Origin of the sequence: Methylomonas fluvii, from assembly GCF_014850975.1 — a bacterium.
Taxonomy (GTDB): Bacteria; Pseudomonadota; Gammaproteobacteria; order Methylococcales; family Methylomonadaceae; genus Methylomonas; species Methylomonas fluvii.
In genome coordinates, this window is sequence record NZ_JACXST010000002.1 from 1,038,090 (window position 1) to 1,095,760 (window position 57,671).

Consider the following 57,671-nt stretch of genomic DNA (forward strand, 5'->3'; position numbering starts at 1 on the left):
CGGTTCGGTCAGCGTGGTTTCCACTAGCAAACGCGGATTGAGCGAGGATTGCGGGTCTTGAAAGGCGATCTGCATCTTGCGGCGCAGCGGCCGCAGTTCTCGGGCGGACAAGCCGGTGAGTTCTTGACCGTCGATGCGGATGCTGCCGGCAGTCGGCAGTTCCAGTTGCAATACCGCTCGCCCCAACGTGGTCTTGCCGCAGCCGGACTCGCCGACCAAGGCGACGATTTCGCCGCGCGGAATATCCAGCGATACCTCGTCCACGGCTTTGACGTAATCGACTGTTTGCCGGAATACCCCCTTCTTGATGGGAAACCAGACTTTCAAATCGCGGATTTGGATTAAGTTATCGACTTCCGCTTCACCCTGGGCGGCATTTTGGCTGGCCTGCCGCCGCAAACCAACACGATTCAAAACCGACAATAAGCGCCTATCACTATCGCTCAGGTTCTCGTCATCCGCCAACGCCGGCGGCAGATCGACGACTTCCGGAACTGAAGGATTGGCACCAACTGCCGCCCTGCCCGGCTTAGCCAGATTCTCCGGCACGGCGGCCAGCAATTGTTGGGTATAGGGATGCTGCGGCGTGCGCAACACGGTTTGGCAGGCACCAACTTCCACCAATTTGCCTTGCTGCATCACCCCCACCCAATGCGCCATCTGCGCCACCACACCAAAATCGTGGGTGATGAACAACATGCTCATACCGGTGTCGTCCTGAAGCTTGCGCATCAGGCGCAGAATCTCGGCTTGCACCGTAACATCCAGGGCCGTGGTCGGTTCGTCGGCGATCAGCAATTGCGGCTCGCAAGCCAGGGCCATGGCGATCATCACCCGTTGCCGTTGACCGCCGGAGAGTTGATGCGGATAGTCACGAAAGCGGCTGGCAGCATTGGGAATTTGCACTTGTTCCAATGCCTTGATAGTACGCTCGGTGGCTTCCGCATCGTCCATATCGGGATGGTGCAATTGCAGGGCTTCGGTGATTTGCTCGCCGATGCTCATCACCGGGTTCAAGGAGGTCATCGGCTCCTGAAATATCATCGCGATTTTTAAGCCGCGCACCGCGCGGATGCCCGGATCGTCCAGGGTTAACAAATCCTGGCCGTTCAACAAAATCTCGCCGCTGGGGTGCGAAGCTACCCCATCCGGCAATAAACGGATCACCGACAAAGCGCTGACCGATTTGCCGCTGCCCGACTCGCCGACCAAGCAAAAGGTTTGGCCTTTGGGAATGCTGAAACTGATGTCGTCCACCGCTTTGACTTCACCGCCGCCGGACCTCAGATAAGTGCGCAGGTTGCGGACTTCCAACAAGGGCTGGCTCATGATTTGACCCCAGCCTTGTCGGACAAGCGCGGATCGATGGCATCACGAAACGCTTCGCCGATCAGGTTGTAGGCAAACACCGTCATAAAGATCGAGCCGCCGGGAAACACCGCCATCCACCAGTTAAAGGTCGAGGATTTAACAGCCTGATCCAGCATCGCCCCCCAGGATGGCGCATCGACCACACCCAAACCGAGAAAGCTTAGTGTCGCTTCGGATAGAATCGCCCCGGCCACCCCGAAACTAACGGCTACCAGTAAGGGTGCGACGCCGTTTGGCAGCATGTGCCTAAATAAGATAGAGGTGAGAGGCAAACCGCTAGCTACCGCTGCTTGCACGTAATCCTGTTTGCGCAGTTTCAAAAACTCCTGGCGCACATAACGTGCGTAGCCAGACCAGCCGGTCACGCCGATGATCACCATCATCATGTACAAGCTACGGCCGAAGAAGGCCACGAAGGTCAGCAGTAAAAACAACGTCGGAATATCTTCGAAGATTTCCACCAGCCGCATGCCCAGCATGTCGACGACGCCGGAGAAATAGCCCATCAAGCCGCCGACGACGATACCGATGGCCAAGGCGATGCCAGAAGCTATCAGACCGATGCTCAAGGAAATCCGGCAGGCGTGGATCATCCGGCTTAACACGTCGGCACCGTTCTCTTCGGTGCCCATCAGATGGGTATGGCCTTCTGTGGCGAACGGCGCTTCCAGGCCTTTGCTGCCCAAATCCCGCAGATAATCGACCGGCGCATACGGTATCGGCGGCATGAGCTTCCAATCCACTTGCATATAAGCGGGGCCGCGGAAGTCGTCGTAGATCACCAACACCGGCGGTTTGACGAAGCTGTTGACCAACAGCGCGGCTAACGCACTACCCAGCAAAAACAACAAAACCTGTTTACCGCCGTCGATGTTTAGCCGGTAAACCGCCAGAGCAATGAAAAAGCTGGCCAAGATCCAGGCGTCTTCCACGGACAAATATTGCAATACCGGCGCGGAAATAGCCCCGCCTTTGCTCATCAGCAAGGGCATGGAGTTGGCGAGAAACGGCGCAAACACCGCGCAAAACACTAACAAGGCGACCCAAGCCAAGCCCAGCTTGACGCCAACGCCGGCCAGGGTTTTGCGCCAGATGCGCGCAGAAAAAGATTCGCGGCTGATCACGGGCTTAGTCATAACTCACCCGCGGATCGGCCAGGGTGTAACAGAAATCGGCAATCAGATAGCCGATCAGGGTCAGAAAGCCGCTGATCCAGGTAATCGACAACACCAACTCGCGGTCGCGGCCTTTCACCGCTTCCACCGCCAACTGGCCCATGCCGTTGATACTGAAGATATTCTCGACGATCAAGGAGCCGGCCAGCAAACTGGGTAACAAACCGGCCGAGACGGTAATCAAGGGCAATAAACTATTGCGGAATACGTGTTTCCACAACACGTCGTTTTCGGCCAAGCCCTTGGCGCGGGCGGTGCGGGCGTAATCGGCGTGCAGGTTTTCCAAAATGGAGGTGCGGGTCAGTTTGGTTAATGCCGCAAAGCCGCCGTAGGACAAGCAGATCACCGGCAAGATCAGATGCCAGATTCTATCCAACAAGAAACCTCGGATAAATCCGCTCTCTTCCCAATGCGGCAGGAACGGCATGTCCTGCGCCTCCCGACTGCTGATGCCGGCGGTGGGGAACCATTGAAAATATTGGACGTTGGCAAAAAAACCCAGCAACAAAACGCCGGCCAACATGGTCGGAATCGACCACAAGGCCAACATCGACATACCGGCGCCGACATCGAAAGCGCTACCGCGCTGGGTGGCGGCTTTCATGCCGACCATGATGGCGATGATGTAGGTAAACGGCAGTGTTACCAGATTGAGTAGCAAGGTAATCGGGATGCGCTCGGCCAGAATATCCGAAACGGGCCGGCCGTATTGAAAACTGGTGCCCAGATCCATGCCCTTGCTGAAGGAAAATTCACCGTGCTGGCCTTCAGCATCGGTGACGAAACCAATCGGCGAGACATTATTCAGCCAGCGCAGATATTGCACCGGGGCTGGCTGGTCCAGGCCGTAGCGTTTGTTGTAATAGTCCAGCAAGGCCTGTTTTTCCTGCGGCTTCATGTCCATGCCGCCGATTAAAGTCTGGGCGCTGATGCCGCCCGGCGACATGGCCATGACGCTGAACACCAACACGGTGATACCCAGCAAGGTGGGGATCATCAGCAGCAAACGCCGCAGCAGATAGGTCAACATCGACGGATCCTTGGCCTATTGGGTGTATTTTTGCTGCGCCAGCGGCACGTAGTTTTCTAGCGGCAGGGAGCCGAAGTTCAAACCCAGTTTGGTCATTTGCAAGTTATGAATGCGCTTGTCGACGAACAACAGGCTCTTACGGCGCATCAAGAAGGTATAGGGCTGGTCTTCGTAGAGAATGTGCTCGGCTTGCTGCCACAGCGGCATGCGTTTGCTTTCATCGACAGTGCGGCGGGCATCGTCGATGAGCTTATCCAAAGCCGGGTTCTTGTACCCGATAAAATTATCGCCCTTACTCACCGCCTGAGAACTATGAAATATCTGATACAAATCGGTTTCGATACCGCTGGTCCAACCCAGGGTAATGGCGTCGAAATCTTTTTTATCCAGATTCTCCAACATCACCGGCCATTCCTGAGGAGTTGGAATCAGTTTGACGCCAGCGCGGGCGTACAAGTCTTTCAACAGCAACACCAGGCGTTTGGTGTCCTCGTTGGCTTGAAAGTAGGTCAGTTTAAATTCAAAGGGCGCGCCGGCCTTGTCTTCTAAAACGCCGTCGCCATTTTTATCCTGGTAACCGGCTTCTTTCAGCAAGGCTTTGGCTTTTTCCAAATCGGCTTGATAGGGCTGCAAAGCCACATCATGCTGCTTGCTGGTTTTACTGAACGGACTCACCGCAGGCTCGGCGTAATCCAACATCACATCTTTTATCACCCGACTGACATCGGTCAGATAAGTCATGGCTTGCCGCACCCGCTTGTCGGCGAAGCGAGTCGGCTTGCCGCCGCGTTCCTGATTCCAGCCTATCCAACTGTACCCAACCACTGGCGGCATGTATTCGAAATTTTGGCTCTTGGCCTGAATTTGCGGGTCTTTTTTCAGCTCCTGGTATTCGACTGGCCGCGCTGAGTAAGAGTCGATATCGCCATTGCGAAAGGTAGTTAAGCGGGCGCTATCGTTTTGAATGATTTTCCACAGAATCCGATGGTAAGACGGTTGCACGTCACCCCAGTAACGCTCGTTACGCACCAGCTCGATGTTGCCTTTGTCCGGCGTCCAGTTTTTCGGATCGTTTAATCGATAAGGACCGCTGCCTAATAACAGACCTTTGGATTCATTGAATTTTTGCGGCTCTTTTAAATAAGGCTCGTAAAAATGCTTGGGCAGGATGCCGATGCCACCGGCCAGCGACAAGGCTTCGAAATACGGCTCTTTGAAGGTAAACACCACTTCGTATTTGCCGTTGGCTTTGACGCTGGCGATTTTTTCCAAATACGCCCGTTCCCGAGGCGCTTGAATCGCGTCGGTCATAATGAAATTGAAACTGAATACCACATCATCGGCGGTCAGCGGTTGGCCGTCGGAGAAACTGACGTCTTCGCGCATCCGGAAAGTAATCACCAACCCGTCTTCGCTGATGGTCCAATCTTTGGCGACCAGGCCCTCCCATTCCAAAGTATCGGGGTTGCGGGTGATCAGGCTCTCCAGCACATAGCTTTGTACGTTGGAGGCGTAGGCATCGCTGGACACCAGCGGCGTGATGGTCTTGAGGTTGGTGCCGAACGCTTCGACGCTCCAGTCGCCCTGGGCGTAATCCGGCTGGCGACTGGCGGCATAAGCGCGTTGAAACGCTTGAGCCACTTCGCCGCTTGAAGTCGAATTTGCTGGGGCGTTTGCGGCAATTGCGCCAGAGGCGATGGCGCTTCGCAGTTCGCGCATATCCTTGGCTTGCTCCGACAGCGCGGTTTGCATCTCGCTCAATTTCAGCCATTGCCGGTCGATTTGATACATCGCCAACACGATCAGCACAATGGTCAAACTGAGCAGCGAATAGAGAATCCAGTCTCGGGTAGTGGATGGTGTTTGCATTTGTCCAGTGTTTCGCAGAAATTAAACAGAAACTTCAGCGACGCTTTTGCTTGATGGCCAGAGCCATCTGAATCGCTTCTGGGGCTTATCGATAACGCCGCCTTTGCAAAAACGTCAGGTGTCCTTACTTTTTAACCCAGTGGGTCGCCGCCGCGCTAGCCACCGGGGTACATCTTTATAGCAAATTGGTGATTGGTGCCTCGGGATTGACGTCGGCATCGTAATCCACGCCGTCCACCTCGAAACCAAACAACTTTAGAAATTCGTGTTTGTAACCGGCAAAATCGCTCAATTCGTTGATATTGTCGTTGTTGATTTGTTCCCACAAAGCGTTGACTTTATCTTGCACTTGCGGCTGCAACTCTTTTAAATCGGCGCGCAGGCGACCGGTATCGTCCAGGATAGGAGTGGCACCGTACAGACTATCGCGGAACAAGCCATTTACCTGCTCGATGCAACCTTCGTGAGTACCCTCGGCCTTCATGGTTTTGAATAGCAAGGCCAGATACAAAGGCATAACCGGAATTGCCGCGCTGGCTTGAGTGACTACGGCTTTGAGCACTGATACGCGCGCGTCCCCGCCTAGAGTCGCTAATTTATTGCGAATATCGATGACGCGTTTATCCAAGTCTTTTTTGGCCGCACCAATGGTGCCGTCCCAATAAATATCCCAGGTGATTTTTTCGCCCAGATAAGTGTATGCGGTGGTTTTGGCGCCTTCCGCCAAGACGTCGGCGTCGGCCAGCGCATCGATCCACATTTGCCAGTCTTCTCCGCCCATAACGGCCACGGTATTTTCAATTTCTTCCGGCGTAGCGGCCGGCAAGGTAAAGGATTTAATGACTTCTTTGTCAGTATCAATACCGTTTTGTACCAAATCTTTACCTATCGGTTTCAAGGTAGAATTATGCGTGACACCGGTTTTTGGATGCGTGCGGCGCGGCGCGGCCAAGCTGTATATAACCAGATCGACTTTGCCCATGTCTTGCTTAATGACATCAATGGTTTTTTGTTTGATCTCGTCGGAAAACGCATCCCCGTTGATGCTTTTGGCGTAGAGGCCTTCGGCTTCGGCAAATTTATGGAACGCCGCGGAATTGTACCAACCCGGAGTACCCGGCTTATCGGCCGTACCCTCGCGCTCAAAAAACACACCCAAGGTTTTCGCACCGGAACCAAAAGCCGAGACAATCCTCGATGCCAGGCCGTAACCGGTGGAAGCGCCTAAAATCAGGACATTTTTCGGGCCGTTGCTAATTGCACCAAAGCTTTTGACATAGTCGATTTGCTGATTGACATTGGCTTCGCAGCCGACCGGATGGGTGGTGACGCACATAAAACCGCGTACGCGAGGTTTGATAATCATGTTGATCCTTAAATCAAGCTATTAAAAATTAAGACGAGTGTCGCTTTCGCAGCGATGTTTGTTACAAATTTTAAAGTTTATCCCATGATATGGCTGAACAGGAAAATAATATCGATTGTATCCGAAGCGAAAAATCACCCTATTCGGCTATCCGCGACTATGTTAATAAACGTGTGCCTAAAAGCCAATGTGGGTTGGACGCTGCTAGAGCTGTTAACGCACTGGCTAACGGTTGTGGCGGGATGTCTCAAGACTTTGCCCATAATCCGCAACAGCATCACCGCTGATAAGCAGCTAACCGCTTAGACAAGCAAAAAAAAGGGAGCGCTAAGCTCCCTTTTTGCAGGTCCACCTAACGGTTTACTGTTTTTGCGTATTGATAACGATCTCGGCTTTAGTCTGCAACGCATTCAATACAGCTTCCATCTGCGCCTTGCCGAAGGCGGCAGAGATGTTTTTGGCAATCAAGGCCTGCTTGCTCTTGTCACTATCCGACATAACGCCCTCGTGTACACTGTTGACGCTAACCACCAATTTACCGCCCTTGGCTTCGTCGATTACTGCCACGCTAGGCTGACCTGCCTTCGGTTTGGCGGTTCTAAAAATCTCTTGAGTGACCGCCGCCGGCAAATCGCTGGCAGTACGAGTCAAGCCATTGATTTTTTTGGTTTGCAAATGCAGTGCTTCGGCGATTTGAGCAAGCGTTTTACCGCCCGCCAATTCTTGCTTCACTTTATCGGCAGTAGCGACGGCCTGCTGTTTTGCTTTATCTTGCTGAATCGCGGCAATGACCTGCGCCTTAACATCCTTGAGTTCCCTGCTGGCGGCAGGTTGATGCGATAACATGCGCAACACCACGACTTTGTCGCCGCCAATTTCCAGCGGTTCGCTGTTGCTGCCTTTTAACACATCTTCGGAGAACGCCGCCGCCCGAACTTTTTCGTCGGCAGCGATACCTTCACCCGCCGCGCGAGTAAACGCTTCGGTCTTGCTGGTCGCTCCACCCAACAGTTGCGCAACGGCTGCCAAACTATCGGGATTTTCGTAACTAACTTCGGCCACTTTCTCGGCCAAAGTGTTAAATTTGGCTTCGGCCTGGGCTTTTTGATAAGCCTTGCTGACTTCGGCTTTTACCGCTTCGTAAGGCTTTACGTCGCCGGGTATTAATTCGGTCACTTTAATTAAATGATAACCAAAAGCCGATTTGACGGGCTCAGATACTTCGCCCAATTTTAAGCTGCTTGCAGCATCTTCAAAGGCTTTCTCCATCACGCCGACATTGAATAAACCCAGGTCGCCACCATTTTTCGCGGTCAGTTTATCATCCGACACTTCAGCTGCCAGGGCGGCAAAATCCTTGCTTTTAAGATCTTGTTTCGCCTTCAGCGCTTTTTGCAACGCAAGTTCGTCAGCCGTTTTATCCTTGCTGAACGCGAACAAAATATGGCTGATTTTTCTGCGCTCTTTCGTAGTGAATTGGACTTTTTGTTCTTCGTAATAGGCTTTTAACTGCTCTTCGGTGGGGCTAATATCTGCGGCCAACTTATCCAATGATAATTCCACGTATTCGATAGCCACCTGCTCGGGAGTCTGATACGCGTCCTGGTGCTGCTGATAATAAGCGGTAATTTCCTCTTCGCCGGGCTGTTGACTGACAGCCGTTAACGGCACGGTCAAATATTCCACATCGCGGGTTTGGTTCTGGATTTTAAAGAAGTTGTTAATTTCCGCCGGCGTCACAAAGCTGCTATCCACCAGGGCTCGTTGGAACTGCTCCATCACCAAGGCTTTTTTGATGCGATTGACGAACTCGGCGGAAGACATACCTTGCGAACCGAGCATGGTTTGGTATTGCGTCTTATCGAACTTTCCGTCTTTTTGAAAATACTCGAGAGTTTGAATGAAGTCCCTGGCCGTCTCATCGCTAACCAACAGGTTTTGATCTTGAACGTATTGCAACAATACCTCGTCGCGAACCAGCTTTTGCAAAGCCTGTTTTTTTATCGTCTCTTCGTCGAACTTCATCCCTGCCAGATTTTGCGCATATTGCTGATAGGCCTGACTGACATCGCGCTGAAAAAACTCCTTGTCTCCCACAGACACCACCGGGGCTTCTTTCCCGCCGCCAAGGTAGTTTTGGATGCCCCACAATCCGAAAAGCACACAAATCAAAATCAATATGATTGATGCAAACAGACCGTGCACCTTTTCTCTAATCTCTAAAAGCATAAACGCTGTCCTTAAACAGTATTAAACCCGAATGCTTCAGGCCATAAAATTAACAGGCAAAAAAAAACCTCGGACCATACGGCCCGAGGTTTCTGTTTTGGCGGAGCGGACGGGGCTCGAACCCGCGACCCCCGGCGTGACAGGCCGGTATTCTAACCAACTGAACTACCGCTCCAAAGTCTGGTGGGTGCTGAGGGGTTCGAACCCCCGACCCTCGCCTTGTAAGGGCGATGCTCTCCCAGCTGAGCTAAGCACCCGACTAAAGAGCGGCTAGTTTACAGCATCTTTTAAAGATTTGCCAGCTTTAAATGAAGGAATTTTCGCGGCTTTAATGGTGATCTCTTCACCGGTTTGCGGATTGCGGCCTTTACGCTCTGCTCTTTCTTTAACATCGAATGTGCCGAAGCCAACCAAGGCAACGGAATCGCCTTGTTTCAAAGCATCTTCTACTGCTTTGATAAAACCATCTAAAGCACGACCTGCATCAGCTTTAGTTAACTGGGACGCACTGGCGATTGCATCGATAAGTTCCGATTTATTCATTTATTTCCCCTTAGGATGTCGTTGTATTAATTATGCTCAGCAAACAAATGTTTGGATTTGCCCGCTAACCGGTTTTCCACCAACCCGATTTACAGCCTCTCCTGGTGCGAGAGGCCGACATTTATATCAATCGCCTGCAAGCGATGTCAAGCACAGAAGTCCGCGGAAGCCACGACACTGATGGTTTCCGCCGACCCGACTCGACTTTTAATGGGCAACAACACCCGGCTTTTTTACCTCTGCCTTGCTGGCAGCAGTTTCAGTTATTTCAGCCACCGGGATTGCAGCAATGGGGGTGGGCATATGCTGTAGAGCTAACTCCAACACTTCATCTATCCAACGGACACACTTAATCGCCAAATTACGTTTGATATTTTCCGGGATTTCGGCGAGGTCCTTTTCGTTTTCCGCCGGAATCACCACGGTCGCAATGCCGCCGCGATGCGCCGCCAACAATTTCTCTTTCAGCCCGCCAATCGGTAGCACTTCACCACGCAGGGTAATCTCTCCGGTCATCGCCACATCAGCACGCACTGGAATTTTGGTCAGAGCGGAAATAATGGCGGTACACATACCAATACCGGCGCTAGGCCCGTCTTTTGGGGTTGCGCCTTCCGGAACGTGAATGTGAATATCATTTTTCTGGAACACATCGCTGTCGATTCCCAAGATGTTGGCGCGACTCCTGACTACCGTGACCGCCGCTTCAATCGACTCCTTCATCACATCACCGAGCTTACCGGTCGTTAGCTGCTTGCCCTTACCCGGCATCACCGCAGTTTCAATCGTTAGCAACTCACCGCCGACTTCAGTCCATGCCAAACCGGTCACTTGACCAATTTGATCGCTGTCTTCGGCCATGCCATAGCTAAACCGCCGCACTCCCAGATATTTATCAAGTGTTTTTTCGGTAACCGAGGTTCTACTTTTGCGGGATTTCAACAACAGGTCTTTCACGACTTTCCGGCAAATTTTCGAAATTTCCCGCTCCAGTCCGCGCACACCGGCTTCCCGCGTGTAGTACCTGACAATATCCTTGACCGCTGCTTCGGAGATAGAAATTTCCGACTCAGCCAGACCGTTGTTTTTGATCTGCTTCGGAATCAAAAAGCGCATGGCGATATTGATTTTTTCATCCTCGGTATAACCGGCCAGACGGATTATTTCCATTCTATCCATCAAAGCAGCCGGGATATTCATCGTATTCGCGGTTGCCACAAACATCACATCGGACAAATCGAAATCGACTTCCAGATAATGATCGGAGAAAGTATGGTTTTGCTCCGGATCCAACACTTCCAACAGCGCAGAAGCGGGATCACCGCGAAAATCCGCCGCCATTTTGTCGATCTCGTCCAGCAAGAACATGGGGTTACGGGTTTTGATTTTCGAAAGATTTTGCAAGATTTTACCGGGCATCGAACCAATGTAGGTACGCCTGTGCCCGCGAATTTCCGCTTCATCTCTAACCCCGCCCAATGCCATCCGCACATATTTACGGTTGGTGGCCCGCGCAATCGACTGGCCAAGTGAGGTTTTACCGACCCCCGGAGGACCGACCAAACACAGAATAGGCCCTTTCAACGCCTTAACACGTTGCTGCACGGCGAGATATTCGAGTATCCGCTCTTTTACTTTATCCAGGCCGTAATGTTCGGCTTCCAACACCTCTTCGGCGACTTTCAAATCGTGCCTAACCTTGGTTTTCTTTTTCCAAGGCACATTGACCATCCAATCGATGTAATTGCGCACCACTGTGGCTTCCGCGGACATCGGCGACATCATTTTCAGTTTATTCAGCTCGGCCGTAGCTTTGGTTTTGGCTTCTGCGGACATACCGGCAGCAGCAATCTTTCTTTCCAGTTCTTCGATCTCGTTGCTGGCTTCGTCCATCTCGCCCAGCTCTTTTTGAATAGCCTTCATTTGCTCATTCAAATAGTATTCGCGCTGATTCTTTTCCATCTGCTTTTTAACGCGGCCACGAATTTTCTTTTCCATCTCCAGAATATCGACTTCACCTTCCATCAAGGTCATCAAATTTTCCAGACGTTTGGCGACATCGACCATTTCCAGCATCAGCTGTTTTTCTTCAACTTTTAAAGCCATATGTGCCGCCATGGTGTCGGCCAAGCGGCTGGGGTCGTCAATGCCGGCCAGGGAGTTCAATACTTCAGGCGGAATTTTATTATTCAATTTCACATATTGATCGAACGAATTAATCGCGGTCCGCTGCAAAACTTCCGCTTCCTGTTCGGAAATATTTAATTCGTCGCTCAACTCGACCACGCTGGCCGCACAATAATTGTCCACATCTTGGTATTTTGTAACGGAGCAGCGCTGACTGCCTTCAACCAATACTTTCACCGTACCGTCCGGCAATTTCAATAGTTGCAGGATGTTGGCCAAGGTACCGACTCTGTATAAGTCATCAAAACCCGGCTCATCGACATCGGCCTGTTTCTGGGCGATCAGCAAGACTTGTTTGTCTTGCTTTATGGCAGCATCAAGGGCATCAATCGACATACCTCTACCGACAAACAATGGAATCACCATATGCGGATAGACCACCACGTCCCGTAACGGCAAGACAGGAATTAATTCATCTTTGGTTTTTAACTCGGTCATTTCATTTGCTCCCTTGAGCAGCTCAAAACATTGGATGTCATCCTATATGAGGATGAACTCCCAGAAAACAAGTATCTTTAATTTCAGGCAAAAAAAAGGGGGCTTTATTGAAAAAGCCCCCTTGAATTTGATTATTTCTTCGCGAGAACGCTAGGAAAGCTCAAAGCCCCAAAGCTAAGAAGCGTCCGAAGCCACCAGCTTTTGCTCTGCTTCGTAAACCAAAATTGGCTCCGAATTACCCAAAATGACGTTCTCGTCGATGACAACTTTCGATATTTTGTCGTTGGAAGGCAGTTCGTACATCGTATCCAACAACACGTTCTCAACTATTGTGCGCAAACCTCGGGCACCGGTTTTTCGCTCCATCGATTTGCGGGCAATCGCGGCTAACGAATCATCTCTAAACTCTAGCTCCGCACCTTCCATTTCAAACAAATGCTTGTACTGCTTGATCAAAGCGTTTTTAGGCTGTGTCAGAATTTGAATCAACGCGGCTTCATCCAACTCGTCCAAAGTGGCAATAACCGGCAGACGACCAACAAACTCCGGAATCAAACCATATTTGATCAAATCCTCGGAACGTACATCGGCAAAAATCTCGCCGACGTTACGTTTGTCGTCTTTGGTTTTTACTTCGGCGGAGAAACCGATACCGCCTTTTTCGGTACGGTGCTTAATAACCTTATCCAATCCGGCAAACGCCCCCCCGACAATAAATAAAATGTTGGCGGTATTCACCTGCAGAAAGTCTTGCTGCGGATGCTTGCGACCGCCTTGCGGCGGGACGGAAGCGACAGTACCTTCGATAAGCTTCAGCAAGGCCTGCTGCACACCTTCTCCGGACACATCCCGCGTAATCGACGGATTATCGGATTTACGGGAGATTTTATCGATTTCGTCGATGTAAACGATCCCGGTCTCCGCTTTTTCCACGTCGTAATCGCATTTTTGCAGAATCTTTAAAATGATGTTTTCAACATCTTCACCGACATAACCGGCCTCGGTCAGTGTGGTGGCGTCTGCTATCGTGAAAGGCACATCCAGCAATCTGGCCAAGGTTTCGGCTAACAAGGTTTTACCGGAACCGGTAGGCCCGATCAGCAAGATATTGCTTTTCGCCAGCTCGACTTCGTTCTTTTTGCTGTTGCTGCGCAAGCGCTTGTAATGGTTGTAAACAGCCACAGCCAGAATTTTTTTGGCATTTTCCTGACCGATGACATAACCATCCAATTCTTGCTTGATTTCCTTCGGCTTAGGCAGCGCACCGCCGGCCACGGACATTTCATCTTCCAGCAACTCATCTCTGATGATGTCGTTGCACAATTCCACACATTCGTCACAAACATAAACGGATGGACCTGCAATCAGTTTCCTGACTTCATTTTGACTTTTACCGCAAAAAGAACAGTAAAGAAGTTTTTCATCGTCTTTACCTTTCTTGTCTCTACTCATAGACAGACTCCACCGTGATACATTACCTCGTCATGGCGATGAAATATATCAAAAACCAACATTCAAATCACGTCGCACTCTTGACGAAGCGACGCGACACTTATCAGGCAGTACGACTAGTCAATACTTTGTCGATCAAACCGTAATCAACCGCTTGCTGAGAACTCAGAAAATTATCTCGATCCGTATCTTGCTGAATTTTTTCCAACGGTTGCCCGGTATGATGAGCCAGAATTTTATTCAATCGTTCGCGAATAGCCAAAATCTCTCGGGCATGAATATCAAAATCCGATGCTTGGCCTTGAAAACCACCCAAAGGTTGATGAATCATCACCCTGGAATGAGGCAAACAATAGCGCTTACCCTGAGCACCACCCGCCAATAAAAGAGCCCCCATACTGGCGGCCTGGCCGATACACATGGTGCTGACATCCGGCTTGATAAATTGCATCGTGTCGTAAATCGACATCCCTGCTGTCACCGAACCCCCGGGAGAGTTGATATACAAATGTATATCCTTATCCGGATTTTCAGATTCCAGGAACAGCAATTGCGCCACCACCAGATTAGCCGAGTAATCTTCGACTTGGCCTACCAGAAAAATGACCCGCTCTTTCAGCAAACGGGAATAAATATCGAAGGATCTTTCCCCACGGGCTGTTTGTTCAACCACTATAGGCACTAGACCGCCCGCCGCTTGCGGCGCCATCATTTCGCTCATCACATTTTGGTTAAACACGTTTAGCCCTCATTCGTTACTGTTTTTCCATGACATCATCAAAACCAACTGTTACGTCGGTGATTTTAGCCTGACTGACAATCCATGCAACAGCTTGGTCCTCTAAGACCATCTGCTGCACATCATTTAGACGGGCCTTGTCGGCATAATACCAGTTCACAACGTCTTCGGGGCGCTCATAACTCTTCGCCATGTCATCAATTACCGCACGCACTTTATCGGCATCGACCTTGATTTCATTTTTTTGAATGATTTCACCCAGAATCAAGCCCAAGGCCACTCGGCGCTTGGCCTGACCTTCAAAAGCATCCCTTGGCAAATTCAGGTCTTCCAGCTTCAAACGCATGTTTTTCGCGCGTTCGGCGTAAGGCTTCATCAACGCTTGAATTTCTTGATCGATCAATGCGTTAGGCATCGCTATAACAATGTTTTCGTATAACGCATCCATCACCGCATTTTTTAACTTGTTTTTTAGACCTTGGTTCAGCTCTCTTTCCATATTGGCGCGAACATCGGTACGGAAACTTGCCGCATCGCCGTCTTCAACACCGTAAGCCTTGATAAATTCCGCATCGACGACTGGTAAAACCGGCTCTTCGACTTTAATCAACTCGATCTCAAATTCGGCAACTTTGCCTGCTAATTTTTCGCTGTTGTATTGCTCTGGGAATGTCACAGAAAAGGTTTTGCTTGCACCGGCAACCAAACCCTTCAATTCATCTTCAAAACCAGGAATCATTTGTTTGCCGCCGATTTCCACCTGGTAGTTTTCTACCTTACCGTCGGTAAAATTCTCGCCATCCGCCATGCCGGAGAAATGAATGGTCACCCTATCGGCATCCTGCGATCCGCGCTCAACAGTGTTCCAAGTTTTCTTTTGCTGACACAGCTTTTCGATCATATTATCGACATCGGCCTCCTCCACAGCTGCGGAAGGACGATCTACTTTTAATTCGCTAACACCGTCCAGAACGATCTCCGGATAAACTTCGAACTCGGCGATGTATTCAAAACCTTCGGTTTTTTCTGTGGGGTGGATATGCGGATGACCGGCGGGATTTAAATCCTGTTGCTGCAATGCTTCAAAATAAGTCGATTGAATCAAGTCACCGGTTACTTCGTTTCTCACTCTATCGGCGTACAATTTTTTTACCATGCTCGCAGGTACTTTACCCGGACGAAATCCGTCCACTTTGACTTCGCGCGCGAGTTTTTTAAAGCGAGTTTCCATTTTCTCCTGAACCACGGCATCAGGAATGCTAACAGTCATTTTTCGGCTTAACTCTGATGTCTTCTCGACAGAAACTTGCATTGCATTACCTCAAAAAATTAAAAATACGGTTTTATATTTTGGGAGACCGGCCGGCGATGTTTAGATCTGGGGAACTTAAGGTCGTATCGTTACGAATAACGCAGGATATGGTGCGAGCGGGGAGACTCGAACTCCCACGGGGTTACCACTGGAACCTAAATCCAGCGCGTCTACCAATTTCGCCACGCTCGCTAAATAATTGAACGCGGCATTATAATCAGCCGCATCTTTAAAGACAACCTTATATTACTGACATCGCGCATGCGCTCTTATCTTTCCTGTACCATTTTCGGCATAGCTTTTATTGTGACACTCAGCAGCGCGGGGGCTTCAGCAAACGCGTTTACCGAGTTCAACCACCCAATCACATTTCTAACTCAACAACGTATCGTCTACGCGGCTATCGCCGCTAACGAAAGCGAACGCGAGCACGGACTGATGTTTCGGCATACACTTGCCGAAGACCAGGGCATGCTGTTTGTCTATCCGGATCAAACCCATCGCGCAGTGTGGATGAAAAACACCTTACTGGCATTGGATGTGGTGTTTCTAGCAGGAGACGGCCGGATTGTAGGGCTGTTAAAAGATTTACAGCCCTGCGCCAAAGATCCGTGCCGGATCTATGATTCCAAAGTAGCCGCCAGATACATACTGGAACTGCCAGCCGGCTTTATCGACAAACACACCATCCAGCTCGGACAAACAGTATCACTACCCTAGGCTCAAGCCGGCCCGTTTGCGTCGTCCGGATCACCCTCATAAGGTGTTGCGTATTTGCACTCTTTCTGCGGACAGACTTTTTCGGTGCCACGGCGCTTGGTGGTTTTCAAGGTCAAAATCGGCCAATTACAATCAGGGCAACTTTCCTTGATCGGTGCATCCCACAAAGCATAATCGCATTTTGGATATTCCGAGCAAGAATAAAAAATCTTCCCGCTGCGCGCCTTGCGCTTTAGGATAGCCCCATTCTTGCACTGCGGACATTCAACCCCGGTATCGGAAGGCTTTTCCAAGGGTTCGATGTGCTTGCACTTCGGATAGGCGCTGCAACCGACAAATTTGCCATATTTGCCAGTCTTTATAACCAGCGTCGACTCGCACTTCGGACACACCCGCCCTTCCACCACTTCCGGTTCAGCGGACGTTGCGCCGACATTGTCGTCACCTAAATTACGCGTATAGGAACAGGTCGGATAATTGGTACAACCGATAAAGCGGCCATTCCGCCCCAAACGAATCGACAGCGGACTACTGCACTCGGGGCACTGTTCATCTATGCTTTCCTGCGTCACATCCTTTCGCTGTACGCTTTCTTCTTTCTCGTTAATCAACTGCGTAAACGGCCGCCAGAAGTCGTTCATCAATGGAATCCAATCCTTCTCGCCGCGCGACACGGCATCCAGATCGTCTTCCAGGTTGGCAGTAAAGCTGTAATCGACGTATTTAGTGAAATGCTCGGTCAAGAACTTGTTAACGATACGCCCCACATCGGTTGGATAAAACCGCTTGTTGTCGATCGTGACATATTCGCGGTTTTGCAAGGTCGAGATAATCGTCGCGTAGGTAGAGGGGCGACCAATACCATGTTCTTCCAAGGCTTTTACCAGGCTCGCCTCGCTATAACGTGGTGGCGGCTCGGTAAAATGCTGGGTGGCAGCGATCTCGTTCAACACCACCGGCCGCCCTTCTTCCATCGGCGGCAATAAACTATCCTGATCATCAGCGGCTTCCTTGCTGTCGTCCACGCCTTCCAGATACACCTTCATGAAGCCGGGATTGGTGACCGTGGAACCGGTGGCGCGAAATACGTTTTTATCGCTGCCGCAATTCAGATCGACCGCCACCTGATTTAACGTGGCATGAATCATCTGACAAGCGACGGTGCGCTTCCAGATCAAGTCATACAGCTTGAACTGCTCGGCGCTGAGCCGGTTTTTGACCTGCTCGGGCAAACGCTGTACAGACGTCGGCCGGATCGCTTCGTGGGCTTCCTGAGCGTTTTTGGACTTGGTTTTGAAACGGCGCGGCTCTTTAGGCACATCGTCGGCACCGTACTTTTCGGCGATCAGCGCGCGAATATCAGCCAAGGCTTCTTCGGCCAGATTGACCGAGTCGGTACGCATATAGGAAATCAAACCGACGGTTTCGCCGCCCAGATCGATACCCTCGTATAGCTGTTGCGCCACCATCATCGTGCGCTTAGTGGTAAAACCCAGCTTGCGTGCCGCTTCCTGCTGCAAAGTCGAAGTGATGAACGGTGGCGCCGGATTTTTACTGCGTTGTTTCTTCTCCAGCTTGGCGACGATCAGCTGACCGTCGGCGGCGTCCAATAAATTTTGCTTAACTTCAGTCGCTTGCGCTTCGTTGGTAAAACTGAATTGATTCAGCTTTTCACCGTTGAAATGCGTTAATTTGGCTTTAAACGGCAGCCCTTGGGCACTGGCTTCGGCGGTATGCGACCAGTATTCACGGGTCTTGAACGCCTCGATTTCCATTTCGCGTTCGACGATCATCCGCAACGCAGGACTTTGCACGCGGCCAGCGGACAAGCCACGGCGGATTTTCTTCCACAGCAACGGCGATAAATTAAAACCGACCAAATAGTCTAAAGCACGCCGCGCCTGTTGAGCATTGACAAGGTTATTCGATAACTCAGTGGGATGGGCGATAGCCTCGGTGACGGCTTTCTTGGTGATTTCATGAAACACCACCCGCAACACTTCCTTGTCTTTTAACAGCTTTTTTTCTTTCAGATGCTCGAACACATGCCAGGAAATCGCCTCGCCTTCGCGATCAGGGTCAGTCGCCAGATAAAGTGTGTCGGCATTTTTTATAGCTTTGCCTATCTCTTGCAGATGGCGTTGGTTGCGATCAATCACCTGGTATTTCATCGCAAAACCGTTTTCCGGATCGACCGCTCCCTCTTTAGGAATCAAATCGCGGACATGGCCGTAAGAGGCCAGCACCTGGAAGTCCTTACCCAGATACTTTTCTATGGTTTTACATTTTGCCGGTGACTCTACAATGACTAAACTTTTGCTCATGCTGTCCGTAGAAAAATCAATGTAAAGAGGTAGGTATCAAATCGTAAACTATGTCTTCCATTCGGGAGAAAGCGGCGCTATCGCCGGGTTGACTTAATAACACCATCAATACAATCCATTTCAATTTATCCAGCGTAATATTTTCGTCTTTCAAGGCCATTGCCCGATCAATCGCTATCTCGCGATTAATGGGCGTCAAGATGCCGCTGTGCTCAAGATACATCAAGAAATTCCGGCACTCCATGTCGAACACGGAGATTTCCTGACCGCTAAAAATGCGGAACGAAGAGGAAACCGCCGGTGTGATGCTCTCAATTTCGGCCAAAGACTCCAGCCAGTCGAACGCCTTATTGACATCAGGCTGCTGAAAACCCGCATCCAGCAACTCGCTGGCAATCACGGCCGTATCCGGATAGTTGTCGCTGTCGCCATCCAGATAATTCTCAAACAGATAAATGAGCACATCGAAAATATCTTCTTTCATTAGAACCTTTATTTGACTCGGAGGTAGCCACCACCGGCAAGCGCGGCAATGTAGCCTTGTAACTCCAGCACCAACAGCGTCGAGGAAACTTCTTCCGCGGACCAACCGCTATCTTGCACCAGAGTATCGACCGTTGTGGGACTGTACGGAATCAATTTCAATAGATTTTGCTGCTCCAGGTCAAGCGAAGTCTGCGGCAATTCTGACTCAGCTCGCATATGCCTTTGATTATAATGACCTAATTCCTCAAAAATATCTTGTGCGGTTTCGACTAATTTGGCGCCCTGGCGAATTAATGCATTGCAACCGCGCGCCAAAGGGTTATGAATAGAACCGGGAATCGCAAAAACTTCCCGATTTTGCTCAAGCGCCAAACGCGCGGTAATCAAGGACCCGCTTTGCTGAGCCGCCTCGACCACCAACAAGCCGACGCACAATCCGCTAATGATTCGGTTGCGTCGGGGAAAATGATTGGCTTTGGCGTTGGTACCCGGCGGAAACTCCGACACCAACGCCCCATGTTCAACAATTTGCGTAGCCAATTGTTTATGGCAAGCCGGATAGACCCGGTCCAAACCCGTGCCGGCCACGGCTATGGTTCTTCCGTTTACGTTTAACGCGCCATGGTGACTGGCCGCATCGATCCCCAAAGCCAAGCCGCTGGTCACGGTAAAGCCCGCTTCGGCCAGGGCCTCGGCAAATTGAATCGCAGTGCTGACGCCAACCGGTGAAGGATTGCGGCTGCCCACCATCGCCAACTGTGGCTCAAGCAACAAGGCCGGATTGCCTTTGACAAACAAGATCGGGGGAGCATTTGCGATTTCTCGCAGTTGCGCCGGATAGTCGGCATCGTCCAAGGTAAATGCATGATTCCCGGCTTGATCCAACCAGCGGATGTCGTCTTCGACCTTTTCCCAGTCCGGCTTTTGCAAGGCGTCTATCAGCTTTTCGCTGAAGCCCAAGCCACTTAAAGTGGCTCGCGACGCCGAGAATATTTGTTCGGGTTCCAGATGCGCCAGCAAGCGCTGAATTGCCTGACCGCCAACGCCGGGACTGCGCAGCATCGCCAGCCAGTACTTGATTTGTGGATTAAGTGCTGATGCCAAAACAGCTTAAAAAACTATCCAAAACCATTTAAAGCAAGCTAATGGCAGATAAGCCATTAGGGCGTTTGCACTCTATCCAGCGTGTGCATCGCAGCGGTTGCCTGCATCACTAATGCATAACTGACCCGCTCGAACGGCCGAAACACCATCAACACACCTGCCAGTTCATCCGGCATTTTCACCGCCACAGCTTCCTGGGATTGATACCTGTCCACGATGACATGCCCTTTGCGATACACATCCAAGGTATGCCCCACTTCCAAACCGTCGGCAGTACCTTTATCGATAACCACTACATCGTGTTGACCGATCTGCGACACACCACCCTTCACCTGAATGATGCTGCCCACCACCTGATGTTTAGGCGGTCTTGGAAAATAATTTAAGGCTAACTCACCCTCAGAAGTAGGCATCAAGCGGTCGCCACGTTGAATTTCCATATCGGATTTATTAATCAGCAAGGTGGCTGGATCACCCGGTTCTTGAAGCGTGGTATCGGCGATATATTGCGCCTCGTAGCCCAAAATTTCCTTGGTCACCGGACTGACATAGGCCTTACCCGCCCGGTAAATGGTATACCCCAAGCCTGGCGGATTTTCGATGGCCCGAACGTAAATGCCGTCTCCTGCCCCGGCAATCAAATGTTCACCAACAAACCCTATTACATAAGGCGCGTGCTGCAACTCATCCGCTGTGACGACTTTCGGCGAATTCAAGAATTGCACGATGGCATCGCTGGGAATCATTTTAATAGCTTGATCAATCTCCGACTCGCGCACTCGCGGCAACAGTTTTTCGTCATTACCATCCGGTGAGAAACTCAAACGCGGCACACCGTTCACGTAGGAAAAATACAAGGTGTCGCCCGGGTAGATCCAATGCGGATCCTTGATTTGCGGATTGCTATGCCATAGCTGCGGCCATTCCCAGGGGTGCTGTAAAAACTTCCCGGAAATGTCCCACAAGGTATCGCCTTTAACAACCGTGTACTGATCGGGATGATTGGGGTTTATTTTCAGCTCGTCGGCCCACGCCACTGCGGCAAAAACCAGTGGTATCAATATTCCCAGTATCGCGCGAAAAAACATAATTTATCCTGCCAGAGCTTATAAAACCGTTCAAAATCCGCCAGACGAAGCGTCTAAACACAAGATCGGCAAGCGTCAATACTTTGTGCATCCCACTTAGCCCAACTTGAAACACATGCATAAAAATCAACCATCGATTTGCCGCACAGTTTAGATTAATTCGGGCATTATGCCAGCACGAGCCGTTCCAGACTAAACCCGGCCCTATTTAGTCTTCACATTCAAACCCAAGGCAATTTCGGATAAAATCCCACTATTACAGTTCGCAAGTGGAGTGATGGGTGAGTATTCTTACAATTCTGGAGTTTCCCGATAAACGGCTGCGCACGGTCGCCGCCAAGGTAGACACAGTCGATGACGGCATCAAAACCTTGGTCGATAACATGATCGAAACCATGTATGCCGCCAAGGGCGTAGGTTTGGCCGCCACCCAAGTTAACGTACATAAACGGGTAATCGTGATGGACGTCAGCGAGAACAAGGACGAACCGATCTGCCTGATCAACCCGCAAATCATCGAGCGCGACGGCGTCGAGGAATCCGAGGAAGGCTGCCTGTCCGTACCGGGCTTTTTCGAAAAAGTCAGCCGCGCCGAACATATCAAAGTCAAGGCGTTAAACCGCAACGGTGAAAGCTTTGAACTGGAAGCGCGTGACTTGCTGGCAGTCTGCATTCAGCATGAAATGGATCATCTGGAAGGCAAGCTGTTCGTCGATTATCTCTCGGCGTTCAAGCGCAACCGCATCAAAGCGAAGCTGGATAAAATTCACAAGTCGCAGGGCTAAACAGGACATCCCATGAAAATCGTGTTCGCCGGTACGCCGGATTTTGCGGTTCCCACCTTGCAGGCCTTGCTGGATTCGCCGCATCAAGTCTGCGGGGTCTATACCCAGCCCGACCGGCCGGCCGGCCGTGGCCGCAAGCTCACCGCCAGCCCGGTCAAAGAACTGGCTTTAGCTGCGGACATCCCGGTCTATCAGCCGGAAAATTTCAAAAGCCCCGAATCTATCGCGCAATTAGCGGCACTGGATGCCGATCTAATGGTGGTCGTGGCCTATGGCCTGATTCTGCCGCAAGCGGTTTTGGACATACCTAAACAAGGTTGCATCAATGTGCACGGTTCGCTGCTGCCGCGCTGGCGCGGCGCGGCGCCGATTCACCGGGCCGTGATGGCGGGCGACGCTAAAACCGGCATCACCATCATGAACGTGGTAAAAAAACTCGATGCCGGCGACATGCTGTACAAAGCCGAATGCCCGATCAGCGCCGACGCCACCTCCAGTAGCCTGCACGATCAATTGGCGCAAATGGGCGCCGAAGGGCTGATTAAAGTGGTAGACCAAATCGCCGACGGCTCTTTGACGGCAGAACCGCAAGACGAAGCCCTAGTCACTTACGCCCACAAACTGGAAAAACAGGAATCGACATTGGACTGGCAAAATTCCGCCATAGAGCTGGATCGTCAAGTACGCGGCCTGAATGCCTGGCCTGTAGCGCAGACCCTATATCAAGGCCAAGTGTTGCGCGTCTGGCGCAGCCAGGTACTCGATAAAACCGCCGAGCAAGCCCCCGGCACCGTCAGTTGCGCGGAACACGCGCTGGACATAGCCACCGGCGACGGCGTATTACGCCTGCTTGAAGTACAACTCCCCGGCGGTAAACGCATAGCCGGCAAGGACTTTATGAATGCCCACCCCTCCGACCGCGTTATTCTTGGCTCATGAATCTGCGCGGCTGCTCGGCACAGATCCTCGCCCACGTTCTCAACGACGGCCAATCGCTGACCGCCGCCCTGGAATACGGGCTTCCCAAACTTAAGGACAGTAAAGACCGGGCTTTCGTCCAAGCCTTGTGCTACGGCGTCATCCGCCATTACTACGCATTGGACTTTATGCTGGGCCACTTGCTCAGCAAGCCGCTCAAGCAAAAGGATGGCGACATTAAAGCCTTGCTGCTGATCGGCCTCTATCAACTGCAACACATGCGGGTTAAATCGCACGCCGCCGTGTCTGAAACGGTCGCCGCCACCAGCCACAAACCTTGGGCAAAGTCTTTAGTTAACGCGATACTCCGACAATATTTACGCGAGGCCGAAACCCTGCAACAAGCCTGTAGTGGGGACACCCAAGCCCACTATAACCATCCGAACTGGATAGTGGATTTGCTCAAGCAAGACTGGCCGGAACATTACGAAAAAATCCTGCATGCCAACGACCAAGCGCCGCCGATGGCTTTACGCGTCAATCTGCTGCAAGTTAGCCGAGTGACCTATCTGGACGAACTCACTGCGCAAGGCATCGCCGCGCAGCCGGTAGATTGTTGCGAGACCGCGATACGGCTGGACCAAGCCTTGGCCGTAGAGCAATTGCCCGCCTTTAGCCAAGGCCGAGTTTCGGTGCAGGACACTGCCGCGCAACTGGCCGCAGAGCTGCTCGATGCGCAGCCCGGCCATCAGGTACTGGATTTATGCGCAGCACCAGGCGGCAAGACCGCCGCTATTTTGGAGCGCCAACCCGCCGTGGCCGGTCTGTTGGCGATCGATGTTGATCAACACCGCCTGCAACGGGTGACAGACAATTTACAGCGCTTAAACTTACACGCCGAGACCTTAGCCGCCGATGCCGCTCAATCTGCCGCATGGGCTGGCGACCGGCAATTCGAACGGATACTATTGGACGCCCCCTGCTCCGGCTTCGGCGTAATCCGCCGCCATCCCGACATCAAATTACTGCGCCGCGCCGACGATATTGCCGCCCTGCAAACACTGCAAGCCAAGATTCTTGATAACGCTTGGCAGCTACTGAAACCTGGCGGTATTTTGCTGTACGCCACCTGCTCGGTATTGAAGCAGGAAAACGAGGCGCAAATCGCCGCATTCCTTGCCCGGCACAGCAACGCCAGTGAAATTCATATCGGCGCGCACTGGGGCATGTCCCGTCCGCATGGCCGGCAAATCATCACCGGTGACCGGCAAATGGACGGCTTTTATTATGCCAAGCTTTACAAAGCCCCTTAGGTACGCGGCATTGATGCTCTGCCTGCACATTGCGCCAGGCAAGGCGGAAGCCGGCGAATATGCCGCGCGCATCGAATATGCCGATTTGGAACATATCGATGACGGTTATGACGTGCAGGCTCATATCGATTACCGGCTCAGTCCGACTGCTAAGGAAGCGCTACACAAAGGTGTGCGGTTGACCTGGGACGTCTCAATAGAACTGCGCCAACCCGGCGTACTGTGGGATACGATAATCCATAAACACAAACTGACTTACAGCCTGCAATTCCATGCCTTGCTGAATCAATATGTAGTGCAAACCCCGTTCGACCGTAGCGAAATGTTTTTAACCTTGAGCGCGGCAATGAATTTCATGGCAGCCGTGCATGACAGCACGCCAATCCCCGCCGAACGCGTGACAACCGGCACACCTTACCTGCTGGCGGTAAAAACTCAATTCAACCGCGAGCAGTTGCCAATACCGCTGCGTCCGGTCGCCTATCTGGACAACCAGTGGTTTCTTTCTAGCGCCTGGTACACATGGCCCATTCAAAAATAAAATTACCGGCTAGCGCCACCATTGTTCTGCTGTTCGGCTTCGTATTGTTATCGCTGCAATTGATGAGCAGCGCCACCCAAGGATCATCGGAACTCGGCGAAATGTATTCCTGGCTGTTGGTCATCAACACGCTGGGATCGGTCATTCTGCTGGGTTTGGTCGCGTTCAACGCCTATTCGCTGGTACGGGAATTAAAGAAAAAGGAGGCCGGCTCTCGACTGACCACGCGCATGGTGTCCTTGTTCGTCTTGCTGGCTTTGGCGCCGGCGGCCATCGTGTTTTATTTCTCAGTGCAATTTCTGCATCAAGGCATAGACAGCTGGTTTAACGTGGAAATAGACCGGGCTATGGACGATGCGTTGGAGTTGAGCCAATCTTCGCTGAATCAACGCATGACCTGGCATATCAAGCAAACCAAACAAATGGCCGATCAACTCCGCGACAAATCGGAAGCGTTGATCGCAATGGAAGTCGGCTCGCTGTGGGCGGATTCCGGGGCATTGGAGATTGCGGTATTTTCTAACCAAGGCCGGGTATTAGCCTCCAGCAGCGTCAACCCCAGCGATATTTTGCCGCATCTCCCCGACGAACAAATCTGGCTGCAACTGCGGCAAAATAAGGAATATTTTGCTTTCGATCCCGGCGATAACGATGAAATGCTGGTGCGTATCATCGTGGCTATCGAAGCGGATCAAAGCCGCTTTTTGCAAGCCTTGTTTCCGATTCCGGTGCGGGTAACCGACTTGGCCGACTCGATTGAGTTTGCCTTCATCCGTTACCAGGAAATGAATTTCCTGCGTGACTCGCTGAAAACTAGCTTCTCGTTGATCCTGTTGTTGGTGTTGCTGCTCAGCCTGCTCGCAGCTATTTGGGTAGCGTTTATCAGCATCCGCAATATAGTTGCGCCGGTAAAAGAGCTGGTAAAAGGTACGCAAGCGGTCGCCGATGGCGATTATCAACAACAGCTACCGGTCATGAATCAGGACGATCTGGGGTTCCTGGTTGAATCCTTCAACCAGATGACCCGGCGTATCGCCCGTTCCCGCGACGAAACCCGTGCTGCCGGCCTGGAAGTGGAAAATCAGCGCGCCTATCTGGAAACCATCCTGGCCAATCTCACGGCCGGGGTGATCAGTTTCGACGCCGCATTCTACATCCGTACCGCCAACCAGGCCGCCTACCGGATTTTACATATCCCGGTCAGCCATTTCGTCGGCGAGACTTTACCGACTTTGGCGACCCTGCACAGCGAACTGGCCGATGTACTCAATGCGATCCAAAGCCTGCTGGAAAAAGCCGACGATATTTGGGAGCAACGCATCGTGTTTCTTGGCCCCAACGGCCGTCAAGAACTGTTGTGCCGGGGTACGCCGCTGTTCTCACAGCACGGCGCCCGCACCGGCGCGGTGGTGGTATTCGATGATGTCACCGACCTGATTCAGGCACAGAAAAACGCGGCCTGGGGCGAAGTGGCGCGGCGTCTGGCGCATGAAATCAAAAACCCGTTGACGCCGATCCAGCTATCGGCCGAACGTTTACAGCACAAGCTCTCCAAGGAATTACAGGATGGTTCCGCCGAATTTCTGCAACGCGGCACCCGCACCATCGTCCAACAGGTGGAAGCGATGAAGCGGATGGTGGACGATTTTTCCGAATACGCCCGCCCGTCCAAGAAGCAAGTGGAAAAAATCAATCTGGTTGATCTGATTCAGGAAGTCGTGGCCTTATACCTGCCATCCGGCATCGTTTTCAGCACTAAGTTTGCAAGCGACCGGGTGCTGGTCGAAGCGGATCCGGTCAGCCTGCGCCAAGTACTGCACAACCTGATCAAAAACGCCCAAGAAGCGACCTCGACGCCCTGCCGCATCGAGATCAAAATCGCCAAAGTCAGCCGCAACAACACCGATTATGTCGAATTGGGCATCTACGATAACGGCAACGGCTTGAACGCGGAACAGCTTGAAACCATTTTCGATCCCTATGTGACCAGCAAGGCCAAAGGCACCGGCCTGGGCTTGGCCATTGTCAAAAAGATCGTGGAAGAACACGGCGGGGTGATTTGGGTGGATACGTCTTATAATGGCGGCGCGGGGTTTTTACTCCAGCTGCCGGTTTTTGAATTTGGGAACTTTAAATGAATAAGCAAGCACCGTATATTTTGGTGGTCGATGACGAGCAGGACATTCGTCAGTTGGTGTCGGAAATTCTCGAAGATGAAGGCTACGATGTCGCCATGGCGGAAAACGCCACGGAAGCCAAAGCCTTGAAAAATCAGCGCCCGCCTAATCTGATCCTGCTGGACATCTGGATGCCGGACAGCGACGGTATCACGCTACTGCGGGAATGGGTCAGCGAAGATGACGCGCTATGTCCGGTGGTTATGATGTCCGGACATGCCTCGGTGGAATCCGCCGTGGAAGCGACTCGGCTTGGCGCCTACGACTTTTTGGAAAAACCCCTGTCACTGGCTAAATTACTGTTAATCGTCGAACGCGCATTGGAGACCAGTTCCTTACAACGCGAAAACGCCGGCTTGAAACAACAGCTGATGATAGGCGTGGACCCGGTCGGCAAAAGCGCGGTGGTGGAACGCACCAAGGATAAGATAAAGCGTCTGGCTCAGCACGACGCCAGAGTGTTATTCGTCGGCGAAGCGGGGGTCGGTAAAGAAATGTTCGCCCGCTATTTGCACAATAACAGTTCGCGGCGCGACGGCTCCTTTGTCGACGTGTCGGTCGGCAGTATCTCCCCGGAAAACTCGGCGGTGGAGTTTTTTGGGCGGGAAGACAACGGCCGGGTATATCGCGGCTTGTTGGAACAAGCCCATCGCGGCACGCTATTTCTGGGCGAAATCGGCGGCATGGACCCGGAAACTCAAACTCGCTTGCTCAGCGCGCTGGAATCCAGCTCGTTCCTGCGGGTTGGCGGCAGTCAGGCGGTGCGCGTCGACGTGCGTGTCGTCGCTTCCACTCGGATGTCTTTGGAAGAAGAAGTCAACAGCGGCCGCTTTCGTCAGGATCTTTACTATTTGCTGAACGTCGTGACGCTGGAGATTCCGCCGCTACGCGAACACAGTGAAGACGTACCCAGCCTGTTGAATTTTTATGTCGATCATTTCGTCACCCAGGAAAAGCTGCCGTTCCGGCGTTTCTCGATGGCGGCGCAAAATTATTTGCGTAATTACAGCTGGCCGGGTAATGTGCGCGAACTGCGTAATCTGGTGCAGCGTCTGATGATACTCGGTGCCGGCGACGACATTGAGCTGGACGAAGTCAAAACCGCGCTGGGTTCGATCGCCGAACAACCCAAATTGGGCTTGAATGTACCGGAGTTTTTCAATTTGCCGCTGAAGGAAGCCCGCGACCATTTCGAAAAATCTTACCTGGAATATCATTTTGAAAAAACCGGCGGCAGCGTCGCCAAACTGGCTTCGGCTATCGGCATGGAACGTACGCATTTGTACCGAAAACTCCATTCCCTGAAAATTAAGCTTTAATTGGACTTGAAGTTAACGGCCCTATTAAGTACAATTCACGGTTTTTATAGCCTCATTAGACTAAAAAGCAAAGATGAAAACATTTAGTGCAAAGCCCGCAGAAGTTAAGCGCGATTGGTACGTGATTGATGCAGAAGGAAAGACATTAGGTCGCCTTGCTACTGAAATTGCACGACGTCTTCGCGGAAAACACAAACCCGAATTCACACCACACGTTGACACCGGCGATTACATCATCGTCATCAACGCCGAAAAAATCGGCGTTACCGGCAACAAAGAAAAAGACAAAATGTACTACCGCCATACCGGTTATGTCGGTAATATGAAGTCAGCTTCTTTGGGCAAGTTAAGACAAACTTTCCCGGACAGAATCATCACCACCGCCGTACAAGGCATGCTGCCCAAAAATCCATTGGGTCGTGCCATGTTCAAAAAATTGAAAGTTTACGCAGGTTCTGAGCATAATCATCAATCTCAGCAACCTAAAGTTTTAGAATTCTAAGCAGGTAGATAGTTTATGGCAGCTCAATACTACGGAACAGGTCGTCGCAAAAGCGCAATCGCTCGCGTCTACGCCACAGTCGGTTCAGGAAAATTCACCATCAACAAACTCCCTGTTGAACAATATTTCGGGCGCAAAACCGACGAAATGATTGCCAGACAACCGCTGGAGTTGTTGGGTAAAACCGGTGATTTCGACATCAACATCATCGTTACCGGCGGCGGCCCTTCAGGCCAAGCTGGCGCAATTCGCCACGGTCTGACCCGTGCATTGATGGTTTTCGACGAAGCCTTGAGACCATCATTGAGAAAAGCCGGTTACGTCACCCGCGATGCTCGTGAAGTTGAACGTAAAAAAGTCGGCTTGCACAAAGCCAGAAAGCGTCCTCAATACTCAAAACGTTAAACGTTTCTTATTGGGAACAAAGAAAAGCCGCTACTCAGCGGCTTTTTTGTGCCTGTTGCAACGGCAAAACTAATTAACGCTATACACCGCAAGCGTAGCCCCGACCTTTCCGGCCAAGGTATCGATAGCATGCTGGGTGACTTTCTGATGACTTCCCTTCAACTCGATGTCATAACGCGCTACCGCCACTCGCTTGTTCACGTCGATCAAATATACCCACAGATACGAGAATAAAAAGCTCGGTTTGCTATGCTGACTAACCAGCACCCAATCCGCGCGCCGTTGCCGCCCCAAGTCCGCTGCCAAATCGTGAAAGCGAAACAAGTAGCCAAAGCCGCTGTTTGCGGCTTTCTGACTATCCGCATCGACTACTACGATTTGATAAGCTCCCGACCGACCTAGGGCTTCCATCAGCAACGGCGCCATGCTTGAAGTGCGGGTTATTTCCTCCGGCGTGTTCGGCAACGACGTTATGTCGTTCAATTCAAAATCCAAAACCGCTATCCGCGGTGCGGCGTTGACCGCTGCGGAGGACATACCCACAACCAACGACACGCATTTAATCAAGCTGACAATATTCATAATGCCTCCGCCGCCAAGCTTGACGCCTCCGAACCCAGATAACGACTCGATGGAAACCATCGCTCCAAACCACCAATACCGGCTATCGCAGACCATACCGCTTCAGGCGGCATAGCCATGATTATTCTGACAGTGACTGTTTTAAGCATCTTAGGCCTCCCAATTAAGCCGATCTAGATGATCTCAGCTTAAGCAAGCAACCGCCTTCGGTAAGCCGAAATTCACCCTGCAAACTCGGGCAAATTGCCCGCATCTCGCTATCAAGCTGTTCAGCACCCACTCAACTACCTAAAATGCCTTTTCAACAACATCCACCGGTTCTCAGCGCACCACGAATCGATCATGAATCTAAAACTGTATTTGTTAACCCGCATTACGGGGGTAGCCTTACTGTGTTTACTCGCGACGCTGACTTATGTGCTGCATCGCAGCGCCCACCAATCAGCAGCGCAAGCGCAAAACACCTTAGCCGCGCTGGGCAAACAACTGGAGTTGCAGTTATTGAAAGCCAGCGCCGGTGAAAAACCGGCCAACCCCTTCCCGGACTTTGACTTATGGAAACAGACGGCTAGCGAGCCGGGGATTTGCGCCAGCTATCTGGCTAATGACAGCGAAACCATGCGTAACTACTGCAAAGGCATCGACTTGTCCACCCATCACTATCCTGAGGATTTTGCCGAACTATACCGACGAATTTTTGGACCGCAGTTCAACTGGCAGCGGCCGATAACTTACAACGGCCAGGCTTACGGCGTATTAACCGTTTCGGTTAGCGCAGAGTTGTCGATAAACCGCGCTTGGGATAATGTCCGGGATTTACTGGCGTTGTCAGCGGTAACGATCACAGCGGTTTGCCTGCTGGTTTACTTGGCCGTCAGCCGGGCCTTACTTCCGGCTCAGACTATTGTGGCAGGATTAAACCGGCTTAGCTCAGGCGAATTGGCGTTCCGGCTACCCGTCTTCGACTTAGTGGAATGGCGGCACACTGCGGCGGCAATCAACCAACTCGCCGACAATCAGCAACAACTCTTAGCGGAACGGCAAAAACTGGCTGTGATGTTGATGAACTTGCAGGAAGAGGAACGCCGCTACTTGGCACGGGAACTTCACGACGAATTAGGCCAATGTTTGGCGGCAATCCACGCCGTCTCGACAGTCATCGCTCAAACGGCGCAGCGAAATTGCCCCGAGCTAGTCACAGAGGCTGAGCAAATATCCCGCTTTACCCAAGCGATGCAACAAAGCGTGCGGAACTTATTAACTCGCTTACGACCGGCGGAGCTGGAAGAATTAGGCCTGGACGCCAGTCTGCGCGCCCTGATAGCAAGCTGGAACCGTCTGGGCAAGACCCATTTTAGCCTATACATCATCGGCGATTGCAGAACGTTGACGGAACCGCTGGCAATCAGTCTGTTTCGCATCACGCAGGAGGCCGTCAGCAATATCGCCAAACATGCCTATGCCAGCCTAGCTGATATTACGCTGACAATCAACGGCACCGAGACATCGATCACCATACAAGACAACGGCAACGCCATCACTTTGCCGTTTGTGTCAGGCGATGGCATAGGCTTGCTGGGCATGCGCGAACGCATCCTTGCCTTAAACGGCAAATTCCATTTAAGCATAGCCAAGCCGCATGGCCTGATAATCGAAGCCCGCTTGCCAACGGCGCAGCCGGAGAGCGCCCAATGATTAAGCAAACCACTATCAATATTCTGCTGGTAGACGATCACGCAATAGTCCGGGAGGGCTACCGCTCGCTGATCAGCAAACAAGCAGACTTAAAGGTCATTGCTGAAGCCGCGAACGGCACAGACGCCTATTGCCTTTACAAGGAATGCCAACCCGATGTGGTCGTGACCGATTTAACCCTGCCCGGCTCAAGTGGCCTGGAATTGATAGGCCGCCTCAAACAACGCGATCACAAAGCCAGGATACTGGTTTTCAGCATGCATCAAAATCCCAGCTTTGCCCGCCAAGCCTGCCGCGCTGGCGCTTTGGGGTATATCACCAAAAGCAGCACACCGGATTTGCTGTTGCAGGCGATACGGCACGTCTATCTTGGCAAACACATTCTCAGCACCGACATCGCCCAAGCGTTGGCTTTGGAAAAACTCGGCAGTGATTCAATAGCACTGAATAGTTTAACAGCCAGAGAATTCGAAATTCTGCGCCTACTGGTCGAAGCCAACACGCAAGACGACATTGCCAATACGCTGAACATCAGCCGGAAAACCGTCGGCAACTGCCATTACCTGATCAAAAACAAGCTGGGAGTGAACAGCGACATCGAGTTGACACGGTTAGCGATCAAACTGAATGTGGTTAGCTTGCTGGACTTGGCCGACCCGGCGTAAACCAACCACTATTAACCCGACCCCATTTATCATGGATATTCCGTTTAGGCTTACCTCGTCGAAGCCCAAGCCGGCGTGTCCTTCGATAAACTCAGTTATCTATTAATTGATCGCATATTGTTCGCGTACCACCAGCGCCTCAGCCAACGCCAAATGCCCAGCCGCATCAAACAATATGCGCTGCTCGGTGAAGAATTCGGCTGCGGCGTCGATGGTGTCCATTATCACCGCGACAACAAAGCGCTCAGCGTGCGTGGATGCCACCATTTTTTCCGGTACGGCGCATTCTATCCGCAAAGTCTGCGAGATTTTATCGAACGAATGCAAACGCAAGCCCTCGAAATCAGCCCTCTCCTGGTGGCTGGGTAATAAAAATATTAAGTCCAGAATCGGCGCCCGCTTTTGTATCGGCTCCTCGCGAAAACTTGCCAAGTCAACGGCAATTTTCGTAATAGCTTTGGCGATTACACTCTCGTCAAGCGCGCGGTCCGGCATCATGGATGCAATGTGTACAGTCATATCAACCTCACTAAGTAACCCGTTTTTAGTCTACTCAGCAAATCTCGTTCCAAGATACTGATTGACAGCAACAATGCCGGCAAACCGCTTTTAGCGAGCAATCCGGCGCCCTGTGTGGCTCAACAAAAAAAATTATTCAGCGGAGCGCGTTAATAACAGGAAGGGATATTTGTTATAAAGCCAACATATCCGGCAAATGCAACAACATAAACGGCACAAACCACAGGGATTTCGATCTCTGCGGCCGCTTGGGACTTACTGAGCCTCAATCGGCTTGCAGCAGCAACCGCCGTAAAGCGTAGCACCGGGCAGGCGTAACCAGTGCCGCACAGTTGTTGCGGACTCGGTTCTGCAATACTTCAGAGCAGTCATTACCGCCAAATCCGGACTCTAATTCAGGAGCCAAACTCACGCCACCGCCGGAACGCGGAAAGCTAAGGACCGGATTAACAGCAGCATCAACATCCAATTCGTGAACCAACCACGCATTGGCCGAACCGTACTCGTCGGGAATAGTTCGCAACTGCCCACCCGCCTCCAATGCAAATTCGCATTGCTCTAAGCCCAAAGCAATCCCCCGACCAACTGCTTTGACAAAGGCCTCTTTCTTGGTCCACAACCGATAAAATGCGTCCGCCTGCAACTCCACCGGCAGTTCGCACCAACCTTGATACTCCCGCTCGGAAAAGCAACGCTGCGCCAAATTTTCAAAATTGCGCCGTAGCTTAACCGTCTCCACATCGATTCCAATGTCAGCGAAATTAGCGACGGCAATTAACAATGAATCAGCGGTATGCGAGATATTGAATTGTAAAGGCTCATCAAGCAACGCCGGCTTGCCGTAGGGGCCGGACACGAATTTTAACGTCGCCGGATCGGCCGCCAAATAGCCGGCCACCGTTTCTCTCAACATGCCGCGCGCGGCAATGTAGCGATCATGTAAAGTTGGAAGCTTGAACGCTTGCGCCTTCAGCATTTCGTCGTCCGATAATCGCGACGCCAATCGCGCTAATGTGTCGGCAGATACGCTCAGCCGGCCTTGCCAAACATCCACAAAATACGCACTCACCGCTACGCGTCCTCGCCGCCAGCCGCCAAACCCAGCGCCGCCAGCCGTTCCGACAGTAACGCAAAGCTGACATACTCCTGTTCCAGGCGCACCCCGCGACCATAGCGATGATCCCGCAACACGTCGTATAGAGCCGCCTCCTCCGCAGTTAAAAATGCCAATTCGGCGTTAATCGGGCTAGCTTCTTCGACCCATTGCGAGCGATGGGCGATTAAAGTGGCCTCGTCCATCAGCAAGGATTGGGCTTGCGGAAAATGCTGGCGGAACTGGCTGAGGATAGCGAAACCGTGGGTATCGATGTCGCCCCAATAATGAATTTCCTTGTCCTTCAACCATTCGGCTTGCGCCAACGCATCGAAACCGTAGCCTCGGCCGAAGATCACCATGCTATCGGCAAACGGCGGAAACGCCAGACCGTTGATGTCGTTTTCGGTGACGAATACCCACCGTACAGGCAAATTCAAAGTCGCGAATTCGCTGGCGGTCACCGTCAAGTCGCTCAAGCCGGCAATCCGCAGTCGGCTATCCAGCAAGCGAAAGCGAATCGTCGCCGGCTTGGCCAAAAAGCCGTAGCGCGCCTCGAAGCCGGCGACGCCGGTTTGCGAGGTATCGATCGCTACGGCCGGCAGCAGCAAGTCCAGCCATTCGCCGAGCAACTTCTTACGGCTCTCGATAAATTTGCTGTCGATGCCTGGAAGGCTGATTTGGCGTAGATAAATGCCCGGCCTGGGATGTTCGACGACACAGCCGGCCACGCTCAACAATTTTTGCCATTCGTCGGCGTGCTCCAAGGCGCGTAACGGGTATTTCACTAACCAAGATCGCAGCGCGGCGAAATCGTCAACCAGCGATGCCGCCAACTGCCCGAAAACCGCCAATTCCTTGGCTTTTTTCAAATACGCCGCCGCGTCGTCCGGCTGGTCGAAAACCACCGCCGCCGGCAAGCGGTTACGCCCCGACAGCCGATGATTGATGTCCCGCCATTCGACGGCAAAATGCTTGGCCTCAACGGCCAGCCAATGTTCCACCCAAGCCTGCGCGGCGGCAAAATCGGCGGCCAGTTGCGCCGGGCTGGGTGGCTTTAACGGAATACGTAGCGGAAACAAGCCGCTCGGCGCCAGGCTTTCCGTCAGGATTTGGCCGCGTTGCCAGCGTTTGTCCAGTTCGGCGCGCAACTCGGCCGGCAAGATCCAGACCGGCTTGCTCATCCGCCGCGCGCCGCGCGTTCGGCGCGGTACTCTTCGATACTCAGATTGCGCAGTTTGGACGCCCGTCCTTCCTCGTTATGCACGAAGCCGACCGCCGCGACGTAAGGCTCGATGATATGGATTTTCTGCAGCGGCGTGACGATCAGCAGTTGCAGACTGAGTTTTTCGAACAGCCGCAAACCGTATTGCGCCGATTCGTCCGAGCCGCGGCCGAAGGCCTCGTCGATCACCACAAAGCGGAACGAGCGCGAACGCACCGCGCCCCATTCCAAACCGAATTGATAAGCCAGGCTGGCGGCCAGGATCGTGTAAGCCAGTTTCTCCTTTTGGCCGCCGGATTTGCCGCCTGAGTCGGAATAGTACTCGTGCTCGCTACCATCTTCCCGCCAGCGCTCACTGGCGCCGAAATTGAACCAGTTGCGCACGTCGGTAACCTTGGCGGTCCAGCGCCTATCCTGCTCGGCCTGACCTTCGCGGCCGCGAAAGCGCTCAATGATTTTTTTAACTTCCAGAAACTTGTTTTCCGAATACTGCTCGTCGTCGGAGCCGGTCAGCGCGCCCTCGGTGCAAGCGCGCAACTCGCTTTGAAAATCGCGCACGTCGGCGTCCGGCGTCGGTTGCGCTTCCAGCACGATGAAGCGGTTGGTGTTGTAGTCGATCTGGGTCAAAGATTCGTTGATCAGCGCGATGCGCTCCTTGATGGTTTCCCGCTCGCGGGCCAGTTGCGACTGGAAATTGGCGACCTCGCGAATGGTGTTTTCGTTGAGCAATTCCTTGAAACGGGCCTCGAAGCGCGGCAAGTCGTCGGCCTGCAAGCTTTGCAGCATGGTTTGATATTCGTGCGCTGCGGCGATGCCGACATCGACTTCCTGGGTTTCCAACGGGAAGGCCGCGCAATAGCCGCGCATCGCGTCGATGATCTTGTCGCGCAAATAATTGAGCCGTTTGGTCTCGTTTTCGATTTTGGTCTGCAACCAATCGCGCATCTCGCGCTCGCGGTTGTCGCAGGATTCCACCGTGACTTGCCGCTCGGCCAGCACCTCACCGCGCAGCGCTTCCAAAGCTGGATATTGTGCGGCGTGCGCATCGCCGGCTTCGCTCAAGATGTCGGCGGTTTGCGCCAACAGCGCCTCGGCGGCCTGCTTGCGTTGTTCGGTGGCGCCGCTTTCCTTGATCTTGTCACCTAATGCGCGCTCGGTTTCCAACAACGCGGCTTCCACCACCGCCAGTTGCGCGCCTAGCTGCTGCAATAAATCGGAAGCCGCCTGTAACTGCCGGCGTTCTTCGTCCAGCGCGGCGATGTCGGCGGCCAGAGGTTGCCAATCCAGTTCGCGGAAATCGCGGTATTCGCCCAGCTTGGTCAAGGTTTCCAATTGCGCCTTGACCGTGGTTTGCGCTTTGGCGATGTCGGCCAGACGGCCGGCTAAATCGGCTAGCTGCTTTTCCAGCAGCTTGGCCTTGTTCTCCAACGCGGCGATCTTGGCGGCATTGCTCCAACCCAATACATAGCGGCTGCGGTCGTCGAGGCGGTGGCGGTCGTCTTTTTCGTGGCGCTCGCCGGGCGCCTTGATTTGGCCGGCGCGGGTGATGGCTTTTTGCTCGCGGCGGAATTGCTCCTGGGTCGCGCAGCAGGCCACATCGAAGCGGTGGCCGATCTCCCGTTCCAACCAATCGTAAAACGCCGAATCGGGTTTGATCGCCAATTTGCGCGCCAACGAATCGCGGTGTAGCACCGGCGGCTCAGCGCGCTGGCCGGGCCGCACGCGGAAGTAGACCAGGCGGCCGCGCAAATGGGTTTGCTCCACCCAATCGGCCACCGCCGCGTAATGCGCATCCGGCACCAGCAGCGACAAACCGAAATTGCGCAGCAGCCGTTCGGCGGCGCCTTCCCAATCCTTGTCTTCGTCGCGCACCTGGATCAATTCGCCGGCGAACGGCATCTCGTCCTCGGCCAGATTCAGCGCCCGGCACAGCGCCTGGCGCATTTTGATTTGCGTATCTTCGATGTTGCTGCGCCGCGCCTTCAGGCTGGCCAGCTCGTTTTGCAAGTCCTGGTGCTCACTACGGCCTTGGGCGAAGGCCACGCCGATTTCGTTGGCCTGGTTTTGCAGATCGGCTTCGCGCGCGGACGCATTGTCCCGCAGTTCGGCGAAACGCATTTGCTGCGCCAAAAAGGCTTCGGCGTCTGCCGGTGCCGGCAAATCCAGGCTTTGCAGCAACTGTTCGTAACGGCCGGACTTATCGCGGCGGCGCGCAAGCTCGTCCTGCAAACGCTCGATTTCCAGGCCCAATTGCGCGATACGGTCGCCGCCGTTGGCGGCAATATTGCGCTGCAATTCGCGCTCGTCGAGTTGCTGTTGCCGCTTGCGCTGGTTGAGCCGCTCCAGTTGGGCGCTCTGTTTGACCAATTCCTCGTCCAAGCCGGCCAGCCATTTTTCCAGCAAGCCGCGCTTCAGGCCGGCAAAAAACGGCCGCAAGGCTTCGCGGCAGGCGCGCAGGGATTCGGTTTGTTCGTTGAGTTGGGTGTGGCGCTGGCAATCGGCGACCAGCGGCGTCAACAGGCTCATCTGCCACTTGGCCTTCAAAACCGCGTCGTGGGCGCGGTTCAGGTCGTCGAAATGGTTGATCAGCGCGGTGATGCGCGGCGCGACTTCGGAAGGTTCCAGCATGTGGCTGCGCACGAAGTCAGTCAGATTGCCGACCGATTTCATCGATACGGTTTGATGGAACAATTCCAGCGCTTGCTCGTTGTCGATGCCGAAGCGGCGGCGAAACCAGGCGCCGTAGGGCGGAAAGCTGTCGTGCAACTCGGCGCCCAGGCCGCGCAGCTTCTTGCGCAATTGGCCGATGTCGCTGCCGAAGTCGGAAAAATCGCGGGAGATGCTGAAATCGCGTTCGGCGCCCACGAACAGCCGCGCCGGCTGGCCCTGGCGGTCGCTGATCCAGAACACCTGCGCCAAGGTCACGGTCTGGTCGTAGCCGGCGTTGTGGAACACACCCAAGATCACCGAATAACTGTTGTCGCCGCGCAAGGCCACCGGCTTGGCACTGCCGCTGACTTCGTTGCGCTCGGATTTGTAATGACCCAACACATAGGAACGCAGACTGCGCTCCTTGGCATCGGCGCCGGCAGCCTTGTTGTAAGCGATGCGGTGGGCCGGCACTAATAAAGTGGTCACCGCATCGACCAGCGTCGATTTGCCGGAACCGATGTCGCCGGTCAACAGCGCGTTGCGGCCATACAAATGCAAGACCCAAACCCGGCCGTCGAAGGTACCCCAGTTGTAGACTTCCAGGCGTTGCAAGCGAAAGCCGGACAAGGCGTCGTCGTCGACGAAGTCCAGGGAAAATTGCAAGTCGTTAGTGGCGGTCATGGCGCGGCGGAATTTTGGTCGAGACGTTGTAAAACGGAATGGACGTCCTCCCCCGCAGCCCGAATGCCATTTAGCTTAAGGTGCTTCCCCCTTTGCAAAAGGGGGATCGAGGGGGATTTATTCGGAAAATCTCCCCTAACCCCTCTTTGAAAAAGAGGGGGATAAACAACGATAAACTTAATGGCATTCTCCCGGCGAGAAAGCGCGATGGGGATCAATCCACGCAGAATCACTCTCTGCCTTCCCCGCCGCCAAGCCATTGCGCGTGGTATTCGGCCAACCGGGCATCAAACTCCGACAGCCACTGCGCATCGACAAAAGCCTTGAGTATCCGCCTAACCTCGTAACTGGCAGCTTGATTAGCGCTGGTCTTGAGCTTGCGCAAAAAGCCCAACTCGACCACCTTTTTGATATGGGTTTCGATCTGGTCGATCAGCCGCGCCTCATTGCTGCGTTGCGGCAAAAACACCCGGATCAACTCGACGATGTCCTCGCGCGACAAGACCAACCGAGTCTCGCCGCCGCCGCGGTCGAACTCAGCCAAACGCTTGCGCAGCAGCGCCAACAGCAAGCTGACCGGAAACGACAACGGCCGCCGCGCGATCAAACGCGGCAACTTGGGCGCCGCGTCGTCTTCCTCCGCGTCGATCTGGCGCGAACGCAAAAACGCATAACCCTCGGCCTCGTCCAGCACCAATTCCAAAGCCAACACCGCCACGTAATCCCGCACCCTGGCTTGCAGATTTAACAAGGCATTCCAAAGGCCGCCATCGGTTTCCTGGTAGATCACGCCCTTCAATAACGGAATGACTAAGGCCGACAGGTCGTATTGCGGCGCTATCTCTAAGTCGGTTTCCGTCATGTTTATCTCGTCTTGATTGAGCAGGCGCTGAATTGGGCGTATTTTAGGGCAAAACTATAGCCTACAAGATAATCTGCTTTTTGACTCGATGCTACTATCCATTGCCAACTGGAAAAGCGGAATTCTACGAACTTAACAAACTGAGCCTCATGAATCTTCAGACGGGTTTTTCAACCGGCTATAAACAGGTATGGCTGCTTTGGCCATATTTAAATGTTTAAGGCGGGATAGCAAAACCCGTCTCGTAGATAGGAACTTTGCCTACGACTATTGACCTGACTTAAATATGGCTAAATCACTGTTACTGATCCAGCCGCGGATCATTTTCTGTGTCCCTGGGTACTCAACCTGCAGCCAGTCTCCCTCGGCACCCACCACGCCAACAACATCCCCTTTCACCAAATAAGACTTGAGTTTGGCATCAGCCTTGGGTTTGGAATGGAAGTAAGTCTTGGGACTCGATATGACCCTCAACTCAGTCCATTCGGTTTCAGTCACCTTATCGTAATTCAGGCCTTGTTCGATGGCCGGTGGCAACAGCATTCCGCATCCTGGATGTTCGTTACCGTGCTCCACCTTCAAATTGACTCCGGCTGCCTGGATACGAAGTTCGCCAGGAAAGCTATCGACATTCCATGTCGTCAGCGAGGCGGAATCTCCATTTGATTGCCCACGCAGATAAAAGCTACAGGTTTTGCTCACGCCTTCCCCTTGCTCTTCACGATAGTAACCAGTAATTTTCCCGTCCGGCGCCACCGCCAAGCGGAGTTGCTCATAAACACCCGAGTGAAATTGGTTGGTTTCGACGGCTCCGACATCGGTCGCCATCAATATTGCCATGATGAAACCAAAACGATTAAACATGATCAGCTTCCCCCGTGGCGCTTGTAGGCTTGTTCAAGCAAAACATCATAATTTCCATAATCATCTCCGTTGTATAAGGTCGCAATGGTGGCGAATTTCTTGTCTTTGAGGGCTTGTAAGCGAGCAGGTTTGGCCTTGCACCAGCCAACGAAAGCATCGAGTTGACCGCGTTCGCCCGCTTTCATGGATGCGACAAAGTCCTCGACTTTGCTAAAGCCGCAATCTTTGAAGTTGAAGCCCATTACTTGAAACATACCCCACGAACAAGCCTGCAACGCGGCGTCGGAATCCAAGGCGATGGCGTCGTTGAGGGTTTTCCAGGCCGTTTCCTGATCCTTATTATTGGCTTGCCACTCCGGCCCCGCTTTCTTGACATATTTGTAAGACAGCATGGGATGCGTTTGGTCGTATTTCTTATTCGTCAATTTCCTAAACCAATGCCCTTCGAAGGCAACGACCGGTAGGCCGGCGGGGCCAAATCCGCTTTTCCCGCCCGACTCTACTTCGGCAAAGGCCTTGACCATGGCCAGGGTAATGCCGTTACCCAGAGCCGCCAACGCGGCCTGAAAATCCGCATCGGCCAACTTGGAAAATGAGCCGCCACTATTGACGGCCGCTTTGAGACGGTGAAGCTTGCCGGCCGCAGCGCGCTCCCGCAAGGACAAATAGCTATCAACAACCGCCCGGTGCGCTGTACCGGGCTCTTGCGTTTGCTGGCTGGCAGGCGGCCTTTTAAATTCCAAGAATTCCAATAATCCGGCGACTTCACCACTGGGACCGCACCAAGAACCACCGGCCAGATAGGGGCGCGAAGATTTGTTCAGATCGGTACGTTTAGGTCGTAGCGGCCGCGCCTTTTCGACCAGGGCGTGGAGAGTTCTACCCGCCGGGTCGACGCGCCCGTCGGCATGAGGATATCTAAGTTCGTTGCTCTGAAAGCGCCGAATTTCCATGATCAAATCAGTGGAACAACGCCCGGCTTCCGGAAACGGCCGGCGAATGACGCTGTTGCAGATATTGAATAGATATTCGACGATTAGGACGTCCTTGGGGTCGTTGGCTGCGCCGTCTCCCACAGATGCCTTCAGAAGGTTTTCTTTCGTACTTCTTCGCTTCATTATTTCTCCTTGCGAGTTAATGGGTGAACTATCGATCTTGTATTTAGATTGCCTGCCTTGATGGGCGCCGGCCACCCCATTCCAGCTAAATTTAGATTTACACGCAACCACGCTACCACAGACCTTAATCAGCGTTTTACCGCCAAAACCAGCAATCCAGGTGCCGATGCGCCGGCTTCTTTGCGGAAGGCTTCCTCACCGCGGCTGTTACTATTCAAGCCGGCCAAGCTAGCGCGTGCAGAACATAGCCCTTGCAGTGAGCATAACGCCCAAACACGTCAAGCCGCACGAAGCAAGCCGGAGCATCATCGACAGCCTGCTCCAAGTTAAATGCCGAACACCCACCGGTTTCATCGCGGCGGCTCTAAGCAATAATTCGAGTTGACCAAAATAGAGGAAGGTATCGGCGGAAACAATGACATCGAACCTACCGGGATGGTTTTCCAGCTAGTGACAGAGTTCCGCTTCCGCCAAACCATCGTACAGAGTTCGCCGACTAGTTTCAGCATGCCTGCGGAGAGTTCGAAGCGGACTAGATGACTGCAAATCGCCTTGGAGGTAGCGGCGAAGAACTCCTCGATTTGGTCCTTTACCGCCGCTCAAGCCGGCAACCAAGACATTTGTGTCTACAACCACTCTAATTGCCAGCATATATGCAACACCTATCCTAGCATATGCCTAAATTTTGGAAAGATTTTCGCCCCTCGTGTTCGATGAGAACATCTTGCGCCGCTCGCGTCACCTGACAAAAATCACCCTCGGCAAGCGCGCCTGTTTGCTCACTTCCTGCCCTTCGCCGTCGGCTGTTTGCCAGGCGATGATGTCTTCGGTGGTTTCGTCGACGGTGGTCTTGAAGCTGTCGCCGCCGAGTTGTAGATAGGCGACGAGTTCCGCCAAGCCGTGTTGCAGCGGGCGGCTGCGGCAGAGTTCAGCCAGAGTGATTTGCGGTTTGTCTTGCAGGGCGTGGCGGATGTGGCGGGCCAGTTGGGTCTTGTCGATGACGATTTGCGAGAATAGCGCGGTGGCGTCCAGGTCGTCGTCGCCGGTTTCCGGGATCAGGCTGGCGATGCGCGGCTTGACGGTCGGCGTATGTAGCGGCCGCTCCATCGGCAGTTCGATGTCGGCAGCGGCTTCGGCGATAGTCATCACTTCGCCGGCCGGCTGGTTGTCGCGCAGAGCCACGGCCTTGGCTTCGATGCCGTGCAAGATTTCCATGATGCGGCGGTTTTCCAGCCAGGCCTGGTCGTCGAGGAAGCGGCGCAGTTGCCGGCTGAGTTCGGCGACGGTGCGCTGGGTGTGTTCGCCGGCTTCCAGCCAGTCGTAATGCACGCGGCGCAGGCGGGCTTCGGGGCGCAGTTCGGCCACCGGCTGCAAGGCCAGCACTTTTTCCAGCAAGGCCGACAACTCCTCCTGGCGGCGGCTGGACATCAGAAAATCCCAGAATGCACGGAAGCTGCGGCCTTGGTCGGAATCGGCGATGGCGTCGCGTTCGCCCATGATGTCTTGCAGCAATTCGCCCTTGCCGCCTTCCCACAAGGCGATGCGCTCGCGCACGCGCCGGTCCAGACCGCGAAAGTTATGTTCGACTTCACGAAAGTCGCCGAGCAGTTCGCGGGCTAGCGCGGTAAATTGCAGAAAGCGGTCTTTCAAGGCGGTGTCGTCCAGCACGGCCAGTTCGCCGGCTTCGACTCTGGCGATTTCGGCGTCGATGTCGGTGCGACGCTTGCGCAGTTCGGCGATGCGGGTCTCGGGATTGGTTTCGCTGCCTGCGCTGATTTGTTTGAGCAGTTCGAACAAGGTTAATAAGCGCGACTCGGTGCCGACGAAGGCGCGTTCGGTCAGGCTGCCCAGCCAGGCGATGGCTTTTTCGGTAGCCGGGGTCAGGTCGAAATAGGGTTCGTCCGAGCCTTGGCGGTAAAATTTGCGCAGCCAGCCTTTGTCGTTGCCGGCCCAATCGTTGAGGTAGTCCAGCGCCGATTTCGGAAAGATGTCGTTACCGAATTGCTCTCGCAGGCCGAATAATTCGTCTTCCAAGGCCTCGGCAAGATCAGCCTGGGCGATCAAGCGCTGGTTTGGGACGACAAACACCCGGTTCAAGAAGCCGGCAACCAATGGCGCGTGCGGTGAATTAAGAAGCCGCCACGCCGGATGATTTTGTTTGAGCAAATCGAGAGTACGGTAATCCAGTTTGAATATCCTTTATGTGCTCGCCACTCGTTGCCGTGGCGTAAACTCTTAAACAATACAGCTGTCCCGCTGCGGCAATTTATAAATTTGACCGAATTTCTAGCGGGAAAACCAATCTGTAGGCAAGAAAACCCAAGTGAAACCCTTGGTTTTCCTTGACGAACACGGTCAAAAACAGTAGCTTATCCAACCTTTTTTGTAAAATCTGCATTTCCCCGATCGATTAGTTTTTTGAGGACGTAAAATTGGAACTCAGTGGCGGACATATTCTTGTCCAATGTCTTAAAGATGAAGGTGTCGAATTTGTATTTGGCTATCCGGGTGGCTCTGTTTTGCACATCTATGATGCCATTTTCCATCAAGACGAAGTGAAACATATCCTGGTCCGCCACGAACAAGCGGCGGCCCACGCGGCTGACGCTTATGCGCGCGCCACCGGCAAACCCGGCGTGGTGCTGGTTACCTCGGGGCCAGGCGCAACGAATGCTGTCACCGGCATTGCCACCGCGTATATGGATTCGATTCCGATGGTGATTATCTCGGGCCAAGTGCCCTCGCCAGTCATAGGCAGCGACGCGTTCCAGGAAGTCGATACGGTGGGTATTACCCGGCCCTGCGTTAAGCACAACTTCTTGGTCAAGGATGTCAACGATTTGGCCGAAACCATGAAGAAGGCTTTTTACGTCGCAACCACCGGCCGACCTGGCCCGGTATTGGTCGACGTGCCTAAGGACATGACCGATCCGAACATTAAGGTACCTTATAAGTACCCGAAAAAGATCAGCATGCGTTCTTATAACCCGGTGGTAAGCGGCCACAAGGGCCAGATCAAACGCGCGGTAGATATGTTGCTGACCGCGCAGCGGCCGATGATTTATTCCGGCGGCGGTGTGATTCTCGGTGAAGCCCATAAAGAACTGACCGAATTGACCCAATTACTGGGTTATCCGATCACCAACACCCTGATGGGTTTGGGCGGTTATCCGGCTACCGACAAACAGTTCGTCGGCATGTTGGGTATGCACGGTACTTACGAAGCTAACATGGCGATGCACGAAAGCGATGTGATCCTCGCGGTCGGCGCGCGCTTTGACGACCGGGTCACCGGCAAACTGGCTGAGTTTTGCCCGTACGCCAAGATCATCCATATCGACGTTGATCCGGCCTCGATTTCCAAAACCGTTAAAGTCGACGTGCCGATTGTCGGCGAAGTCAAACCGGTCTTGGAGCAGATGATAGAACTGATCAAAGACAGCAAAACTAAGCCGTCCAAATCAGCACTTGAATCCTGGTGGCAATTGATAGGCAGTTGGCGGGATGTGCATTGCCTGGATTATGACCGCACCAGCAGCGTCATCAAGCCGCAATATGTCGTGGAGCAGTTGTATCAAGTTACTGGCGGCGAAGCTTTTGTCACCTCCGACGTCGGTCAGCACCAAATGTATGCCGCGCAGTACTACCACTTCGACAAGCCTCGGCGTTGGATCAACTCCGGCGGTTTGGGCACGATGGGCTTTGGCTTACCTGCCGCGATCGGCGTGAAACTGGCGTTTCCGGAAGCCAATGTCGCCTGTATTACCGGCGAAGCCAGCATCCAGATGTGTATCCAAGAGCTATCTACTGCCCTGCAATACAACGCGCCGGTGAAAATCATCAACCTGAACAACCGCTACATGGGTATGGTGAGACAATGGCAGGAGTTCTCTTATCAAAGCCGGTATTCGCAGTCATACATGGATACTATCCCCGACTTCGTTAAATTGGCAGAGGCTTACGGTCACGTCGGCATGTTGATCGAGAAGCCCGAAGACGTGCGTGGCGCTCTGGAAGAAGCCTTCGCGTTGAAGGATAGAACCGTATTCCTGGATTTCATCACTGATCGCACCGAAAACGTTTACCCCATGATAGAAGCAGGCAAAGGCCATCACGACATGAAATTGCGCGTCGCGCCCGGCACTCCGGTAGACAGGGAGTTGTCATAAATGAGACACATCATTTCAATCCTGATTGAAAACGAATCCGGTGCTTTGTCGCGCGTTGCGGGCTTGTTTTCCGCACGCGGCTACAACATCGAATCGTTGACTGTGGCGCCCACCGAAGATTCCAGCCTGTCGCGGATGACCTTGGTCACCAGCGGTAGCGACGAGATCATCGAGCAAATCACCAAACAACTGAACAAGTTGATTGACGTGGTGAAATTGATCGACTTGGCGGAATCCGCGCATATCGAGCGCGAGTTGATGCTGGTAAAAATTAAAACCAGCCACGATACCCGCGAAGAGGTAAAGCGTATGGTGGACATTTTCCGCGGCAAAATTATCGACGTCACCGCCAACAGCTACGTGGTGGAAATGACCGGCCAATCCAGCAAACTGGATGCGTTTATCCACGGTTTTGAAGAAGGCAGCATCATTGAAGTGGTGCGCTCCGGTCCGACCGGCATCTCCCGTGGCGAGAAAGGCTTACACCTGTAACATTTATTATTTACCCAGCAACGAGAAAACCTATGCAAGTTTATTACGATAAAGACGCCGACCTTTCTGTTATCAGAAGCAAAAAAGTAGCGATCATCGGCTACGGCTCACAAGGCCACGCACACGCCAACAACCTGAAAGACTCAGGCGTTGACGTCGTTGTCGGCTTGCGCGCCAATTCGGCATCCGTCGCTAAAGCCCAAGCCAGTGGCTTGACAGTAAAAGACGTACCGGAAGCCATCGCCGGCGCCGACGTGGTGATGATTCTGACCCCGGACGAATTCCAATCCAAACTGTACAAAGAAGAAATCGAACCTAATATCAAACAAGGCGCCGCTTTGGCTTTCGCTCACGGTTTTGCGATTCTGTACAACCAAGTCGTGCCCCGCAAAGACCTGGACGTGATCATGATTGCGCCGAAAGCACCTGGTCACACCGTGCGTTCTGAGTTTGTTAAAGGCGGTGGCATTCCTGACTTGATCGCGATTCACCAAGACGCGTCCGGCATGGCTAAAGCCATCTGCTTGTCATACGCATCCGCAATTGGTGGTGGCCGTTCCGGCATCATCGAAACTACGTTCCGCGACGAAACCGAAACCGATTTGTTCGGCGAACAAGCAGTATTGTGTGGCGGCGCGGTGGAACTGGTAAAAGCCGGTTTCGAAACCTTGACCGAAGCGGGCTATCCACCTGAAATGGCTTACTTTGAGTGCCTGCACGAATTGAAACTGATTGTGGATTTGATGTACGAAGGCGGCATTGCCAACATGAACTACTCGATCTCCAACAATGCCGAGTACGGCGAATACGTCACCGGCCCGAAAGTGATCAACGAAGAAAGCCGTTGGGCGATGAAACAAGCCCTGGAAGACATTCAACAAGGTAAATACGCCAAGCAATTCATTCTGGAAGGCCAAACCGGCTACCCAGAGATGACTGCCAGACGCCGCCTGAATGCAGAGCATCCTATCGAAGTCGTTGGTGCCAAGTTGCGGGGCATGATGCCTTGGATCAAGGCCAACCAAATCGTCGATAAAAGCAAAAACTAAGCTTATCGGCTAGGATTAAAGCCCATCTACACGATGGGCTTTTTTTTGCCCGCTGGATTTTGCCAAATGTCCGATCATTCTTGCTTCAACTCTTTTTATCTCGGTATCATCTCCGCAATCTTGGCCCAGCCCTGCCCCGCTGATTTCATGCAATGGCATAACAGCGAGATCCAATATCTGCACGGCGGCAACTACCAGCAACCGTTCAACTCCAACGACGTCAGCCAGTCCATTATCACCGTCACCCACGCCCACGGCTGGGCTTACGGCCGCAACTTCTTCTTTATGGACACTCTGTTTACCGAATCCGGCCAAGCCGCACAAACCAATCTCTACGGCGAAGCCTATAGCACCTTCAGCCTCGGTAAAATCAGCGGCCTTGACTTGGCTTACGGCATTTTCAAAGATTTCGGCGTAACCGCCGGCGTCAACCTCGGGGAAAACATGAACAGCTCGCGCAGCGGCTTTCGCGCCTGGCTTTATGGCGTGACCGTTGATTTTGACCTACCGGGCTTCGACTATTTCAACGTCGACTTTTTACGGCAGCGCGTCACCGAAACCGCCGATATCGGCACTTCCTGGCAGATTACCCCGGTGTGGAAACTGCCGTTCGAAATCGCCGGCACAAAATGGAGCTTCGAAGGCTTCGCCGACTTCATCGGCCATAACCACTCCGCCGCCCGCCAAGCCCTGGCACAGCCGCAACTTAGATTGGACATCGGCGACTTATGGGGTGATAGCGACCATCTGTATATTGGCCTCGAATACCAGTATTGGCATAACAAATACGGCATTAAAGGCTTGCAGGACAGCGTGCCACAGGCTTTGGTTTTGTGGAAGTTTTGAAGCAAATGAAAATGAACAGCAGCCGTGGCAGTTAATTATTTGGTTAGCATGCATATAGCACTTCATTCCACCGGACGCGGCAAACAGCGCCGCGCCGATTAACATTACGGTAGGCCAATTCGATGCGCGAACTTCCAGACGCCGCAGCAACACCACTTGTGTTCTGACCGAGACAAGATCATTCTCCAAGCTAAATACAAGTATTTTGGCGCACTTGCCAATGACACAAAGTGGAATGAACTAATCGATTACTTTCGGCAAAAGTCGGGCTGGCGGCCTTCGTATAGGAGCAAGTGGATAAACGGTCATATCTCCGAATGGGATTCCGAGTGGCATTACCATCTGCCATTTCCATTTGTTGGCGTAGAGTGGTTTGATATTGGGCTGCATCAGCATGAATTCATGGGGCATTTAATGCCGCCCATGATTATTGATCACAGCACTGAGATTGCTTCAAAACTTTCCAGCATCGGCTTTGATTATGAGGTAAAGGGGGATGTCGCACGAATCTGGGGCTATTTTCCAAAGTCATATGAAGACTTCCCGCCCCAGAAATTGGCCTAACCTTTCAGTGAACCTGACAGCCAGCGTAGCCTAGATGAAGCGCAGCGAAAATCCAGGTTGAAAATCAAAAGTTATCAATCGTGACAATGCATCACCGCGTATTTTGCTGCGCGGCATACGGGCTACAATCTCAATAATCACAAGCCATCTCTCATACCCACGCAACCGACCATATTAGTTAAGCATCTGTCATATTCAGCATGTACAATGCCGCCAACTTTTCAACCTTTGTAGACACATTATGATCAAGAAGCAGCCGCTTACGCGTCATCGTGGCATTTACTTACTGCCCAATCTGTTCACCACGGGCGCCATGTTTGCCGGGTTTTATGCAATCACCTCGGCGATTAACGGCCGCTTCGAAACCGCGGCGATTGCCATGTTCATTGCGATGGTTCTGGATGGCCTGGACGGCCGCGTTGCTCGATTAACCAACACGCAGAGCGAGTTTGGCGTGCAGTACGACAGCTTGTCCGATATGGTTTCGTTTGGCGTCGCTCCAGCTATTGTCATGTATTTGTGGACCCTGTCCACCATGGGCCAAGCAGGCTTGTTCGCCGCATTTGTGCATATGGCCGGTGGAGCGTTACGTTTGGCGCGTTTCAACACGCAAGTGGAAGTGGCCGACAAACGCTATTTTCAAGGCCTACCCAGCCCGGCAGCCGCGGCAATTTTGGCCGGCGGTTTATGGTTCTGTGTGGAAAACGGTTATGACGTGGAAAACATCAAGTATCTGGTATTGCTGACCACCATCACTACCGGTTTGCTGATGGTCAGCAACTTCCGTTATTCCAGTTTCAAGGAAATCGACTTTAAAAACAAAGTGCCATTCATCGTTGCCATTATCGCGATGCTGGTTATCAGCTTCATAATGGCGCAACCACAGCGAATGCTGTTCCTGCTATCGGTCGGCTATGCCATATCCGGCCCTATAGTTACCTTGGTTTTGCGCAAACGTAAGCTGCAAAGTCGTAAAAGTTAACGGATGCGAAATACCGGCGGCAAACTGTTGCTCGACGCCTTGGAAATACACTGGCGCCAATATCGCAAACGCTTGAAAGCCTGCCGCCAAACCGCCAGCGAAGATAACGTCCACGAATTACGCGTCAACACCCGGCGCTTGTTGGCGTTGATAGAATTACTGCATGCCCTGGGGCCACAACCCTCATTACTAAGCATTCGCAAAGCTCTGAAAAAGCAGCTCGACGGTTTCGACGAATTACGAGACACGCAAGTCATGCTGTTCGAGGCGGCCAAGACCCTGCCTAGACTTCCCGAGCTAGAGCCTTTTTTAGCCCACATGCATCACTGCGAACAGCGTTTGCTGCTGGAAAACCGTTCCTTTATTGCCAGCCTGTATCAACCCAAGTTGCGGCGCAAGTTGAAAAAAGCCGGCAAATACATCGCCGACATCGATTTCAAACAGACCCTGCCAAGCGCTATTGACGGTATTTATGGGCTAGTAATAAATCGTTATGAAGCACTGGACCCCACCATTCCTGCCAGCATTCATCATCTGCGCATCGCTGTTAAGAAATTGCGCTACACGCTTTTGGCAACGCAATGCCTTGATTCCACCCTAGCTGAACCGGACTCAAGCCTGCTGAAAAGCCAGTTAACTCGCATGGGTGACATTCAAAACTCTGTGGTCATGTTGCAAACCCTTGAGCTATTTTTTCAATATCAGATACCGACCGCAATAGAGCAGTATTATCGACAGCAACAACAAGAGTTGATCGACTCATTTATGGCATGTTGCTCGGAGATTTTGGCGTTTCGACATGCGCCCCAAAACGACAGAAACCGGGCTTTTGAATCCGCTTAGAAACTAGCTATACTCATTGTCGATTTACTTATTGACACCAATCGAAAGATGAATAACCAGAAATAAGAATTTTCTATTACGCAACTGAAAAACAATGTGGCTCGGCAAACCGTGCTAACCCTGTCAATTGGATTTTTATCTTATCATTGCCGCAGGACATCAGTGGCTACCGAGAAAACTAACGCCATCAAACTGAAACGCAACCCAAAACGAAAAAGTTCATAACGTGGCATTACGAAATATTAGAGGCGGTTTCAATGGCATCAGATGATAGAAACTCACCAAAAATTGGTGTTACGTCGTCACCCTATCTGGTTTACACCTCAGCAGGTCACCGATCCAATATAAAAAAATGGGTCACGGGCAAAAAAAATTTCGACTTATGGGTTACTCAATACGAAGGCGAAAGCGATTATCACCGGAGCGTTGCTGATTTTTACAACGAGCGAAAAGGCGGCAAATACCCAAATCTACATGATATATATAACCGCTGGGGAGAGTTACTCACCCCCTATCGGGCAATATTCGTACTTGACGACGATATAGAATTAAGCGCCAACCAAATTAGCCAGTTATTCCGCATTTTAGAACGCTACAAACTCGTCTTGCTACAACCTGGTTTTTTGAGCGTCGGCAAAATAAGCCATGAAGTCACAAAAGCAAACCATTTCAGGTTTGCGAGGCTTACCAATTTCGTGGAAAACTGCGTGCCATTGTTCTCGAAGCCTATTCTGGATCGCTTTATGGCAACTTACGACCCGGGCTTAATAGCCTTCGGAACTGATTGGTGGTATTTACACCTTCTGACCGATGAAGAGCGCGAAACCGGAGTGGCGGTAATTGATTCGATACCTTGCGTAAACCCGGACGAATGGCTTGAACAAAAACCGCGAAAAATAGATCAAGTTGAGCCCGTCAATAAAGGCATAGAGATTTGGCAGGAATTTAAGCGCGAGCGAGGCATCGAGATGCCGCCAGGCGGTGTCAGAAGTTTGGGACTATTATGGCCTGAAGCCTTAGAAGACTGGCTTACGCTTATTTCTGCTCCGTTAATCCGCTGCAAAACATTTCTGTTCTACCCCCATTATTTCATGCGTCTGAAACGCTTTTATTGGGATATTCATAGGCGAAAAATATTTTAAAATTGCCATTCAGCAATGGCGAAATAATGCGAAATGCTGACTATCCAAAACAACGCAGCAGATCTTATTCAATGAGAATATAAGCTTCCTTGCTCCAATTGGGAACTGAGTGCGGCCAACCTCCTTAAGAATAGCATTTCGCAACTAGCTGACGGCCCAAGGAATTATTCGTGAACTATTTAAATGAAATTAAAGGTTATTTAAAAATTAAAATTTCTCAGCTATTGATGCGGTACCCTACTCATCACAAGCCACTAAAAATACAACACCCCCCAAAAAATAAACCCAAGGTACTAATTTTAGGAATATATTTAGAATACAGAGAAAACACGTTTAATCACCTGATAAATGCGTTTAATGAATCAATAGCATGTGACGTTGATCAAATCTGGGTATCATTGAATCCTAAAAACTCTCCAAAATCCAACGAAACGGAAAATAAAAACTATGCCAGCCACGTATTGGTTAAGCAGTTATTTGAGCTTAAACCAAAATTTACGATATTAAATGAACTTCTAGAAGAAATTGACATAAGCAAATACGATTATATTGTCTTTACCGATGACGACATTTTTGTTGACGATAACTTTCTCGATGCTTTTATAGGATGGCAACAGCATTTAAACTTTTGCTTGGCTCAACCCGCCCGCACGAGAACCAGTACAGCTGATAATACATTTGTTGTTTCCAGGCCTTGGCTGAATGCCCGCGAAACACATTTTGTTGAAATTGGCCCGCTATTTAGCATGGATAAATCCATTGTAAATGAATTACTACCGTTTGATCTTGAAAGCCCAATGGGCTGGGGATATGACCTTGTTTGGCCAATAAAGGTGATTGCATCGGGAAAAACCATGGGGATTATCGATGCGACCCCTGTGCAACACAGCATGAGACCGCAGGGTGCAGCATACTCTACCGCTAAGGAATCCATACTAATGAATGAATATCTTTCAAAAAAACAGCACATAAACTTCCGAGAAGCCTGCACTATTGTTAAAAATTACTCAAAAATAAGCTTCCTCAAAAAACCGTTTAATTTATTTTAATGCCTATCTGTTTTAATTTCCCGAACAAAGCACCGCTGCATTCCGATCAGCTCCAACAACCTATTTATCTTATTCGCACTGCACGATACTACTTAAACATAATAAGCGACACCATCATCAACTTAAAGATACAATAGCCGAACTACCAGCATTTATTTGATTCATCTTATGCAGCACAATATCTCCGTTAAACCTTTTATAATTTAATCGGCCCAATCGACGCCATGAGCTGCTTAGTTACCGTTATCATACCCACCCACAACCGCCCCGATCTTTTGGACGAAGCCATAAGCAGCGTAGCCAATCAAACCTTGGCGGATTGGGAGATCATTGTCGTTGACGATTGCTCGACCCCTCCGGTAAGCCCCGCTCAGCTCCAGGAAAAATTTGGAACGACGGTTAAAGTTTTGCGGCACCCAAGCTCTTTGGGGGGAGCAGCAGCAAAAAACACCGGCATCAAAGCCGCTTGTGGCAAATATATTGCGTTTCTGGACGACGACGATCTTTACGCGCCGACTTATTTAGAAAAAGCTGTTTCAACTTTACAAAACCACCCAGAAATTAACACGCTGTTCATGAGCGTCGCCTGGTTTGGTCCAAATTCAAAATGGACGCACGAATCCTACACTGACGCCATGAACAAAATATTGGCAGATCTGGCTGGAACACAAGTTACGGAAACCCTGCTGGAATTTGAAGCAAACCGCCTATTCAAAGCTTTGCTAAAAAGGGTACCTATGGCGTTTCAACGACCAGTGGCAACCAGGGAACAGGTTATGCAAATCGGCTTATATCAGGAAGATTGCCTACTTTGGGATTGCGATTGGGCTTTGCGCGCGGCACTGAATGGCCGATGCGGATTAGTGACGGAAGGCTTGTACCTGCAACGCAGCGCCGGCCAGGGATACTCATCTCAGCCTCGCCGCCGGATGGATCACTCCTTATCCAATCTGGAAATAAAAAAACAACTGATTAAGCGGAATGTCAGACCTGATCTAGCTAAACTGATCAGGCTAAACTACATCCAATCTGCTCAAGATTTGAGCTGGGAATACATCAATCAAAACCAGGGCTTTCTAGCGGTCAAAACCATGTTGGCTAGTTTCCAATACGGCATTCACTTTCTGCAGATTAAGTTTTTAGCGCACGCTCTTTATAGCTGCGGATTGAGTTTATTTTCTAAAGAACAACGATAACCCGCTTAGATCCCGGATCGAAACAAAAGGTAAACTAGCTTACTGCCACAGCATCGCAAACTTGAGCCTCAGTCGGCAATCAAGTATAGTTTCTAACCATGAACAATCAGAAAAACGAATTTCATAGTTACTTAGTTTTCATGCCAGCCATTGGCAGACGGTTGTTCGGCCTGTCTTTAAGATTGCTGCCCTGAGGGGCGCACTCTATCCTCATTTAAACAATACAACCCTTTTCTGTTTCTCGGCCTTAGCGCCGAACATTTCATGAACGGAGTTCTCATGAAAGATAAATTAATTATATTCGACACCACTTTGCGCGATGGCGAGCAAAGCCCCGGCGCCTCGATGACCCGCGATGAAAAAGTCCGTATTGCCCGGGCACTGGAGCGGATGAAAGTTGATGTGATCGAAGCAGGGTTCCCTGCCGCCAGCCAAGGCGATTTCGAAGCGGTGCAAGCAGTGGCGGATGCGATCAAAGACAGCACAGTTTGCGGTTTGGCGCGGGCGCTGGACAAAGACATCGACAGAGCCGGCGACGCCTTGAAAGGCGCGAACAGCTCGCGCATCCATACCTTTATCGCGACTTCACCGATCCATATGCAAAAGAAGTTGAATATGCAGCCGGATCAGGTAATCGAATACGCGGTTCGGGCGGTAAAGCGCGCTCGCCAGTATACCGATAACGTCGAATTCTCCCCGGAAGATGCCGGCCGTTCGGAAGAAGATTTCTTGTGCCGTATCCTCGAAGCGGTAATCGATGCCGGAGCGACGACACTTAATATCCCGGATACGGTCGGCTATAGCATGCCCCAGCAGTTCGGCGCGACTATCGCCAATTTGATCAAACGCATACCCAATTCGGACAAGGCGATCTTCTCGGTACATTGCCATAACGATTTGGGCTTGGCGGTTGCCAATTCCTTGTCCGCGGTAATGAACGGCGCTCGGCAGGTGGAATGCACCATTAACGGTTTGGGCGAACGCGCCGGCAATGCTTCTTTGGAAGAAGTGGTGATGGCGGTACGTACGCGGCAAGACTTCTTTACTTGCGATACCGGCTTGGACGCGCGCGAGATAGTCACTTGCTCAAAGCTCGTGTCATCCATTACCGGCTTTCCGGTGCAACCTAACAAGGCCATCGTCGGCGCGAACGCCTTTGCCCACGAATCCGGCATTCATCAAGACGGCGTATTGAAAAACCGCGAGACTTACGAAATCATGCGAGCCGAAGATGTAGGCTGGACCACCAACCGAATGGTGCTCGGCAAACATTCCGGCCGCAACGCCTTCAAAACCCGCATGGCGGAGCTGGGTGTGGACTTTGCCGGCGAAGCCGATTTGAACGATGCGTTTTTTCGCTTCAAACAATTGGCCGACAAAAAGCACGATATTTTCGACGAAGACTTACAAGCCTTAATTTCCGAGCAAGGCTTCGAAGCGGAAGACGAACATATCAAATTGGTGGCGTTAAAAGTCTGTTCCGAAACCGGTGAAGTCCCTAACGCGACCGTGACGATACGCGTCGACGGCAAGGAGGTCACCGGCAGCGGGCAAGGCGGCGGCGCAGTGGACGCCAGCTTGAAGGCCATAGAAAGCCTGGTAAAAACCGGCGCGACTTTGGCGCTGTACTCTGTTAACAACATCACTACCGGCACGGATGCTCAAGGTGAAGTAACAGTCAGACTGGAAAATGCCGGCCGTATCGTTAATGGCTCCGGAGCCGACACTGACATCGTTATCGCCTCGGCCAAGGCTTACATTAACGCGGTTAACAAACTGCAAACGCCCGACCAACGTCAGCATCCGCAAAAAGGCGATGTCTGATTTTTGAGCCGATATGGATAAAACGACCCGTTTGCAGTATTTGGAGGCGATGGGCATTGACGTCTGGGCACCCAGGCGTCTATCCATCGCTGTTCCGCAAGCGGCCGTTCATTCTCAAAGTCCAATCGAAAACGTAGTATCGGCTGCCTCTGTTACAGCCCACGAAGTTGAGCCTTCCGAGCAAACGGCATCAAGCGTCATCGAAACCGTTGATATCGAACTTCCGCGACGTTCTGCTTCGTCGCCATCATCACACGCCAACGATCAAATATGGAGAGACCTGCAACACGAGGTTTCTTTGTGCCAAGCCTGCTCGCTCTGTCAAACCCGCACCCAAACCGTATTCGGTGTCGGTAATAAACAAGCAAGCTGGATGTTGATTGGTGAAGCGCCTGGGCAGAATGAAGATTTACAAGGCGAACCGTTCGTCGGCAAAGCCGGTCAGTTGTTAACCGAAATGTTGCGGGCAATAGGTTTAAAGCGGGAAGAAGCCTATATAGCCAATATATTGAAGTGCCGGCCGCCGAATAACCGTGATCCGCAAGCCGAAGAAGTCGCCGCCTGCAATCGCTTTCTACAGCAGCAAATCGAATTGATACAACCGAAGATAATTTTGGCGGTAGGCAGGATTGCCGCACAAAGCTTGCTTACCACCCAACAACCTCTGGCAAAATTACGCGGCGTTCAGCACCAATTAAATGATATTCCGCTGATTGTCATTCACCACCCGGCTTACCTATTGCGCTCGTTACTGGAAAAGGCTAAAGCCTGGAGCGACTTGCAGTTTGCTTTGTCGGTCTATCAAAAACTAGAAAAATAAAACCATGTGGAAACTGTTACACAAACTGAAAGATGCAGTGATTTACGATGCGGACCGCGAGTTTTACGCTAAGGTGTTTCCCGATTCGGTAGATAGCAAAGACTTAATGCGGATGCGTAAAATGGATCACGCCGATTTAACCAGCGTCTTGAAGATAGAAGAGTTAAATTACGAATTTCCTTGGTCGGAAGGGATATTTAAAGATTGTTTCCGCACCATGACTTACACCAGTTGGGTTTGCGAGGCGCCAGATGACAACATCGTAGGTTACTGCATCATCAATGTAGCTGCTGGCGAAGCCCACATTATGAACATCAGCGTCAATCCTGTCTTTCAACGCCAGGGAGCCGGCCGCAAAATGTTGGAACACTTAATCGAATACGCCCGGCCTCGCGCTGAAAAAATATTCCTCGAGGCGCGCCCCAGCAATCCTGGGGCCATCAATTTGTATCGAAAAACTGGTTTTCGCGAAATCGGCACCCGTAGGAATTATTATCCTGCAAAAAACGGTCGCGAGGACGCAATTATGTTTGAGTTGGATCTGGTGCCCATGCTCTAGCCGGGTTATATAGTTTCACTGTCGGCCTAAATTATCCCGCCAACAGTATTCCTTAGAATCGGTAACTGACCCGATAAGGGCCGTACATCGGGCGTTTACCAAGTTATACAACCGGATATTTTCTCAATCTATTTTGCAATTGCTGAGTCTCTTGCTTCAACCAATTTGCTGTTTGGACTCTTAGGTCAATTTCGTAAAGATATATTGGGTTTGCTTGAAAACCAGCATTACGGGTTTTAAGCGAGTTGGATTTACCGAATTTAGTTTTCATCGTAATTCCTTAATCTGAAGCTTGTCTATAGAGGCAAAATACTTATTCAATCCCCACAAGCAATTGAATTCGTTAGCTTACAAACACGGCTCAGAAGAGTAACCAGTCGTACCGGAATGTATGCCGCTAACATTTGGCAAAAGATACGAAGCAAATAACGCACCATTTCCTGAACAAGGAATGAGCTTCGCCTCTTCGAACGATCTGCGTAGATAAGACTATTTTTTGTCAGCGCAGTATTGCCATAAGTGACAGACACCTGACATTTTTGGTCAGTAACGGAAAAGATCGCTTATCTTTGTCGCATACCTTGATGCGCCAATGCCAAAGGCTAATCTGCTGGGCTGATGAACAGATTGTTTGGTTGCACAAGCGTAGGGACACCACCAAGCTATGGCAGTTCAAATGAATAGATTTGTAAAATTTAATTGACTTTAAGAAAGTGAACCAAGAGTTTGTTTTGGATGATTTTGTCCCATTTTTCGGAAGCACGCCATCTACGAGAGCGGCCAAAAC

At 51.9% G+C, this 57,671-nt stretch carries 50 protein-coding genes and 3 tRNA genes (1 of these 53 only partly in view); 24 read left to right on the forward strand and 29 right to left on the reverse strand.

Annotated elements, in window-relative coordinates; translation table 11 throughout:
• From EBB_RS14250 to EBB_RS14315, 14 genes are all read right to left on the reverse strand, one after another.
• On the reverse strand, positions 1–1,329 hold the 5' portion of the coding sequence (locus EBB_RS14250) for an ABC transporter ATP-binding protein (RefSeq protein WP_192394453.1). It extends 441 nt beyond the left edge of the window; only the first 1,329 of its 1,770 coding nucleotides appear in the window; the start codon lies at positions 1,327–1,329; the stop codon falls past the left edge of the window.
• Positions 1,326–2,507: an ABC transporter permease gene (locus EBB_RS14255; RefSeq protein WP_192394454.1), complete on the reverse strand. Its 1,182-nt coding sequence runs from the start codon at positions 2,505–2,507 to the stop codon at positions 1,326–1,328. Before EBB_RS14255 ends, EBB_RS14250 begins: the two co-directional genes overlap by 4 nt.
• Positions 2,500–3,576 carry an ABC transporter permease gene (locus EBB_RS14260; protein ID WP_192394455.1) on the reverse strand — a complete coding sequence of 359 codons (1,077 nt, stop codon included), beginning with the start codon at positions 3,574–3,576 and terminating at the stop codon, positions 2,500–2,502. Before EBB_RS14260 ends, EBB_RS14255 begins: the two co-directional genes overlap by 8 nt.
• 15 nt (positions 3,577–3,591) lie before the next feature.
• Positions 3,592–5,445 carry a peptide-binding protein gene (locus EBB_RS14265; RefSeq protein ID WP_192394456.1) on the reverse strand — a complete coding sequence of 618 codons (1,854 nt, stop codon included), beginning with the start codon at positions 5,443–5,445 and terminating at the stop codon, positions 3,592–3,594.
• Positions 5,446–5,620: 175 nt separating this feature from the next.
• On the reverse strand, positions 5,621–6,811 hold the full coding sequence (gene fabV / locus EBB_RS14270; RefSeq protein ID WP_192394457.1) for an enoyl-ACP reductase FabV: 1,191 nt from the start codon (positions 6,809–6,811) through the stop codon (positions 5,621–5,623).
• A 360-nt stretch (positions 6,812–7,171) separates the two neighbouring features.
• The gene (locus EBB_RS14275; protein WP_192394458.1) at positions 7,172–9,040 is read right to left on the reverse strand and encodes a SurA N-terminal domain-containing protein; all 1,869 of its coding nucleotides are present in this window, start codon (positions 9,038–9,040) and stop codon (positions 7,172–7,174) included.
• Between the two features lie 98 nt (positions 9,041–9,138).
• Positions 9,139–9,215 (reverse strand) — tRNA-Asp (locus tag EBB_RS14280).
• A gap of 6 nt (positions 9,216–9,221) precedes the next feature.
• A tRNA-Val gene (locus tag EBB_RS14285) sits at positions 9,222–9,297 on the reverse strand.
• Positions 9,298–9,310: 13 nt separating this feature from the next.
• A complete protein-coding gene (gene hbs, locus EBB_RS14290; protein WP_020482925.1) occupies positions 9,311–9,583 on the reverse strand; it encodes a non-specific DNA-binding protein Hbs in 273 nt (90 codons plus the stop codon).
• A gap of 207 nt (positions 9,584–9,790) precedes the next feature.
• Positions 9,791–12,208, reverse strand: coding sequence for an endopeptidase La (lon, locus tag EBB_RS14295; RefSeq protein ID WP_192394459.1), 2,418 nt, complete (start codon positions 12,206–12,208; stop codon positions 9,791–9,793).
• A 174-nt stretch (positions 12,209–12,382) separates the two neighbouring features.
• Positions 12,383–13,660, reverse strand: coding sequence for an ATP-dependent Clp protease ATP-binding subunit ClpX (gene clpX / locus EBB_RS14300; protein ID WP_020482927.1), 1,278 nt, complete (start codon positions 13,658–13,660; stop codon positions 12,383–12,385).
• A 103-nt stretch (positions 13,661–13,763) separates the two neighbouring features.
• Positions 13,764–14,369: an ATP-dependent Clp endopeptidase proteolytic subunit ClpP gene (gene clpP, locus EBB_RS14305; RefSeq protein ID WP_192395034.1), complete on the reverse strand. Its 606-nt coding sequence runs from the start codon at positions 14,367–14,369 to the stop codon at positions 13,764–13,766.
• A gap of 46 nt (positions 14,370–14,415) precedes the next feature.
• Positions 14,416–15,711, reverse strand: coding sequence for a trigger factor (tig, locus tag EBB_RS14310; protein WP_192394460.1), 1,296 nt, complete (start codon positions 15,709–15,711; stop codon positions 14,416–14,418).
• 108 nt (positions 15,712–15,819) lie between these two features.
• Positions 15,820–15,903 (reverse strand) — tRNA-Leu (locus EBB_RS14315).
• Between the two features lie 69 nt (positions 15,904–15,972).
• Here EBB_RS14315 and EBB_RS14320 point away from each other — a divergent pair.
• Complete coding sequence (locus EBB_RS14320; RefSeq protein ID WP_192394461.1) at positions 15,973–16,431, forward strand: DUF192 domain-containing protein; 459 nt, start codon at positions 15,973–15,975, stop codon at positions 16,429–16,431.
• Between the two features lie 2 nt (positions 16,432–16,433).
• Here the strand turns inward: EBB_RS14320 and topA are convergent, their stop codons facing one another.
• Genes topA through EBB_RS14340 form a run of 4 tightly spaced genes read right to left on the reverse strand, consistent with a single transcriptional unit; the run spans position 16,434 to position 21,433 of the window.
• Complete coding sequence (topA, locus tag EBB_RS14325) at positions 16,434–18,755, reverse strand: type I DNA topoisomerase (RefSeq protein WP_192394462.1); 2,322 nt, start codon at positions 18,753–18,755, stop codon at positions 16,434–16,436.
• Positions 18,756–18,771: 16 nt separating this feature from the next.
• A complete protein-coding gene (locus tag EBB_RS14330) occupies positions 18,772–19,239 on the reverse strand; it encodes a Smg family protein (RefSeq protein WP_020482932.1) in 468 nt (155 codons plus the stop codon).
• Between the two features lie 8 nt (positions 19,240–19,247).
• Positions 19,248–20,345, reverse strand: a complete 1,098-nt coding sequence (dprA, locus tag EBB_RS14335; RefSeq protein WP_225587449.1) for a DNA-processing protein DprA — start codon at positions 20,343–20,345, stop codon at positions 19,248–19,250.
• 56 nt (positions 20,346–20,401) lie between these two features.
• Positions 20,402–21,433 carry a LysM peptidoglycan-binding domain-containing protein gene (locus EBB_RS14340; RefSeq protein WP_192394463.1) on the reverse strand — a complete coding sequence of 344 codons (1,032 nt, stop codon included), beginning with the start codon at positions 21,431–21,433 and terminating at the stop codon, positions 20,402–20,404.
• A 281-nt stretch (positions 21,434–21,714) separates the two neighbouring features.
• On the opposite strand from EBB_RS14340, the gene def reads away from it, so the two are divergent.
• The 8 genes from def to rpsI all read left to right on the forward strand — a co-directional run bounded on the left by def (position 21,715) and on the right by rpsI (position 29,393).
• Positions 21,715–22,218: a peptide deformylase gene (def, locus tag EBB_RS14345; RefSeq protein ID WP_192394464.1), complete on the forward strand. Its 504-nt coding sequence runs from the start codon at positions 21,715–21,717 to the stop codon at positions 22,216–22,218.
• Between the two features lie 12 nt (positions 22,219–22,230).
• Positions 22,231–23,157: a methionyl-tRNA formyltransferase gene (gene fmt, locus EBB_RS14350; protein WP_192394465.1), complete on the forward strand. Its 927-nt coding sequence runs from the start codon at positions 22,231–22,233 to the stop codon at positions 23,155–23,157.
• Positions 23,154–24,449 carry a 16S rRNA (cytosine(967)-C(5))-methyltransferase RsmB gene (rsmB, locus tag EBB_RS14355; protein ID WP_192394466.1) on the forward strand — a complete coding sequence of 432 codons (1,296 nt, stop codon included), beginning with the start codon at positions 23,154–23,156 and terminating at the stop codon, positions 24,447–24,449. The genes fmt and rsmB overlap by 4 nt, the downstream gene beginning before the upstream one ends.
• A complete protein-coding gene (locus EBB_RS14360) occupies positions 24,424–24,990 on the forward strand; it encodes a DUF4390 domain-containing protein (protein ID WP_225587450.1) in 567 nt (188 codons plus the stop codon). Before rsmB ends, EBB_RS14360 begins: the two co-directional genes overlap by 26 nt.
• Positions 24,972–27,128 carry a sensor histidine kinase gene (locus EBB_RS14365; protein ID WP_192394468.1) on the forward strand — a complete coding sequence of 719 codons (2,157 nt, stop codon included), beginning with the start codon at positions 24,972–24,974 and terminating at the stop codon, positions 27,126–27,128. Before EBB_RS14360 ends, EBB_RS14365 begins: the two co-directional genes overlap by 19 nt.
• On the forward strand, positions 27,125–28,486 hold the full coding sequence (locus EBB_RS14370; protein WP_192394469.1) for a sigma-54-dependent transcriptional regulator: 1,362 nt from the start codon (positions 27,125–27,127) through the stop codon (positions 28,484–28,486). Before EBB_RS14365 ends, EBB_RS14370 begins: the two co-directional genes overlap by 4 nt.
• A gap of 73 nt (positions 28,487–28,559) precedes the next feature.
• On the forward strand, positions 28,560–28,988 hold the full coding sequence (rplM, locus tag EBB_RS14375) for a 50S ribosomal protein L13 (RefSeq protein ID WP_020482941.1): 429 nt from the start codon (positions 28,560–28,562) through the stop codon (positions 28,986–28,988).
• Between the two features lie 15 nt (positions 28,989–29,003).
• Entirely contained in the window at positions 29,004–29,393 is a 390-nt protein-coding gene (gene rpsI, locus EBB_RS14380; protein WP_192394470.1) for a 30S ribosomal protein S9, read from the forward strand.
• 69 nt (positions 29,394–29,462) lie between these two features.
• Here the strand turns inward: rpsI and EBB_RS14385 are convergent, their stop codons facing one another.
• Together EBB_RS14385 and EBB_RS14390 are read right to left on the reverse strand one after the other, a co-directional pair.
• Positions 29,463–29,975 (reverse strand): DUF2380 domain-containing protein, encoded by a 513-nt coding sequence (locus EBB_RS14385; RefSeq protein ID WP_192394471.1) that lies wholly within the window; start codon positions 29,973–29,975, stop codon positions 29,463–29,465.
• The gene (locus EBB_RS14390; protein ID WP_192394472.1) at positions 29,972–30,124 is read right to left on the reverse strand and encodes an SRPBCC family protein; all 153 of its coding nucleotides are present in this window, start codon (positions 30,122–30,124) and stop codon (positions 29,972–29,974) included. The genes EBB_RS14385 and EBB_RS14390 overlap by 4 nt, the downstream gene beginning before the upstream one ends.
• A 193-nt stretch (positions 30,125–30,317) precedes the next feature.
• Here EBB_RS14390 and EBB_RS14395 point away from each other — a divergent pair, with 193 nt between their 5' ends.
• Both EBB_RS14395 and EBB_RS14400 read left to right on the forward strand, forming a co-directional pair.
• Complete coding sequence (locus EBB_RS14395) at positions 30,318–31,670, forward strand: sensor histidine kinase (protein ID WP_192394473.1); 1,353 nt, start codon at positions 30,318–30,320, stop codon at positions 31,668–31,670.
• Positions 31,667–32,335, forward strand: a complete 669-nt coding sequence (locus tag EBB_RS14400; RefSeq protein ID WP_192394474.1) for a response regulator — start codon at positions 31,667–31,669, stop codon at positions 32,333–32,335. Before EBB_RS14395 ends, EBB_RS14400 begins: the two co-directional genes overlap by 4 nt.
• A gap of 102 nt (positions 32,336–32,437) precedes the next feature.
• On the opposite strand, the gene EBB_RS14405 is transcribed toward EBB_RS14400, so the two are convergent.
• The 8 genes from EBB_RS14405 to EBB_RS14440 form a co-directional block, all read right to left on the reverse strand.
• Complete coding sequence (locus EBB_RS14405; protein WP_225587451.1) at positions 32,438–32,854, reverse strand: hypothetical protein; 417 nt, start codon at positions 32,852–32,854, stop codon at positions 32,438–32,440.
• 265 nt (positions 32,855–33,119) lie between these two features.
• Entirely contained in the window at positions 33,120–33,923 is an 804-nt protein-coding gene (locus EBB_RS14410; protein ID WP_229427581.1) for a 4'-phosphopantetheinyl transferase family protein, read from the reverse strand.
• Positions 33,924–33,925: 2 nt separating this feature from the next.
• Positions 33,926–35,131 carry a DUF3322 domain-containing protein gene (locus tag EBB_RS14415; RefSeq protein WP_192394475.1) on the reverse strand — a complete coding sequence of 402 codons (1,206 nt, stop codon included), beginning with the start codon at positions 35,129–35,131 and terminating at the stop codon, positions 33,926–33,928.
• A complete protein-coding gene (locus EBB_RS14420; RefSeq protein ID WP_192394476.1) occupies positions 35,128–38,505 on the reverse strand; it encodes an ATP-binding protein in 3,378 nt (1,125 codons plus the stop codon). Before EBB_RS14420 ends, EBB_RS14415 begins: the two co-directional genes overlap by 4 nt.
• A gap of 229 nt (positions 38,506–38,734) precedes the next feature.
• Positions 38,735–39,367 (reverse strand): DUF4194 domain-containing protein, encoded by a 633-nt coding sequence (locus EBB_RS14425; RefSeq protein ID WP_192394477.1) that lies wholly within the window; start codon positions 39,365–39,367, stop codon positions 38,735–38,737.
• Positions 39,368–39,634: 267 nt separating this feature from the next.
• Positions 39,635–40,231, reverse strand: a complete 597-nt coding sequence (locus EBB_RS14430) for an SH3 domain-containing protein (RefSeq protein WP_192394478.1) — start codon at positions 40,229–40,231, stop codon at positions 39,635–39,637.
• Between the two features lie 2 nt (positions 40,232–40,233).
• On the reverse strand, positions 40,234–41,349 hold the full coding sequence (locus EBB_RS14435; protein WP_192394479.1) for an N-acetylmuramidase family protein: 1,116 nt from the start codon (positions 41,347–41,349) through the stop codon (positions 40,234–40,236).
• 738 nt (positions 41,350–42,087) lie between these two features.
• Entirely contained in the window at positions 42,088–43,515 is a 1,428-nt protein-coding gene (locus EBB_RS14440) for a DUF3375 domain-containing protein (protein WP_225587452.1), read from the reverse strand.
• A gap of 266 nt (positions 43,516–43,781) precedes the next feature.
• On the opposite strand from EBB_RS14440, the gene EBB_RS14445 reads away from it, so the two are divergent.
• From EBB_RS14445 to rimI, 13 genes are all read left to right on the forward strand, one after another.
• On the forward strand, positions 43,782–45,518 hold the full coding sequence (locus tag EBB_RS14445) for an acetolactate synthase 3 large subunit (protein ID WP_192394480.1): 1,737 nt from the start codon (positions 43,782–43,784) through the stop codon (positions 45,516–45,518).
• Positions 45,519–46,010 carry an acetolactate synthase small subunit gene (ilvN, locus tag EBB_RS14450; protein ID WP_101051816.1) on the forward strand — a complete coding sequence of 164 codons (492 nt, stop codon included), beginning with the start codon at positions 45,519–45,521 and terminating at the stop codon, positions 46,008–46,010.
• 32 nt (positions 46,011–46,042) lie between these two features.
• Positions 46,043–47,059 (forward strand): ketol-acid reductoisomerase, encoded by a 1,017-nt coding sequence (gene ilvC / locus EBB_RS14455; protein ID WP_192394481.1) that lies wholly within the window; start codon positions 46,043–46,045, stop codon positions 47,057–47,059.
• Positions 47,060–47,125: 66 nt separating this feature from the next.
• Complete coding sequence (locus tag EBB_RS14460) at positions 47,126–47,905, forward strand: outer membrane protein OmpK (protein ID WP_225587453.1); 780 nt, start codon at positions 47,126–47,128, stop codon at positions 47,903–47,905.
• Positions 47,906–48,061: 156 nt separating this feature from the next.
• Positions 48,062–48,469, forward strand: coding sequence for a DUF6678 family protein (locus EBB_RS14465; RefSeq protein WP_192394483.1), 408 nt, complete (start codon positions 48,062–48,064; stop codon positions 48,467–48,469).
• Positions 48,470–48,710: 241 nt separating this feature from the next.
• Positions 48,711–49,451: a CDP-diacylglycerol--serine O-phosphatidyltransferase gene (pssA, locus tag EBB_RS14470; RefSeq protein ID WP_033158857.1), complete on the forward strand. Its 741-nt coding sequence runs from the start codon at positions 48,711–48,713 to the stop codon at positions 49,449–49,451.
• A gap of 3 nt (positions 49,452–49,454) precedes the next feature.
• The gene (locus EBB_RS14475; protein WP_192394484.1) at positions 49,455–50,294 is read left to right on the forward strand and encodes a CHAD domain-containing protein; all 840 of its coding nucleotides are present in this window, start codon (positions 49,455–49,457) and stop codon (positions 50,292–50,294) included.
• 257 nt (positions 50,295–50,551) lie between these two features.
• On the forward strand, positions 50,552–51,436 hold the full coding sequence (locus tag EBB_RS14480; RefSeq protein ID WP_192394485.1) for a hypothetical protein: 885 nt from the start codon (positions 50,552–50,554) through the stop codon (positions 51,434–51,436).
• Between the two features lie 170 nt (positions 51,437–51,606).
• Positions 51,607–52,485: a glycosyltransferase family protein gene (locus EBB_RS14485; RefSeq protein ID WP_192394486.1), complete on the forward strand. Its 879-nt coding sequence runs from the start codon at positions 51,607–51,609 to the stop codon at positions 52,483–52,485.
• 224 nt (positions 52,486–52,709) lie between these two features.
• On the forward strand, positions 52,710–53,681 hold the full coding sequence (locus tag EBB_RS14490) for a glycosyltransferase family 2 protein (RefSeq protein ID WP_192394487.1): 972 nt from the start codon (positions 52,710–52,712) through the stop codon (positions 53,679–53,681).
• 279 nt (positions 53,682–53,960) lie between these two features.
• Entirely contained in the window at positions 53,961–55,505 is a 1,545-nt protein-coding gene (locus EBB_RS14495; RefSeq protein ID WP_192394488.1) for a 2-isopropylmalate synthase, read from the forward strand.
• Positions 55,506–55,518: 13 nt separating this feature from the next.
• Positions 55,519–56,325, forward strand: coding sequence for a uracil-DNA glycosylase (locus EBB_RS14500; protein ID WP_192394489.1), 807 nt, complete (start codon positions 55,519–55,521; stop codon positions 56,323–56,325).
• A gap of 4 nt (positions 56,326–56,329) precedes the next feature.
• Entirely contained in the window at positions 56,330–56,884 is a 555-nt protein-coding gene (gene rimI, locus EBB_RS14505; protein ID WP_192394490.1) for a ribosomal protein S18-alanine N-acetyltransferase, read from the forward strand.
• 103 nt (positions 56,885–56,987) lie between these two features.
• On the opposite strand, the gene EBB_RS14510 is transcribed toward rimI, so the two are convergent.
• The gene (locus EBB_RS14510; protein ID WP_192394491.1) at positions 56,988–57,155 is read right to left on the reverse strand and encodes a hypothetical protein; all 168 of its coding nucleotides are present in this window, start codon (positions 57,153–57,155) and stop codon (positions 56,988–56,990) included.
• Positions 57,156–57,671: the final 516 nt, after the last annotated feature.

Bases quoted from the DNA above. Each gene is read 5' to 3' on its own strand.
- rplM (WP_020482941.1), top strand. From the start codon at position 28,560: ATGAAAACATTTAGTGCAAAGCCCGCAGAAGTTAAGCGCGATTGGTAC.
- pssA (WP_033158857.1), top strand. From the start codon at position 48,711: ATGATCAAGAAGCAGCCGCTTACGCGTCATCGTGGCATTTACTTACTG.
- lon (WP_192394459.1), bottom strand. From the start codon at position 12,208: ATGACCGAGTTAAAAACCAAAGATGAATTAATTCCTGTCTTGCCGTTA.
- EBB_RS14385 (WP_192394471.1), bottom strand. From the start codon at position 29,975: ATGAATATTGTCAGCTTGATTAAATGCGTGTCGTTGGTTGTGGGTATG.
- ilvC (WP_192394481.1), top strand. From the start codon at position 46,043: ATGCAAGTTTATTACGATAAAGACGCCGACCTTTCTGTTATCAGAAGC.
- fabV (WP_192394457.1), bottom strand. From the start codon at position 6,811: ATGATTATCAAACCTCGCGTACGCGGTTTTATGTGCGTCACCACCCAT.
- EBB_RS14495 (WP_192394488.1), top strand. From the start codon at position 53,961: ATGAAAGATAAATTAATTATATTCGACACCACTTTGCGCGATGGCGAG.
- rpsI (WP_192394470.1), top strand. From the start codon at position 29,004: ATGGCAGCTCAATACTACGGAACAGGTCGTCGCAAAAGCGCAATCGCT.
- EBB_RS14265 (WP_192394456.1), bottom strand. From the start codon at position 5,445: ATGCAAACACCATCCACTACCCGAGACTGGATTCTCTATTCGCTGCTC.
- EBB_RS14415 (WP_192394475.1), bottom strand. From the start codon at position 35,131: ATGAGCAAGCCGGTCTGGATCTTGCCGGCCGAGTTGCGCGCCGAACTG.
- EBB_RS14405 (WP_225587451.1), bottom strand. From the start codon at position 32,854: ATGACTGTACACATTGCATCCATGATGCCGGACCGCGCGCTTGACGAG.
- EBB_RS14500 (WP_192394489.1), top strand. From the start codon at position 55,519: ATGGATAAAACGACCCGTTTGCAGTATTTGGAGGCGATGGGCATTGAC.
- EBB_RS14395 (WP_192394473.1), top strand. From the start codon at position 30,318: ATGAATCTAAAACTGTATTTGTTAACCCGCATTACGGGGGTAGCCTTA.
- EBB_RS14480 (WP_192394485.1), top strand. From the start codon at position 50,552: ATGGCATCAGATGATAGAAACTCACCAAAAATTGGTGTTACGTCGTCA.
- rimI (WP_192394490.1), top strand. From the start codon at position 56,330: ATGTGGAAACTGTTACACAAACTGAAAGATGCAGTGATTTACGATGCG.
- hbs (WP_020482925.1), bottom strand. From the start codon at position 9,583: ATGAATAAATCGGAACTTATCGATGCAATCGCCAGTGCGTCCCAGTTA.
- EBB_RS14320 (WP_192394461.1), top strand. From the start codon at position 15,973: ATGCGCTCTTATCTTTCCTGTACCATTTTCGGCATAGCTTTTATTGTG.
- clpP (WP_192395034.1), bottom strand. From the start codon at position 14,369: ATGGCGCCGCAAGCGGCGGGCGGTCTAGTGCCTATAGTGGTTGAACAA.
- rsmB (WP_192394466.1), top strand. From the start codon at position 23,154: ATGAATCTGCGCGGCTGCTCGGCACAGATCCTCGCCCACGTTCTCAAC.
- fmt (WP_192394465.1), top strand. From the start codon at position 22,231: ATGAAAATCGTGTTCGCCGGTACGCCGGATTTTGCGGTTCCCACCTTG.
- EBB_RS14330 (WP_020482932.1), bottom strand. From the start codon at position 19,239: ATGAAAGAAGATATTTTCGATGTGCTCATTTATCTGTTTGAGAATTAT.
- EBB_RS14255 (WP_192394454.1), bottom strand. From the start codon at position 2,507: ATGACTAAGCCCGTGATCAGCCGCGAATCTTTTTCTGCGCGCATCTGG.
- EBB_RS14475 (WP_192394484.1), top strand. From the start codon at position 49,455: ATGCGAAATACCGGCGGCAAACTGTTGCTCGACGCCTTGGAAATACAC.
- EBB_RS14430 (WP_192394478.1), bottom strand. From the start codon at position 40,231: ATGTTTAATCGTTTTGGTTTCATCATGGCAATATTGATGGCGACCGAT.
- clpX (WP_020482927.1), bottom strand. From the start codon at position 13,660: ATGAGTAGAGACAAGAAAGGTAAAGACGATGAAAAACTTCTTTACTGT.
- EBB_RS14400 (WP_192394474.1), top strand. From the start codon at position 31,667: ATGATTAAGCAAACCACTATCAATATTCTGCTGGTAGACGATCACGCA.
- ilvN (WP_101051816.1), top strand. From the start codon at position 45,519: ATGAGACACATCATTTCAATCCTGATTGAAAACGAATCCGGTGCTTTG.
- EBB_RS14425 (WP_192394477.1), bottom strand. From the start codon at position 39,367: ATGACGGAAACCGACTTAGAGATAGCGCCGCAATACGACCTGTCGGCC.
- EBB_RS14260 (WP_192394455.1), bottom strand. From the start codon at position 3,576: ATGTTGACCTATCTGCTGCGGCGTTTGCTGCTGATGATCCCCACCTTG.
- tig (WP_192394460.1), bottom strand. From the start codon at position 15,711: ATGCAAGTTTCTGTCGAGAAGACATCAGAGTTAAGCCGAAAAATGACT.
- EBB_RS14435 (WP_192394479.1), bottom strand. From the start codon at position 41,349: ATGAAGCGAAGAAGTACGAAAGAAAACCTTCTGAAGGCATCTGTGGGA.
- EBB_RS14460 (WP_225587453.1), top strand. From the start codon at position 47,126: ATGTCCGATCATTCTTGCTTCAACTCTTTTTATCTCGGTATCATCTCC.
- EBB_RS14275 (WP_192394458.1), bottom strand. From the start codon at position 9,040: ATGCTTTTAGAGATTAGAGAAAAGGTGCACGGTCTGTTTGCATCAATC.
- EBB_RS14390 (WP_192394472.1), bottom strand. From the start codon at position 30,124: ATGCTTAAAACAGTCACTGTCAGAATAATCATGGCTATGCCGCCTGAA.
- topA (WP_192394462.1), bottom strand. From the start codon at position 18,755: ATGAGCAAAAGTTTAGTCATTGTAGAGTCACCGGCAAAATGTAAAACC.
- EBB_RS14340 (WP_192394463.1), bottom strand. From the start codon at position 21,433: ATGTTTTTTCGCGCGATACTGGGAATATTGATACCACTGGTTTTTGCC.
- EBB_RS14490 (WP_192394487.1), top strand. From the start codon at position 52,710: ATGAGCTGCTTAGTTACCGTTATCATACCCACCCACAACCGCCCCGAT.
- EBB_RS14365 (WP_192394468.1), top strand. From the start codon at position 24,972: ATGGCCCATTCAAAAATAAAATTACCGGCTAGCGCCACCATTGTTCTG.
- EBB_RS14420 (WP_192394476.1), bottom strand. From the start codon at position 38,505: ATGACCGCCACTAACGACTTGCAATTTTCCCTGGACTTCGTCGACGAC.
- EBB_RS14510 (WP_192394491.1), bottom strand. From the start codon at position 57,155: ATGAAAACTAAATTCGGTAAATCCAACTCGCTTAAAACCCGTAATGCT.
- EBB_RS14360 (WP_225587450.1), top strand. From the start codon at position 24,424: ATGCCAAGCTTTACAAAGCCCCTTAGGTACGCGGCATTGATGCTCTGC.
- EBB_RS14370 (WP_192394469.1), top strand. From the start codon at position 27,125: ATGAATAAGCAAGCACCGTATATTTTGGTGGTCGATGACGAGCAGGAC.